The sequence below is a fragment of the Acidovorax sp. GW835-FHT14G06 genome, from assembly GCF_058793595.1.
On sequence record NZ_JBXAGA010000001.1, the window covers coordinates 286,737 to 343,224 of the forward strand.

52 protein-coding genes and 1 riboswitch (2 of these 53 only partly in view) are annotated in these 56,488 nt (G+C 65.2%); of the genes, 27 read left to right on the forward strand and 25 right to left on the reverse strand.

Annotation, left to right across the window (positions count from 1 at the left end; all coding sequences use genetic code 11):
* Positions 1 to 671 carry the 5' portion of an ABC transporter substrate-binding protein gene (locus AC1Q64_RS01265; RefSeq protein ID WP_492250178.1) on the reverse strand. The gene continues 436 nt to the left of window position 1, outside the view, so the window shows 671 of its 1,107 coding nt (coding positions 1-671); it begins with the start codon at positions 669 to 671; its stop codon lies off the left edge, out of view.
* Between the two features lie 279 nt (positions 672 to 950).
* On the opposite strand from AC1Q64_RS01265, the gene AC1Q64_RS01270 reads away from it, so the two are divergent.
* Both AC1Q64_RS01270 and AC1Q64_RS01275 read left to right on the forward strand, forming a co-directional pair.
* On the forward strand, positions 951 to 1,808 hold the full coding sequence (locus tag AC1Q64_RS01270; protein WP_492250179.1) for a TauD/TfdA dioxygenase family protein: 858 nt from the start codon (positions 951 to 953) through the stop codon (positions 1,806 to 1,808).
* A 119-nt stretch (positions 1,809 to 1,927) separates the two neighbouring features.
* Entirely contained in the window at positions 1,928 to 3,292 is a 1,365-nt protein-coding gene (locus AC1Q64_RS01275) for an LLM class flavin-dependent oxidoreductase (protein ID WP_492250180.1), read from the forward strand.
* 56 nt (positions 3,293 to 3,348) lie between these two features.
* On the opposite strand, the gene AC1Q64_RS01280 is transcribed toward AC1Q64_RS01275, so the two are convergent.
* From AC1Q64_RS01280 to AC1Q64_RS01340, 13 genes are all read right to left on the reverse strand, one after another.
* The gene (locus tag AC1Q64_RS01280) at positions 3,349 to 4,305 is read right to left on the reverse strand and encodes a universal stress protein (protein WP_492250181.1); all 957 of its coding nucleotides are present in this window, start codon (positions 4,303 to 4,305) and stop codon (positions 3,349 to 3,351) included.
* Between the two features lie 131 nt (positions 4,306 to 4,436).
* Positions 4,437 to 4,841 carry a GreA/GreB family elongation factor gene (locus tag AC1Q64_RS01285; RefSeq protein WP_492250182.1) on the reverse strand — a complete coding sequence of 135 codons (405 nt, stop codon included), beginning with the start codon at positions 4,839 to 4,841 and terminating at the stop codon, positions 4,437 to 4,439.
* Positions 4,842 to 5,281: 440 nt separating this feature from the next.
* Positions 5,282 to 5,497, reverse strand: a complete 216-nt coding sequence (locus tag AC1Q64_RS01290; RefSeq protein ID WP_015013774.1) for a TOBE domain-containing protein — start codon at positions 5,495 to 5,497, stop codon at positions 5,282 to 5,284.
* 60 nt (positions 5,498 to 5,557) lie between these two features.
* Positions 5,558 to 6,367: an ATP-binding cassette domain-containing protein gene (locus AC1Q64_RS01295; RefSeq protein ID WP_492250183.1), complete on the reverse strand. Its 810-nt coding sequence runs from the start codon at positions 6,365 to 6,367 to the stop codon at positions 5,558 to 5,560.
* Positions 6,368 to 6,371: 4 nt separating this feature from the next.
* Entirely contained in the window at positions 6,372 to 7,334 is a 963-nt protein-coding gene (locus tag AC1Q64_RS01300) for an aliphatic sulfonate ABC transporter substrate-binding protein (protein WP_492250184.1), read from the reverse strand.
* A 48-nt stretch (positions 7,335 to 7,382) separates the two neighbouring features.
* On the reverse strand, positions 7,383 to 8,249 hold the full coding sequence (gene ssuC, locus AC1Q64_RS01305; protein WP_492250185.1) for an aliphatic sulfonate ABC transporter permease SsuC: 867 nt from the start codon (positions 8,247 to 8,249) through the stop codon (positions 7,383 to 7,385).
* Positions 8,246 to 8,620 (reverse strand): VOC family protein, encoded by a 375-nt coding sequence (locus tag AC1Q64_RS01310; RefSeq protein WP_056744268.1) that lies wholly within the window; start codon positions 8,618 to 8,620, stop codon positions 8,246 to 8,248. The genes ssuC and AC1Q64_RS01310 overlap by 4 nt, the downstream gene beginning before the upstream one ends.
* Before the next feature lie 23 nt (positions 8,621 to 8,643).
* A complete protein-coding gene (gene ssuD, locus AC1Q64_RS01315) occupies positions 8,644 to 9,807 on the reverse strand; it encodes an FMNH2-dependent alkanesulfonate monooxygenase (RefSeq protein ID WP_492250186.1) in 1,164 nt (387 codons plus the stop codon).
* A 46-nt stretch (positions 9,808 to 9,853) separates the two neighbouring features.
* Positions 9,854 to 9,994 carry a hypothetical protein gene (locus AC1Q64_RS01320; protein ID WP_165836556.1) on the reverse strand — a complete coding sequence of 47 codons (141 nt, stop codon included), beginning with the start codon at positions 9,992 to 9,994 and terminating at the stop codon, positions 9,854 to 9,856.
* 41 nt (positions 9,995 to 10,035) lie between these two features.
* Complete coding sequence (locus AC1Q64_RS01325) at positions 10,036 to 11,007, reverse strand: sulfonate ABC transporter substrate-binding protein (protein WP_492250187.1); 972 nt, start codon at positions 11,005 to 11,007, stop codon at positions 10,036 to 10,038.
* Between the two features lie 58 nt (positions 11,008 to 11,065).
* A complete protein-coding gene (locus AC1Q64_RS01330; RefSeq protein WP_156379578.1) occupies positions 11,066 to 11,242 on the reverse strand; it encodes a hypothetical protein in 177 nt (58 codons plus the stop codon).
* Between the two features lie 138 nt (positions 11,243 to 11,380).
* Complete coding sequence (gene ssuE, locus AC1Q64_RS01335) at positions 11,381 to 11,971, reverse strand: NADPH-dependent FMN reductase (protein WP_146869620.1); 591 nt, start codon at positions 11,969 to 11,971, stop codon at positions 11,381 to 11,383.
* Between the two features lie 177 nt (positions 11,972 to 12,148).
* Positions 12,149 to 13,171, reverse strand: a complete 1,023-nt coding sequence (locus AC1Q64_RS01340; protein WP_492250188.1) for a sulfate ABC transporter substrate-binding protein — start codon at positions 13,169 to 13,171, stop codon at positions 12,149 to 12,151.
* A gap of 166 nt (positions 13,172 to 13,337) precedes the next feature.
* On the opposite strand from AC1Q64_RS01340, the gene AC1Q64_RS01345 reads away from it, so the two are divergent.
* From AC1Q64_RS01345 to AC1Q64_RS01395, 11 genes are all read left to right on the forward strand, one after another.
* Positions 13,338 to 13,610, forward strand: a complete 273-nt coding sequence (locus AC1Q64_RS01345; protein ID WP_010461281.1) for an oxidative damage protection protein — start codon at positions 13,338 to 13,340, stop codon at positions 13,608 to 13,610.
* A 17-nt stretch (positions 13,611 to 13,627) separates the two neighbouring features.
* Positions 13,628 to 15,589, forward strand: a complete 1,962-nt coding sequence (gene mnmC / locus AC1Q64_RS01350) for a bifunctional tRNA (5-methylaminomethyl-2-thiouridine)(34)-methyltransferase MnmC2/FAD-dependent 5-carboxymethylaminomethyl-2-thiouridine(34) oxidoreductase MnmC1 (RefSeq protein WP_492250189.1) — start codon at positions 13,628 to 13,630, stop codon at positions 15,587 to 15,589.
* A 136-nt stretch (positions 15,590 to 15,725) separates the two neighbouring features.
* Positions 15,726 to 16,529, forward strand: a complete 804-nt coding sequence (locus AC1Q64_RS01355) for a sulfite exporter TauE/SafE family protein (protein WP_291435021.1) — start codon at positions 15,726 to 15,728, stop codon at positions 16,527 to 16,529.
* A gap of 7 nt (positions 16,530 to 16,536) precedes the next feature.
* Complete coding sequence (locus AC1Q64_RS01360; RefSeq protein WP_492250190.1) at positions 16,537 to 18,321, forward strand: nitrite/sulfite reductase; 1,785 nt, start codon at positions 16,537 to 16,539, stop codon at positions 18,319 to 18,321.
* A gap of 40 nt (positions 18,322 to 18,361) precedes the next feature.
* Positions 18,362 to 18,745 (forward strand): DUF934 domain-containing protein, encoded by a 384-nt coding sequence (locus AC1Q64_RS01365; protein WP_291435074.1) that lies wholly within the window; start codon positions 18,362 to 18,364, stop codon positions 18,743 to 18,745.
* The gene (locus AC1Q64_RS01370) at positions 18,745 to 19,506 is read left to right on the forward strand and encodes a phosphoadenylyl-sulfate reductase (protein WP_492250191.1); all 762 of its coding nucleotides are present in this window, start codon (positions 18,745 to 18,747) and stop codon (positions 19,504 to 19,506) included. Before AC1Q64_RS01365 ends, AC1Q64_RS01370 begins: the two co-directional genes overlap by 1 nt.
* Before the next feature lie 15 nt (positions 19,507 to 19,521).
* Positions 19,522 to 20,490, forward strand: a complete 969-nt coding sequence (cysD, locus tag AC1Q64_RS01375) for a sulfate adenylyltransferase subunit CysD (protein ID WP_291435024.1) — start codon at positions 19,522 to 19,524, stop codon at positions 20,488 to 20,490.
* Positions 20,490 to 21,854: a sulfate adenylyltransferase subunit 1 gene (locus tag AC1Q64_RS01380; RefSeq protein ID WP_492250192.1), complete on the forward strand. Its 1,365-nt coding sequence runs from the start codon at positions 20,490 to 20,492 to the stop codon at positions 21,852 to 21,854. Before cysD ends, AC1Q64_RS01380 begins: the two co-directional genes overlap by 1 nt.
* A 114-nt stretch (positions 21,855 to 21,968) precedes the next feature.
* A complete protein-coding gene (gene fdxA, locus AC1Q64_RS01385) occupies positions 21,969 to 22,298 on the forward strand; it encodes a ferredoxin FdxA (RefSeq protein WP_055393870.1) in 330 nt (109 codons plus the stop codon).
* Positions 22,299 to 22,422: 124 nt separating this feature from the next.
* The gene (locus AC1Q64_RS01390) at positions 22,423 to 23,466 is read left to right on the forward strand and encodes an NAD(P)/FAD-dependent oxidoreductase (protein WP_492250193.1); all 1,044 of its coding nucleotides are present in this window, start codon (positions 22,423 to 22,425) and stop codon (positions 23,464 to 23,466) included.
* Positions 23,467 to 23,517: 51 nt separating this feature from the next.
* Positions 23,518 to 23,622: riboswitch (TPP riboswitch) on the forward strand.
* A 69-nt stretch (positions 23,623 to 23,691) separates the two neighbouring features.
* Complete coding sequence (locus AC1Q64_RS01395; RefSeq protein ID WP_492250194.1) at positions 23,692 to 24,972, forward strand: purine-cytosine permease family protein; 1,281 nt, start codon at positions 23,692 to 23,694, stop codon at positions 24,970 to 24,972.
* A 45-nt stretch (positions 24,973 to 25,017) separates the two neighbouring features.
* Here the strand turns inward: AC1Q64_RS01395 and thiD are convergent, their stop codons facing one another.
* The gene (gene thiD / locus AC1Q64_RS01400) at positions 25,018 to 25,905 is read right to left on the reverse strand and encodes a bifunctional hydroxymethylpyrimidine kinase/phosphomethylpyrimidine kinase (RefSeq protein ID WP_492250195.1); all 888 of its coding nucleotides are present in this window, start codon (positions 25,903 to 25,905) and stop codon (positions 25,018 to 25,020) included.
* Between the two features lie 265 nt (positions 25,906 to 26,170).
* Here thiD and AC1Q64_RS01405 point away from each other — a divergent pair, with 265 nt between their 5' ends.
* The 4 genes from AC1Q64_RS01405 to AC1Q64_RS01420 are packed head-to-tail and all read left to right on the forward strand — an operon-like array spanning position 26,171 to position 29,216.
* Complete coding sequence (locus tag AC1Q64_RS01405) at positions 26,171 to 27,304, forward strand: FAD-dependent oxidoreductase (RefSeq protein ID WP_492250196.1); 1,134 nt, start codon at positions 26,171 to 26,173, stop codon at positions 27,302 to 27,304.
* On the forward strand, positions 27,301 to 27,498 hold the full coding sequence (gene thiS, locus AC1Q64_RS01410) for a sulfur carrier protein ThiS (protein ID WP_492250197.1): 198 nt from the start codon (positions 27,301 to 27,303) through the stop codon (positions 27,496 to 27,498). The genes AC1Q64_RS01405 and thiS overlap by 4 nt, the downstream gene beginning before the upstream one ends.
* Before the next feature lie 19 nt (positions 27,499 to 27,517).
* On the forward strand, positions 27,518 to 28,327 hold the full coding sequence (locus AC1Q64_RS01415; RefSeq protein WP_291435041.1) for a thiazole synthase: 810 nt from the start codon (positions 27,518 to 27,520) through the stop codon (positions 28,325 to 28,327).
* Positions 28,320 to 29,216, forward strand: a complete 897-nt coding sequence (locus tag AC1Q64_RS01420; protein ID WP_492250323.1) for a thiamine phosphate synthase — start codon at positions 28,320 to 28,322, stop codon at positions 29,214 to 29,216. Before AC1Q64_RS01415 ends, AC1Q64_RS01420 begins: the two co-directional genes overlap by 8 nt.
* 104 nt (positions 29,217 to 29,320) lie before the next feature.
* Here AC1Q64_RS01420 and AC1Q64_RS01425 read toward each other — a convergent pair whose 3' ends face one another.
* On the reverse strand, positions 29,321 to 31,402 hold the full coding sequence (locus tag AC1Q64_RS01425) for a hypothetical protein (RefSeq protein WP_492250198.1): 2,082 nt from the start codon (positions 31,400 to 31,402) through the stop codon (positions 29,321 to 29,323).
* 166 nt (positions 31,403 to 31,568) lie between these two features.
* Between AC1Q64_RS01425 and AC1Q64_RS01430 the strand changes: the two genes are divergently transcribed.
* The 5 genes from AC1Q64_RS01430 to AC1Q64_RS01450 all read left to right on the forward strand — a co-directional run bounded on the left by AC1Q64_RS01430 (position 31,569) and on the right by AC1Q64_RS01450 (position 37,272).
* Positions 31,569 to 33,092: a 3-hydroxyacyl-CoA dehydrogenase gene (locus AC1Q64_RS01430; protein ID WP_492250199.1), complete on the forward strand. Its 1,524-nt coding sequence runs from the start codon at positions 31,569 to 31,571 to the stop codon at positions 33,090 to 33,092.
* A 36-nt stretch (positions 33,093 to 33,128) separates the two neighbouring features.
* Entirely contained in the window at positions 33,129 to 33,908 is a 780-nt protein-coding gene (locus tag AC1Q64_RS01435; protein WP_492250200.1) for an oxepin-CoA hydrolase, alternative type, read from the forward strand.
* A 183-nt stretch (positions 33,909 to 34,091) separates the two neighbouring features.
* Complete coding sequence (locus AC1Q64_RS01440) at positions 34,092 to 34,811, forward strand: Crp/Fnr family transcriptional regulator (RefSeq protein ID WP_100410718.1); 720 nt, start codon at positions 34,092 to 34,094, stop codon at positions 34,809 to 34,811.
* 46 nt (positions 34,812 to 34,857) lie between these two features.
* On the forward strand, positions 34,858 to 35,943 hold the full coding sequence (locus AC1Q64_RS01445; protein ID WP_492250201.1) for a phosphotransferase: 1,086 nt from the start codon (positions 34,858 to 34,860) through the stop codon (positions 35,941 to 35,943).
* 54 nt (positions 35,944 to 35,997) lie between these two features.
* Entirely contained in the window at positions 35,998 to 37,272 is a 1,275-nt protein-coding gene (locus tag AC1Q64_RS01450; RefSeq protein WP_492250202.1) for an acyl-CoA dehydrogenase family protein, read from the forward strand.
* 29 nt (positions 37,273 to 37,301) lie between these two features.
* Here the strand turns inward: AC1Q64_RS01450 and AC1Q64_RS01455 are convergent, their stop codons facing one another.
* On the reverse strand, positions 37,302 to 38,027 hold the full coding sequence (locus AC1Q64_RS01455; protein WP_492250203.1) for a hypothetical protein: 726 nt from the start codon (positions 38,025 to 38,027) through the stop codon (positions 37,302 to 37,304).
* Between the two features lie 233 nt (positions 38,028 to 38,260).
* On the opposite strand from AC1Q64_RS01455, the gene AC1Q64_RS01460 reads away from it, so the two are divergent.
* On the forward strand, positions 38,261 to 38,878 hold the full coding sequence (locus tag AC1Q64_RS01460) for a hypothetical protein (protein ID WP_492250204.1): 618 nt from the start codon (positions 38,261 to 38,263) through the stop codon (positions 38,876 to 38,878).
* Between the two features lie 97 nt (positions 38,879 to 38,975).
* Here AC1Q64_RS01460 and AC1Q64_RS01465 read toward each other — a convergent pair whose 3' ends face one another.
* The 3 genes from AC1Q64_RS01465 to AC1Q64_RS01475 form a co-directional block, all read right to left on the reverse strand.
* On the reverse strand, positions 38,976 to 39,989 hold the full coding sequence (locus tag AC1Q64_RS01465; RefSeq protein WP_492250205.1) for an asparaginase: 1,014 nt from the start codon (positions 39,987 to 39,989) through the stop codon (positions 38,976 to 38,978).
* An 18-nt stretch (positions 39,990 to 40,007) separates the two neighbouring features.
* Positions 40,008 to 42,560: a penicillin acylase family protein gene (locus AC1Q64_RS01470; RefSeq protein WP_492250206.1), complete on the reverse strand. Its 2,553-nt coding sequence runs from the start codon at positions 42,558 to 42,560 to the stop codon at positions 40,008 to 40,010.
* Positions 42,561 to 42,675: 115 nt separating this feature from the next.
* Positions 42,676 to 43,605, reverse strand: a complete 930-nt coding sequence (locus AC1Q64_RS01475; protein ID WP_291435064.1) for an adenylate/guanylate cyclase domain-containing protein — start codon at positions 43,603 to 43,605, stop codon at positions 42,676 to 42,678.
* 401 nt (positions 43,606 to 44,006) lie between these two features.
* Between AC1Q64_RS01475 and AC1Q64_RS01480 the strand changes: the two genes are divergently transcribed.
* Positions 44,007 to 44,366 carry a hypothetical protein gene (locus tag AC1Q64_RS01480; protein WP_291435066.1) on the forward strand — a complete coding sequence of 120 codons (360 nt, stop codon included), beginning with the start codon at positions 44,007 to 44,009 and terminating at the stop codon, positions 44,364 to 44,366.
* A 91-nt stretch (positions 44,367 to 44,457) separates the two neighbouring features.
* On the opposite strand, the gene AC1Q64_RS01485 is transcribed toward AC1Q64_RS01480, so the two are convergent.
* From AC1Q64_RS01485 to AC1Q64_RS01500, 4 genes are all read right to left on the reverse strand, one after another.
* Positions 44,458 to 45,441 (reverse strand): LD-carboxypeptidase, encoded by a 984-nt coding sequence (locus tag AC1Q64_RS01485; protein WP_492250207.1) that lies wholly within the window; start codon positions 45,439 to 45,441, stop codon positions 44,458 to 44,460.
* An 84-nt stretch (positions 45,442 to 45,525) separates the two neighbouring features.
* Entirely contained in the window at positions 45,526 to 46,917 is a 1,392-nt protein-coding gene (gene tadA, locus AC1Q64_RS01490; protein WP_492250208.1) for a tRNA adenosine(34) deaminase TadA, read from the reverse strand.
* A gap of 58 nt (positions 46,918 to 46,975) precedes the next feature.
* On the reverse strand, positions 46,976 to 47,227 hold the full coding sequence (locus AC1Q64_RS01495; protein ID WP_291435071.1) for a hypothetical protein: 252 nt from the start codon (positions 47,225 to 47,227) through the stop codon (positions 46,976 to 46,978).
* Positions 47,228 to 47,368: 141 nt separating this feature from the next.
* Positions 47,369 to 48,460, reverse strand: a complete 1,092-nt coding sequence (locus tag AC1Q64_RS01500) for a branched-chain amino acid ABC transporter substrate-binding protein (protein ID WP_492250324.1) — start codon at positions 48,458 to 48,460, stop codon at positions 47,369 to 47,371.
* Positions 48,461 to 48,722: 262 nt separating this feature from the next.
* Between AC1Q64_RS01500 and AC1Q64_RS01505 the strand changes: the two genes are divergently transcribed.
* Positions 48,723 to 50,726: a peptidase U32 family protein gene (locus tag AC1Q64_RS01505; protein WP_492250209.1), complete on the forward strand. Its 2,004-nt coding sequence runs from the start codon at positions 48,723 to 48,725 to the stop codon at positions 50,724 to 50,726.
* A gap of 34 nt (positions 50,727 to 50,760) precedes the next feature.
* The gene (locus AC1Q64_RS01510) at positions 50,761 to 53,409 is read left to right on the forward strand and encodes a cation-translocating P-type ATPase (protein WP_492250210.1); all 2,649 of its coding nucleotides are present in this window, start codon (positions 50,761 to 50,763) and stop codon (positions 53,407 to 53,409) included.
* A 76-nt stretch (positions 53,410 to 53,485) separates the two neighbouring features.
* Here the strand turns inward: AC1Q64_RS01510 and AC1Q64_RS01515 are convergent, their stop codons facing one another.
* Entirely contained in the window at positions 53,486 to 55,801 is a 2,316-nt protein-coding gene (locus AC1Q64_RS01515) for a PAS domain-containing sensor histidine kinase (protein WP_492250211.1), read from the reverse strand.
* A 329-nt stretch (positions 55,802 to 56,130) separates the two neighbouring features.
* Here AC1Q64_RS01515 and AC1Q64_RS01520 point away from each other — a divergent pair, with 329 nt between their 5' ends.
* Positions 56,131 to 56,488, forward strand: the start of a protein-coding gene (locus AC1Q64_RS01520; protein WP_492250212.1) for an O-acetylhomoserine aminocarboxypropyltransferase/cysteine synthase family protein. Its footprint extends 926 nt past the window's final position; 358 of the gene's 1,284 nt are visible here — the first part of the coding sequence; its start codon is at positions 56,131 to 56,133; its stop codon lies off the right edge, out of view.

Here is a 56,488-nt window from a genome sequence, read left to right on the forward strand (position 1 = left end):
GACCACACCACCTTGGCCAGGCCCTGGTCACGCAGCTTGAAAAAACCCACATAACCAAATGCGGCGTCGATGTCTTTGCTGACCAACGCCGCCTCAGCGCTAGGCAAATCCAGATTGAGCAGTTTCACATCGCGCTCGCTCAGACCCTTGTCGGCCAGCGCGCGCACGGCTGCCAGATGCAGGTTGGTGCCCTTGAACACGGCCACCTTGCGGCCCTTGAGGTCTTCCAGGCGGCGGATGTTGGAGTCGGGCGGCACCGCCAGATAGAGCCCGCCGCGCACGCCACTGCCCAGAATGATCTTCGTCTTCACGTCACTGGCCCGGTGCACGATAGAGGGCAGGTCGCCCTGCCACGCAAAGTCCAGTTGCTTGTTGACCAGTGCCTCATTGACGGCCGGGCCTGCGCCCTTGAAGAAGGTCCATTGCACCTTCAGGCCGTCTTTCTTGAACTCTTCTTCCAGCGCGCCGTCGGTGTACGCCAGGGCGGCCGAAGTACCACCGTGGCGCACCGGGTCGCTGCCCACGCCGCCGGTGGCAATGCCGATGCGAATCACCTTCAGGGGGTCTTGCACCTGCGCGGCTGCGCCACCCGCCCACAGGCCCAGGGCCACCGCCGCGCAGGCTGTCGTGGCAGCCCTACAGAGCGCTGTTTTCCATTGCGTTTTTTTCATCTGTTGACCCTTCGTGCCTGTTGTCGTGCCTGTTGTCGTGCCGGTGTGTGTGCGCAATCTGCTGCACACATCGCCAATCACTCTAGGCAGGCCCTACGCGTGGGCCAACGACCAAAAACAGATATCCAAATTTGCGGATGGCAGGCCCATGCGCGCCAGTGCAAGGCGCAGTTTTCCGACTATGCATATGCGAACTGCTTCGTTGATGCGCTTCCTGCGCGCTGTCCCAATCGTGTGGGAGTTCTCTTTCATCACCCCACCGTTTCAGAAAGTAGCGCCATGTCCAAGATCAACGATTTGCACCCCACTTTCACCCGCTTTGCGGTAGAGCCCTACACCCCCACCATCGGGGCAGTCATCCACGAGCTGGACCTGCGCCAGCCCCTGGACGCCGCCACACAGGCCGAGCTGCGCCAGGCGCTGGCCGCGCACGAGGTGCTGTTCTTCCGCGACCAGCACATCACGCCGCAGCAGCAGGTGGACTTCACCCGCAGCTTTGGCAATGTGGCCGAGGTGAAGGCGTTCTTCCCCCGGCTGGAGAGCCACGCCGAGATCGAAATCGTGGAGAGCACCGCCGAGCGCCCCAAGGCGTCCAACCAATGGCATGCGGACATCACCTGGCGCGAGCAACCGCCGCTGGGCACCAGCCTCTATGCACAGGTGATCCCGGCCAGCGGCGGCGATACGCTGTGGGCCAGCCTCACGGCCGCATACGCCAGCCTGCCGCCCACCTTCCAGGCTTACCTGGAAACGCTCACGGCCGTGCACACCTGGGAGATCAGTGGTTGGACGGAGTACCTGCTGCGCAAGGACGCCAGCGGCGAAGAACTGAAGGCCGCCCGCGCCAAGTACCCGCCCGTGGAGCACCCCGTGGTGCGTGTGCACCCCGTCACGGGCAAGAAGATCCTGTACGTGAACCCTACCTTCACCAGCCACATCAAGGGCCTGCACCGCACGCACAGCGATGCGCTGCTCACCCAGCTGTTTGCCCTGCCACAGGTGGCCGAGTTCCAGGCCCGCCTGCGCTGGGCGCCGGGCACGCTGGCCGTGTGGGACAACCGCTCCACCCAGCACTACGCAGTGGGCGACTTCTTCCCACAGCACCGCAAGCTGCATCGGATCACTATCACTGAATAACCCCAAGTGATAGCCCCTCTGAGTCGCCTTCGACGCCATCCCCGTGGGGGCGCACTCCGTGGCCCGGCCAAGCCGGTTTCGCAGGCTGCCAGCCATTCCCACAAATTTTGGAAATGCACATGACCCAACCCGATACCTCCAGAAAGTTGCGCCTCGGCGCTTTCATCATGGCCACGGGCCACCACGTAGCCGCCTGGCGCCACCCGGGCTCTCAGGTCGATTCGGGTGCCAACATCAATCACTACATCGAGGTCGCCAAAACAGCCGAACGTGGCCTGTTTGACCAGGTGTTCGTGGCCGACAGCCCCGGCGTGTGGCACAAGGGCGACCGCGAGTCCTTCAGCCGCCAGGGACGTATCTCGCACTTCGAGCCCGTGACGCTGTGGGCGGCGCTGTCGGTCGTCACCAAGCACATCGGCTTTGTGGCCACAGCCTCCACCACCTACGAAGACCCCTACCTGCTGGCGCGCAAGTTTGCGTCGCTGGACCACATCAGCAAGGGCCGGGCCGCCTGGAACGTGGTGACCACCAGCGCCGAAAACGTGCACGGCAACTTTGGCCTGGACACGCACCCGGACCCAGCCACACGTTACGAGCGTGCCCACGAACTTGTGGACGTGGTCAAGGGGCTGTGGGACAGCTTTGACGACGACGCCCTGGTGCGCGACCAGGCAAGCGGCATCTACTTTGACCCCGACAAGCTGCACGCACTCAACCATGTGGGCAAACACCTCAAGGTGCAAGGGCCGCTCAACATCGAGCGCTCGGTGCAAGGCCACCCAGTGATTGTGCAAGCCGGCTCTTCGGAAGACGGCAAGGAACTGGCCGCAGCGACGGCCGAAGCCATCTTCACCGCCTGGACCAGCCTGGCCGAGGCCCAGGCCTTCTACAAGGATGTGAAGGGTCGCATGGCCAAGTACGGCCGCAGTCCTGAAGAACTGCTGGTGCTTCCCGGCATCTCCCCCGTGATTGGCCGCACCGAGGCAGAAGCCCAGGCCAAGTGGGCCGAGCTGCAGGCCCTGATCCACCCCAGCGTGGGCCTGGCCACTCTCACCCCCTTCTGGCCCGGAGAGGATCTGTCGAAGTGGAACCTTGACGCACCTCCGCCGTACATCCCCGAGCCACCCAAGGGCATCAACAGCCGCGCCCACGTGGTGCTGGAGCTGGCCCGGCGAGAGAAGTACACCGTGCGTCAGCTGTACGAATACCTCGCCGGTGCACGCGGTCACTGGGTGGTGATCGGTACACCCGAGACCATTGCCGACCGCATGCAGGAATGGTTTGAGAACGGGGCGGCGGACGGCTTCAACGTGATGCCGCCTGTGTTGCCCCAATCACTCAACGAGTTTGTGGACCTGGTGGTGCCTGAACTGCAGCGGCGCGGCCTGTTTCGCACCGCCTACGAAGGCACGACCCTGCGGGAAAACCTGGGCCTGGCACGGCCCGCGAGCCGGTACACAACGCTGCTCGCGAAGGCGGCCTAGGCCTCATGCATGGCGAGCCCAGTGACCTCGGCAGGGCTGTCCGCAGGGCTCCTTCGTCATGTGCCACCCTGCAGCGCCGCAGGGTTGGGATGGCTCGGCAGGCTCGGCTGGCCTGCCTTGACACGGCGCACGGGCAGATCGGTCGCAAGGCGTTTCAGGGCGGCCCCCCGGGATGCGGATTGAAAGCCGTGTGGTACCACCAGCACGTCCGTGCGAGCTTCACGCAGGATGCGTTGGGCAACGCTCTCGAACAGCCAGTCTGCCCACCTGGACGCGGGATGCTTGCCCACCACGATCAGGTCGGCCCCGGCACCTTGCTGTGCCACCAGCACCTGCCGCGCCGGGTCGCCCCGGCCAATGGAGGATGAAAGCCGGTTGCGCCGCGCATCGTACGAGTCGGTCAGCGTGAACATGCGGTCCTGCGCATGGCGCCTGCACTGCTCGCGGTAGATCTGGATGGCGCGCTCAGACACTTCGGCATAAAGCAGCTTGCCCTCATTGGCGGTGCTGATGGCATGGAACAGTTCTACACGTGTGCGGGGGTGGAGCGCCAGGCCCAGCTCCACCAGGCGATGCGAAGCCTGAGAAAAGTCCACTGCCACCATCAGGCTCTGGTAGGGCTGTGCCGCTGCGCTACGCACCACGATCACGGGACGCTGACAGGCGCGGAGCAACTGGATGGCAGGGTGCGCGCCGAACCAGGCCCGCAACCCCCGCTGCTGGGCCATGCCCCACACCACCAGGTCGTGACCGGCTGCCGCGCGGGCGATATCCCCCACCGTGCAATCCATGCATGTTCCGGCATGAACAGGAATCTGGTGGCGCTGCCGAATCTGCAGCGCATGGTGCGACAGGCGCACGGCCACGTCGGGTGGCGGCACTTCGCCGGGTTGGGAGAGATACACCAGCTGCAATGCAGCCCGATGCTCTGCGCCCAGAAGCGCTGCGCGCGCCAGCGCGTGCCCTCCCTGTTCAGAAAAATCGGTGACGGCAAGGATGAAACGAGGGGTCATGGTGGAACGTCCTTCTGTAATGAACAACGCGCACGCCTCCAGCGGCGGCCACTGCAAGTGGCGCCGGTCTGGTGGGCAGTGATCAGTGAATGCGGCCCGTCAAGCGCTGCGGGGCCGAGCGGCTGCAGTAGCTATGTGAAGTAGTCGCCCGTGGCCTCGGGCTGGAACTGGATGCTTTCGATGGTGGCGGAGCACTCTTCGCCATGGGGCGTTTGCCAACGGGCCACGTCCCCGGCCCGCAGGCCCAGCAGGCTGATGCCTACCGGCGACAGCACCGAGATGAAGCCCGCCGCAGGCTCGGCGTCCTGCGGGTAGCACAGGGTCAGCACTTGGCGCCTGTGGGTGTGCTGGTCCACCAGCTCCACGCGTGAATTCATGGTGACCACGTCCGCCCGCACGGTGCGCGGACTGGTGATATCGGCGTTGGCCAGCAGGTCGTCCAGCAAGGGCGCAGGCCGGTTGCCGACCAGCTTGGTCAGGCGCGAATAGTCCAGGTCGGTGAGCGTGCGCTCGCCAGGGGTCACAACTGCATGCATACAAAGCACTCCATCGAATGCGGCGGTGCCCCGTGGGGACAAGACGGCCGCTACCGCGCTTGGCTGGTGCCCGGCGGTGGATGGTTGCGCTACAAAGGGATGAGGAGAGAGGGTGCCGCCGGGCTCAGGAATGTGCTGGCGTCAGCTGACGACGCGCGTTCTTCTTGGCCACCGCTCGCGCGCAGGCCGCTGCGCGGGGCAGCACAGCCGGGGCGGCAAAAGGGCAAACCAGAAGGGTCGTCATGGGCCCGAGTGTAGGCAACACGGGCGGTTCTGGGGGCAATAGCCCCAGGGTTCTTGCCAGATAGCGGCTGGCCCGGACTCGGACACGGGCAACCGCGCTCGCCCGCCAGAGGTACACGCAAGCCTGCGCAAAAGGGTGACGGTTGCAAAGGCTGCGCAGAGCCGCACGGCATGTGACCGTCGGCCCTGCGCCATCATCACAGCTTGGCGATGGACACCTCCGTGGACTTGACCAGTGCGACCACATCGGAACCCACGACCAGGCCCAGGTCGTCCACCGAACGGGTGGTGATGACGGAGGTGACGATGCCCCAAGGGGTTTCGACATCGACCTCGGAGACGACATCGCCGCGAATGATCTCGCGCACTTTGCCCTTGAATTGATTGCGTACGTTGATGGCTTGAATGGACATGGGGTTCTCCTTGAATAGTCCGTTGAAAATGAAAACAGTGGGTGAGAGAAATAGAAAGAATCACACCGCCCAGCGCAGGCCATGCGCTGGCACACCTGGCCATGGCGCCTCGTGTGCGGGGTCGCCATCGGGCTTTTGCAGCACGCGGTCCAGGATGCGTTTTTCGATGGCAGCAAACGCGGCGTCGCCGTGCGAACGGGGGCGTGGCAGGTCGATGCGCTGGTCCAGCGCGATCTGTCCGTCTTCGATCAGGATCACGCGGTCGGCCAGGGCCACGGCCTCTTGCACGTCGTGCGTGACGAGCAGCGCTGTGAAGCCGCTGGTGCGCCACAGACCTTCAATGAGGCGGTGCATCTCGATGCGGGTCAGTGCGTCGAGCGCACCAAGGGGTTCGTCCAGCAGCAGCAGGCGCGGGTTGTGCACCAGCGCACGCGCCAGGGCCACGCGCTGGCGCTGGCCGCCCGACAGGCGTGCCGGCCATTCGCCCAGCCGGTCGCCCAGGCCCACGCGCGCCAGCACATCAGCCGCGGCGCCGCGCCGCTCGGGCGGCAGGCCCAGCGCCACGTTCTCAGCCACGCGCTTCCAGGGCAAGAGGCGCGAGTCCTGGAACATGATGCGGGTGTCACCGCTCAGGCCTGCGATGTCCTGGCCGTCCATGCGGATCGCACCGCCAGAGACTGACTCCAGGCCCGCCACCAGGCGCAGCAGCGTGCTCTTGCCGCAGCCACTGCGGCCCACGATGGCCACGAACTGGCCGGGTTCAATCGTGAGTTCGGTCTTCTTGAGGACATCGCGCGTGCCGTAGCGCTTGTCCACACTGCGCACTTCCAGGCGTACGCCCTGCGCTGTGTTGGGATCGTTCTGGCTCATGGCGTCAGGCTCCGGGTTTGAAGAGAGGCACATCGAGGGCATTCACGCGCCTGGGCAACAGCTTTTCGGCCAAAAAGGCATCCGCAATGCGCTGTTGCTCGGCAAGGGACGTGGGCACCACGGCGCGCACCTCATAGCTGCGGCGGCTATTGGCCAGCTCGATCACGCTCGCATCCAGCCCCCACACCGGTGCCAGCAGCGCAGCAGCGTCCTTGGGACTTTGCTTCACCCAGGCACCCGCCTTCTGCAGCTCGTGGAAGAACACACCGAGTACATCGGGTCGGGCCTTGGCATAGGGAGTCCCGGCCAGGTAATAGCGCTGGTAAGACGCCAGATCACGCCCGTCGGCCAGCACCCGTACCGCCGACTGCTTTTGCACGGCGGCCAGGAACGGATCCCAAACCACCCAGGCGTCGATGGCGCCGCGCTCGAAGGCTGCGCGGCCGTCGGCCGGCGTGAGGTAGGCGGGCTCGATGTCCTTGAACGTCAGGCCGGACTTCTCCAGCGCTGCAATCAGCAAGAAGTGCACGCCCGCCGCCTTGGCAAAGCCGATCTTCTTGCCCTTGAGGTCGGCCACGGTCTTGATGGGTGAATCGGCACGCACCACGATGGCCTGGGCGGCGGGCGATGGCGATTCCTGCGCCACGAAGGTCAGGTTGGCGCCAGCCGCCTGGGCGAAGACGGGCACGGTGTCGGCTACGTCGGCACTGACATCGATGTTGCCCAGGTTCAGGGCTTCGAGCAAAGGCAGGCCACTGGTGAACTCGTGCCACGAGACCTTGACGTTCAGCGGTGCCAGCAATTGCTCCAGCGTGCCCCGTGTTCGCAGGATGGTGGTGAGCGTGGATGATTTCTGCAAACCAATGCGCAGGGTCTCGGGCTTGCCTTGCGCCGCAGCCAGACCGCTGGACAGGGCCGCAAGGGCACCGAGCACGGTGCGCCGATGAATCAGGGAAGGAAGGGTCATGGTCGTGATGAATGCGTTGTAGGAATGTCGGAGTCAGGGCCCCACAGCTCAAGCCGTCTGGTAGCCGGGGTGCCAACGCAACCAGTAGCGCTCCAGCCCCTTGGCAAACACGTCAGCCAGCTTGCCCAGCAACGCGTACAGCAGGATGCCCACGAGCACGATGTCGGTCTGCAGGAACTCACGCGCATTCATCGTGAGGTAGCCAATACCCGCCTGTGCCGAAATGGTCTCTGCCACGATGAGGATCACCCACATCAGGCCGAGCGAGAAGCGCAGTCCCACCAGGATGCTCGACAAGGCGCCGGGCAGAATGATCTGGCGGTACAACTGCCAGCGCCCCAGGCCGTAGGTGCGGCCCATCTCAATCAAGCCCGGGTCCACATTGCGGATGCCGTGGAAGGTGTTGAGATAGATCGGGAAGAACACCGACACACTGATGAGGAACAGCTTGGCCGACTCGTCGATGCCGAACCACAAAATCACCAGCGGAATCAGCGCCAGCGCAGGGATGTTGCGCACCATCTGGATGGTGGAGTCGAGCAGCGTCTCGAACAGCTTGACCGAGCCGGTGAGCAGGCCCAGCAGCAATCCCAGGCCGCCCCCGATGGCCAGACCCGCCAGCGCCCGGCCTGCGCTGACCTTGACGTGGGTCCACAGCTCGCCGGACAGGGTCAACGTCCAGGCTGCCTTCACCACCTCCAGCGGCGCAGGCAACACGCGGGTGGACAGCCAGCCCGAAGAAGAGGCGATCTGCCACAACACGATGAGCCCTACAGGCACGGCCCAGGGCAGCAGACGCTGCGCCACGCTGGCCAAAAAGCGGACCAGCGACGCTGGGAGCAAAGGCCCTTCGAGCGGGAGATCGACGGAGTCCGCCACAGGCGATATCTGCAGCTCTCGGGTGGTCTGTGTCATGGTGTGATGTCCTGTTCGTTATCGGGCTCCAGGAACTCCAGCTGGTTACCCGCCGGGTCCTTGACGTAAAAGCGCAGGTAGCCGGGCAGCGCGCGGTTTTCCACCAGCGGCAGCTCGGCCTGCAGCAGGCGGTGGCGCAGCGCGGGCAGGTCCTGCACCTCGAAGGCCAGGTGCGACACCGCAGGCGCCGGTTGCCAGTGCTCGGTAGGCACCAGATCGATGCGCTGGGTGCCCGCAGCAAACCGCAGCGTGTTACCGGCCTGCAGGCGCACCTCGGGCAGGCCCAGCAGGCTGGCGTAAAAGCGCCGGATGGGCGCCTCGGCCCCAGCCGGAAAGGCCAGTTGCACATGGTTGATGGACTGGATGCTCATGGCATGTCTCCTGCTGTGCAGATTCAGCTTTGAGATGCACGCGGCACAAAGTCATTGGCCACGGTCTCGCCAAACGGACCCAGCGGGTTGCCTCCGGAGAGCTTCTCGCGCACACCCACGGGCAGCAGCGGGAACACCAGCTCGGCAAACCGGTAAGCCTCTTCCAGGTGCGGGTAGCCCGAGAGCACGAAGGTGTCCAGCCCCAGCGCCGCGTATTCCTCGATGCGCGCCGCCACCGTTTCCGGGTCACCCACCAGCGCCGTGCCCGCACCACCACGCACCAGGCCCACACCAGCCCACAAGTTGGGGCTGATCTCCAGGTCGGCGCGGCTGCGCTTGACGCCACCCGCATGCAGCTGTGCCATGCGGCGCTGGCCTTCGGAATCCATGCGCGAGAACACCGCCTGGGCACGTGCCACGGTCACGTCATCCACATGGCTGATGAGTTCTTCTGCAGCGGCCCAGGCCTGGTCTTCGGTTTCGCGCACGATGACGTGCAGGCGGATGCCAAACTTGACCGTGCGGCCCCGCTTTGCAGCGCGGGCGCGCACGTCGGCCACCTTCTTGGCCACTTCGGCGGGTGGTTCACCCCAGGTCAGGTAGGTCTCCACCTGCTCGGCCGCCAGGTCGTGGGCAGCATCTGACGAGCCTCCGAAGTACACCGGCGGGTGGGGCTGCTGCAGGGGCGGAAACAGCAGCTTTGCGCCCTTCACCGTGAGGTTCTTGCCCTCGTAGTCGAGGCTTTCGCCCTGGTGGCTGCGCGTGAGGATTTCGCGCCAGATGCGGATGAACTCGGCCGACTGCTCGTAGCGCGTGGCGTGGTCCAGAAACACGCCGTCGCCCTCCAGCTCGGCCTGGTCGCCCCCGGTCACCAGGTTGATGAGCAGTCGCCCGCCCGAGAGCCGGTCGAACGTGGCCGCCATGCGTGCAGCCAGTGCGGGCTGGTGCAGGCCGGGGCGCACCGCCACCAGGAACTTGAGCTTCTTGGTCACGGCAAGCAGGCTGGACGCAACCACCCACGGGTCTTCGCAGGAGCGGCCGGTGGGGATCAGAACGCCCTCGTAGCCCAGGCTGTCAGCGGCAACCGCCACCTGCTGGAGATAGTCATGGCTGAGCTGGCGAGCGCCTTTGGCGGTGCCAAGGTAGCGGCTGTCGCCGTGGGTGGGAATGAACCAGAAGATTTGCATGGGACAGGTCTTTTCAAAACGGGATCTCAGCGAGGTCCGGACGAAATCAGTAGGAGATGGCAAAGCCGAACTGGGGCGGGCGCAAGACCGCGCGCCGCTGCTGACCGTTCAGCCCCCAGGCGGTGGCCGTGACGCACAGAACGCGTCGCAGCTGGGCGTGCAACGGGAAAGGCATGGGCGCAGGCATGGCAAGCTCCTTGGAACGTGTTTGTGGTCTGGGTGGTGGGGTTACAGCAGATCGACCGGCGCGGCGTGCAGCAGGTTGAGCTTTTTGGGGATCAGCTTCAGGTCGAAGAAGGTGTCGGCAATGCCTTGCTGCTCGGCCAGGATCTCGCGCGTGACCGGGGCGGTGCCGAACTGCGCGCGGTTCAGGTACAGCTCGGTGATGGACTTGTCCAGCCCCAGAACGGCAGAGAGCTCTGCGGCTGCAGCCGCCTTGTTCTTGGACGCCCAGGTGTCAATCGCGTTGACCTCTTCGATCGCAATGCGCAACACATCGGTGTTCTTGGTCGCGAAGTCGCGCGAGGTGAAGTAATAGGCGCGGTTGTTGACCACACCCGTGGCGTCGGCCAGCAAGCGGGCATCCAGCGTCTTCTGGGCGGCAGCGAGGAACGGGTCCCAGATGATCCAGGCATCGACTGCGCCCTTTTCAAACGCGGCGCGCGCGTCGGCTGGGGCCAGGAAGACAGACTGCACGTCGCCGTATTTCAGGCCGTTCTTCTCCAGCAGCTTGACCAGGAAATACTGCACGTTGGAGCCCTTGTTGTAGGCCACGCGCTTGCCCTTGAGGTCGGCCACGCTGCGGATCGGGGAGTCCTTGGGCACGATCACGGCCTCCAGCGCGGGGCGCGGCACCGTGGCGCCAGCGTAGACCAGCGGCGCGCCAGCGGCCTGGGCGAAGATGGGCGGGGCTTCGCCCACATCGCCAAAGTCGATGGAGCCGACGTTGAGCGCTTCCAGTTGCACGGGGCCAGCATTGAACTCGGTCCAGGTGACCTTCACGCCCAGCGGGGCCAGTCGCTTTTCGAGCGTGCCACGGCCCTTGAGGATGGAAAGCCAGCCTTTTTGGTGGCCCACGCGCAGCATGCGGCCGGGCGCAGTCGTTTGTGCAAGGGCCGGGGCCCCCGTGACGCCGAGAGCGGCGGCGGCCAGACCGGTGAGCAGCGCCTGGCGGCGATGAAGAGAGAATTGTGTCGTCATGGTGATGCTTTGTTTCTAGAAAAATGGGGCGGCAAAAAGAGGCCAAAACTGCGGGAATTCAGCCCGCGACAGGCACCACCGGCATGAGCAAGAAGGCACCGATGACCACGAGCGAAGCCACCACCAGCAAGGCAACACCCAGCCAGCGCAGGGCGTCGCGCAAACCCAGGGGACGGTCTTCGAGGACCGATGGAGCCTGTGGCTGTGCGGACAGAGGGATTGCGTCACCGGACATGAACAGCACCTTTTTTTGTACAAGCAGGCAACAGCCCGCCCTGCCTGCGCTCAGCGGGCATTACCAGGAAAACAATGGAAAGGACGAAGGCGGGCGGAACGTGGGCACCTGCGGCCAGGGCCGCAGGCGCGTGGTCCGTCAGACGCTACATCGCACTTGCGAGAAATGCACCGGCGCGAACCGTGTGGCCTGGGCGGGCGATGGGCGAAGGGTTTCGGTGACCAGCACGTTCACCGCGTCATCCAGCCGGGCGGCAATGTCGGCCTGCACGTGGTAGGTGCCCTCGGGCGTCAGCGTGACCTGGGCGTCGGTGGCATAGATGCCGGGCAGGATGCTCTTGGCACCCAGCGACTGCAGCACGGGGCGCAGCGCGTAGTCCAGCGCCAGCATGTGGTGCGGGCTGCCGCCCGTGGCCAGGGGCAGCACGGTCTTGCCCTTGAGTGCTGTCTGCGGCAACAAATCCAGAAACACCTTGAGCACACCGCTGTACGCCGCCTTGTAGACGGGCGTAGCCACCACCAGCACGCTGGCATCTGCCACTTGGTCAATCGCCTTCACCACGGTGGGATGGCCAAAATCGGCCAGCAACAGCGCCTGGGGCGACAGGTCGCGGATATGGATGCGATCCACCAGCGCGCCGCGCACCGACAGGCGCTGGGCCACGGCGTCGAGCAAGGCGGCGGAGCGGGAGCGCTCTGAAGGGCTGCCAGCGATGAGCAAGGCGGACATGGTGTTGGTTCCTTTATTACTACTGTTTTGATAGCTACCAGCGCATGACGGACTAGCGCTTGAGCCTGTTTTTCTTATAAAAAGGACAAACAACGCCCCGCCCGGCCCGTTGGGGCCAGGGTTCTTCCATGGTGGCTGGAGCATCGCCCGAGCCACCTTCGGGGCGATTGGGCCTGCTTACTTGCGCGTGTAGATCTGATCGAAACTCGCGTTGTCCGCAAAATGGTCCTTGGCAGCCTTGTCCCAGCCACCGAACGCGTCGTTGATGGTGAACAGGTTCAGCTTGGGGAACTGCTTGGCGTACTTGACCTTGGCTTTGTCGGACACGGCCGGGCGGTAGAAATTTTTGCCCGCAATGTCCTGGCCTTCTTCGGTGTACAGGTACTGCAGATAGGCCTCTGCCACGGCGCGGGTGCCCTTTTTGTCCACGTTCTTGTCCACCACCGACACGGCGGGCTCGGCCAGGATGGAGATCGAGGGCGCAATCACGTCGAACTTGGTGCCGAACTCTTTTTCGAGCAAATAGGCCTCGTTCTCCCAGGCGATGAGCACATCACCCTGGTTGCGCTGCGCAAACGTGATGGTGGAGCCGCGTGCGCCGGTGTCGAGCACGGGCACGTTGCCGTACAGCTTGGCCACGAAGTCCTTGGCCTTGGCGTCGCCACCGTACTTGCGCTTGGCGAATTCCCACGCTGCCAGGTAGTTCCAGCGGGCGCCGCCCGAGGTCTTGGGGTTGGGCGTGATCACCTTCACATCGGGGCGCACCAGGTCGTCCCAGTCCTTGATGCCCTTGGGGTTGCCCTGGCGCACCACCAGCACGATGGTGGAGGTGTAGGGGGAGCTGTTGTGCGGCAGGCGCTTTTGCCAGTCTTTCGGGATCCAGCCTCCGTTGGTGTGCAGCGCATCGGTGTCGCCCGCCAGGGCCAGGGTGGCTACATCGGCGTCCAGCCCGTCAATGATGGATCGGGCCTGCTTGCCCGAGCCGCCATGGCTTTGCTTGATGGTCACGTCCTGGCCGGTCTTGGCCTTCCAGTGCTTGGCGAAGGCCTGGTTGAACTCCACGTACAGCTCGCGGGTCGGGTCGTACGACACATTGAGCAGCGTCACAGACTGTGCAAACGACGGCAATGCCGTCAGGGCCAAACTGCCCACCAGGGCAGCGGCGAAGGGAAACTTGATAAAGTCGCGGCGAAAGTTCATGGAAGGGCCTCTTTTTGTGAATGTGTTGCGGTGCAAAACACCGATGGAACGCATTCTGGAAGGCCCTCTTCAAAACTGGAACTACTGAGATTTCAGTTCTTAATATCCAAATCATCTGAGCGAAGGCAATTTCGGCCTTTTCGCTGCTCCACCAAAAGGAATACCCATGGCACGCACCGTTCAATGCATCAAGCTCGGCAAGGAAGCCGAAGGCCTCGACTTTCCGCCCTACCCCGGCGAACTGGGCAAACGCATCTGGGAAAGCGTGAGCAAAGAAGCCTGGGCCGGCTGGCTCAAGCACCAAACCATGCTGGTCAATGAAAACCGCCTGAACCTGGCCGATGCGCGCGCCCGCCAGTACCTGGCGCGGCAGATGGAGAATCACTTTTTTGGCGGTGGCGCAGACGCTGCGGCCGGTTACGTGCCCCCCAGCGCCTGACCCCTTTTTCTCTCTCCATGTCCGAGCCTGTTGACTGGCTGCCGGACGGCACCCCCTACAGCCCCCGCTTCGGCGACCGCTACCACAGCGAAAACGGCGGCCTCGACCAGGCCCGCCGGGTGTTTCTGCACGGCTGTGGCCTGCCCGAGGCCTGGGCAGGCCAATCGCAGTGGCGCATTCTGGAAACCGGGTTTGGCTTTGGCCTGAATTTCCTGGTGACCTGGGCCGCCTGGCGGGCCGACCCAGAGCGCCCCACGCTGCTGCACTTCGTATCGACCGAAGCCTGGCCCGTGAGTGCAGCCGACCTGCTGCGCGCCACATCGGTCCACCCCGATCTGGCGCCGCTGGCTGAAGCATTGCACCGCCAGTGGTGGGGCCTGCTGCCGGGCGTGCACCGCCTGCGTTTTGATGAAGGCCGGGTGCTGCTCACCCTGTATGTGGGCGACACCCAGGCCATGCTGCGCCAGCAGAACCTGACGGTGGATTCCATCTACCTCGACGGCTTCAGCCCCCAGCGCAACCCCGAAAGCTGGGACCTGAACACCCTGAAGGCCGTGGCGCGCTCTTGCCGTCGCGGTACGCAACTCGCCACCTGGACCATCGCACGCGCCGTGCGCGATGCGCTGGCGCAATGCGGTTTTGAAGTGACCCGCGTGCCCGGCGTGCCGCCCAAGCGAGACAACCTGCATGCCACCTTCAACCCGCGCTGGGAGCCCCGCACCCCGCGCCAGTCCGGGGCGACACCGGAACCCTCTCCGCCCGGCCCCTGCATCGTGATCGGTGGCGGCATTGCGGGCGCAGCCGCCGCCGCCAGCCTGGCGCGGCGAGGCTGGCGGGTGATGGTGCTGGACCAGGCCGCCCAGCCCGCTGCGGGTGCATCGGCCCTGCCTGCCGGTGTGTTTGCCCCCCATGTGTCGCCCGACGACAGTGTGCTGTCGCGCCTGTCGCGCAGCGGCATCCGCACTACGCTGGAGCAGGCCCGCTGGTTGCTGAACGAGGGGGTGGACTGGGCGCATTGCGGCGTGCTGGAGCACCGCACTGACGGCAGCCCCGGCCTGTCGCCCGATTGGACACAAGGGCCGGGTGCCGCCTGGAGCGAGTCTGCGTCCCCCGATGCCCTGGCCGCTGCCCAGTTACCGCCCGACGCAACCGCCTGCTGGCACCACCAGGCGGGCTGGGTGCGCCCGGCGCGCCTGGCCAGGGCCCTGCTTGGCCAGCCCGGTATTCAATGGCAGGGGAATTGCGCCGTGGCCCAGCTGCGGCGCGTGGAGACACCCGCCACGGCACACAGCCCGGCCATCAATACCTGGCAGGCGCTCGATGCCCACGGCCAGGTGCTGGCCGAGGCACCCACCGTGGTCATTGCAGCAGGCGCAGGTAGCCTCGCACTGCTGAACCACCGCTGGCCCCTGCAGCCCGTGCGCGGCCAGGTGTCGTGGGGCGTGCATGCCGACCCGGCAACACCGCTGCTGTCATTGATTCCGTTCCCGGCCAACGGCAACGGCAACCTGGTCCCCCGTTTTCCCATGGACGATCAAGCCGACGGGGATCAAGGCTGGGTGATGGGCTCGACGTTCGAGCGCGATGTGCAGGCCCTGCCGCCCAGCACTACCGACATCCACACCGCCCATGCCACCAACTGGGCCAAACTGCAGGGCCTGCTGCCCGGCATCGCGCCCCAGCTGGAGCCTTTGTTCACCCAGGCGCTGGCCGTGTCGGCGCCTCAGCCCGCCCCCGACGAGCCCTCCGCTCTGCACACCTGGGCCGCCGTGCGCTGCACCGCCCCCGACCGCCTACCCATCGTGGGCCCCGTGGACCCGGCACACCTGCCCGGGCTGTGGGTCAACACCGCCATGGGCGCGCGGGGCCTGACGCTGGCGCTGTTGTGCGGTGAATTGCTGGCCGCCCGCCTGCAAGGCGAGCCCCTGCCGCTGGACGCGAGGCTGGCCAAGGCGCTGGGCACCGAGCGCCTGCCGTAACGCCATCTTGGCAAATGGGTGGCCAGCGGCGGCCACCCCGCCAGCCCGCGCCAAACCTTGCTTATAAACAAATAAGCATATTGGCAGAGCAAAACAATAGTTTGGATCCATAAGAAGCCCCTCTACATTCGCCGCCATGCATGAATTGGCGTTTGTTTTTGCGGGCTTTGCCGTCGGGCTCATCGTGGGCCTGACTGGTGTGGGCGGCGGCTCGCTCATGACGCCGATCCTGATCTTCTTCTTCGGCATCAAGCCCCACATGGCGGTCGGCACCGACCTGCTGTTCGCGGCTTTCACCAAAATGGGCGGCACCGTGAGCCTGGCCCGCCAACGGCTGGTGCCCTGGAAGGTAGTGGGACAGTTGTGCGCCGGCAGCATTCCGGCGGCGCTGCTCGCGCTGTGGGCGCTGAAAGTCCTGGGGCCCGCCAGCGGCACGGCGCAGGCCATCATGACCACCACGCTGGGCTTTGCCTTGCTGCTCACGGCGGCGGCCACGCTTTACAAGGTGGTGGCGTTTTCTGCCCAGCGCCAAGCGGCCGAAGCCGCTGCCCGCAAAAGCCACACTGGAGACCCCACCCGCCCCCGCCACTGGAGCCTGCCGGTGCTGCTGGGCGCCGTGATCGGCACGCTGGTCACCTTCACATCCGTCGGTGCAGGCGCCATCGGCGTTACGGTGCTGCTGCTGGTGTACCCCATGCTGCCGCTGCCGCGCATCATCGGTGCCGACATTGCCTACGCCGTGCCTTTGACCTTGGTGGCAGGTTTGGGTCATGCGTCGCTGGGTTCGGTGGACTGGCCTTTGCTTGCACAATTGCTGGCTGGCTCGTTGCCGGGCATCTGGCTGGGCTCGCGCCTGGTCACCCGCACGCCTGAGCGCCTGATTCGCTCCGCCTTGTCCATTCTGCTGGCCTGGGCAGGCTTCAAACTGATTCTGATCTGAGCCTCTTATGTATCAATACACCGCTTTCGACACCCAGTTCGTGAAACAGCGCGCCGCGCAGTTCCGTGACCAGCTCACGCGCTGGCAGACGGGCAAGCTGAGCGAAGACGACTTCCGCCCCTTGCGCCTGCAAAACGGCTGGTACGTGCAGCGCTACGCGCCCATGCTGCGCGTGGCAGTGCCTTATGGCGAGATCGCCAGCCGCCAGCTGCGCGTGCTGGCGCAGATTGCCCGCGAATACGACGAGCCCGAAGCCGCCGTCTTCAAGGCCGCCATGGAAGGACAGGGCAAGCTGGGCACCACGTTCCTGCCCAAGAACTGCGCCCACTTCACCACCCGCACCAATGTGCAGTTCAACTGGATTCCGCTGTCCAAGAGCGCCGACGTGATGGACCTGCTCGCCAGCGTCAACCTGCACGGCATCCAGACCAGCGGCAACTGCATCCGCAACACCACCACCGACGCCCTGGCGGGCATCGCCGTGGACGAGATCGTGGACCCCCGCCCCTATGCGGAGCTGATCCGTCAATGGTCCACGCTGCACCCCGAGTTCGCGTTCTTGCCCCGCAAGTTCAAGATCGCCATCACCGGCGCCAAGGACGACCGCGCAGCCACGGGCTGGCATGACGTGGGCCTGCACCTGGTCAAGAACGACAAGGGTGAGATCGGCTTCAAGGTGTTCGTGGGCGGTGGCATGGGCCGCACGCCGGTGATCGGCACCGTGATCCGCGAGTTCCTGCCGTGGAACCAGATCATGAATTACATCGAGGCCATCGTGCGCGTGTACAACGAGCACGGCCGCCGCGACAACAAGTACAAGGCCCGCATCAAGATTCTGGTGAAGTCCGAAGGCCAGCAGTACATCGACGATGTGGAAGCCGAATACCGGCAGATTTTGGAGATCGACGGCGGCCCCCACACCATCCCGCAGGCCGAGTTCGACCGCGTGGCTGCCTGCTTTGTGCCCCCCAAGCTGGCCGACATTGCCGACGTGGCCCCCGCAGCCTTGCAGGCATCTCTGGACGCACAGGCGGCAGAGCATGTGATGTTTGGCCGCTGGCTCAAGCGCAATGTGCACCCGCACCAGAACCCGCAGCTGCGCGCCGTGACGCTATCGTTCAAGCGCCCCGGCCAATCACCCGGCGACGCCACCAGCGAGCAACTGATCGCACTGGCCGACCTGGTGGACAAATATTCCGCCGGCGAAGCCCGCGTGACGCACGACCAGAACGTGCTGCTGCCTTGGGTGCACGCCAGCCGCCTGTTTGACCTGTGGCAAGAAGCCAAGGCCCTGGGCCTGGCCAGCGCCAACGTGCAGCTGCTGACCGACATGATCGCCTGCCCCGGCGGCGACTTCTGCGCGCTGGCCAATGCCCGCTCGCTGCCGATTGCCGAGGCCATCACCCAGCGTTATCAAGACCTGGACGAGCTGGACGACATCGGCGAGATCGACCTGCACATCAGCGGCTGCATCAACAGCTGCGGCCACCACCACAGCGGCCACATCGGCATCCTGGGCGTCGATAAGGATGGCAAGGAGTGGTACCAGGTCACGCTGGGCGGTTCCGACGGCTCTGACCTGTCGGGCGCAGCCGTGGCCGGCAAGGTGATAGGCCCCTCGTTCTCGGCGGCCGAAGTGCCGGATGTGATTGAGGCCGTGCTTGGCACCTACCGCGACCTGCGCGAAAGCGGCGAGACCTTCCAGAACACCGTGCGCCGGACTGGCCTCGACCCGTTCAAGGAAGCCGCCAAGCAGGCACGCCACAAAGAACCAGAAACCGCTGCAGCCTGAGCCCCGCAGCGTCGTACAGCACAGCCCCACAGACATGATGTTGAAACTAATCGCCGCCCAAGACCACCAGCCGCCTGCCGATGGCGACGCCCGCGCCGTGGCCCTGCCCAACGATGCCGATGCGCTGGCCCTGCCGCTCGATGGCGTGGACCGTGTGGATCTGCACTTCCCCAACTTCACCGACGGCCGCGCGTTCAGCCAGGCCTTCCTGCTGCGCCGCCGCCGTGGTTTTGCGGGCGAGATCCGCGCCACCGGCGACGTGCTGATTGACCAACTGGTGCAGATGCAGCGCACGGGCTTCAGCTCGGCCGTGCTGCGCGAAGGCGTGGACGCTGCCGATGCGCAGCGCCAGTTCGCACTGTTCCCAGGCTTCTACCAGGGCGACGCGGTGCAGCCGCAGCCCCATTTTGCAAAGGCCGCATGATGTCCAGCAGCTCCAGCCTGTTCTCTCGCGGCGCACCCGCCAAGGCCACCGAGGTACACGCCCGCGCCAGCGCCACGTTCGACGCCAAACTGGCGGAAACCCAGGCGCTCCTGCGCCAGGCGGCAGCGCTGGGCACTGATGCCGTGACCCAGGCATCCAGCCTGGGTGCCGAGGATGTGGTCATCACCCACCTCATCAATACGCTGCAGCTCGACATTCCGATCTTCGTGCTGGAAACCGGCGCGCTGCACACCGAAACGCTGGCCCTGCTGGAACGTACCCAGGCCTTTTCCCGCGCGCCCGTCAAGGTGTACCGCCCCGAAGCCGAGGTGGTGATCCACTTCATCCGCACCAATGGCCAGGACGCGATGTACCAAAGCATTGACCTGCGCAAGGCATGCTGCGGCATCCGCAAGATGGAGCCCCTGGCCCGCGCCCTGGAGGGTAAGAGCGCATGGATCACCGGCCTGCGCCGCGAGCAATCCAACGCACGCGCCGACGTGCCCCTGATCGATACAACAGAGGTCGCCACCAAGGGCCTGACCAAGTTCAACCCGCTGTCCAACTGGACCTGGGGCGACGTGTGGCACTACATCGCCACCAACGGCGTGGACTACAACCCGCTGCACGACCAGTTCTTCCCCAGCATTGGCTGCGCACCCTGCACACGGGCCATCAGCCTGGGCGAGGAATTCCGTTCGGGCCGTTGGTGGTGGGAAGACGAAACGGCAAAAGAGTGCGGACTGCACGCCAAGAATTGACTGCCGAGAAACGCCATGAATGCCCGCACCGACGCCACGCTGCTTGAGAAGAAAACCGACGACATGAGCTATCACCTGAACAATTCGCACCTCGACGCCCTGGAGGAAGAAACCATCTTCATCCTGCGCGAAGTCGCTGCCGCCTTTGAACGCCCCGCGCTGCTGTTTTCGGGCGGCAAGGATTCACTCGTCATGCTCAAGTGCGCCGAAAAAGCCTTTGGCTCCAAGGCCAGCGGCGGCGGCATTCCCTACCCGCTGCTCATGATCGACACGGGCCACAACTTCCCCGAGGTCACGGACTTCCGCGACTTCCGGGCAAAGGAACTGGGCGCCGAACTCATCGTCCGTAGCGTCGAGGATTCGATGGCACGCGGCACCGTGCGCCTGGCCCACCCCGGCGAATCACGCAATGTGCACCAGTCCGTCACGCTGCTCGAAGCGATTGAAGAATTCCGCTTTGACGCCCTGATCGGCGGCGCCCGCCGCGACGAAGAAAAAGCCCGCGCCAAAGAGCGCATCTTCAGCCACCGCGACAGCTTTGGCCAATGGCAGCCCAAGGCCCAGCGGCCTGAGCTGTGGACGCTGTTCAACACCCGCCTGCAGCCCGGCGAACACTTCCGCGTGTTCCCCATCAGCAACTGGACCGAACTCGATGTGTGGCAGTACATCGACCGCGAGCAGATCGCCCTGCCCAGCATTTACTACACGCACAAGCGCCAGGTGGTGGACCGCAAGGGCTTGCTGATGCCCGTCACCGAGCTGACCCCGCCGCGCGACGGCGACGTGGTGGAAACGCGCGATGTGCGCTTTCGCACCGTGGGCGACATCACGTGTACCGCACCGGTGGAGAGCACCGCCGCCACCCCGGCCGAGATCGTCATCGAGACCTTGGCCGCCGACGTGAGCGAGCGCGGCGCCACCCGCATGGACGACAAGACATCGGATGCTTCGATGGAGAAGCGCAAGAAGGACGGGTATTTCTGATGACCGCTATCAATTCAATAGCAACTGGCGCAAATAACACTAGCGCTACCAGCCAAAATGACCATATCTCCGCCCTCAAGTTCATCACTTGCGGTTCCGTCGATGACGGCAAGAGCACGCTGATCGGCCGCCTGCTGGTGGACAGCAAGGCCGTGCTGCAAGACCACCTGGCCGGGGTGCAGCGCCAGGGCGAGACCGACCTGGCCCTGCTGACCGACGGCCTGAGCGCCGAGCGCGAACAGGGCATCACCATCGACGTGGCCTACCGCTACTTCGCCACCGAGGAGCGCAAGTTCATCATCGGCGACGCGCCCGGCCATGAGCAGTACACCCGCAACATGGTGACTGCCGCCAGCAGCGCCGACGCCGCCGTGGTGCTGGTCGATGCGACCAAGCTCGACTGGAAGAACCCCGGCCTCGCATTGCTGCCGCAGACGCGCCGCCACAGCCTGCTGGCCCATTTGCTGCGTGTGCATTCGCTGGTGTTTGCCGTGAACAAGCTCGACGCGGTGGAAGACCCCGCGCTGGCCTGGAAGCACATCCAGGGCGCGCTGCAGTCGTTCGTCCAGGCGGCCGGCATCACCGTGCGCGCCACGGTGCCCGTGTCCGCCCTCAAGGGTTGGAACGTGGTGGACGCCCACGCGGGCTGGTGCGGCTATGACGGCCCCACGCTGCTGCAGGTGCTGGAAGCACTGCCCAACACCCCCGCAGACACAGCGCTGGCACCGGCCTTCCCGGTGCAGTGGGTCGAGAAGTTCTCGTCGTCCTCCGACACCTCGCAAGGCCGCCGTGTGTTCTGGGGCCGCGTGGCTGCGGGCAGTTTTGCGCCCGGCACGGCGGTGCAGATCTTCCCCAGCGGCCAACTGGCCACCGTGGCGCAAGTGCTGGACCACGCCCGTCGCCCCAAGGACGTGCCCGCCGGCACCAGCGCCGGCATCATCCTGGACCGCGAGGTGGATGTCTCGCGTGGCGACTGGATCCTGGCCGCGCCTGCTGTCGCTGCCCCCGCCGAGGACGACTTCGACACGCCCGCCAGCGTGCCCGCATGGCCTGCCAGCCGCGAGCTGCGCACCACCGTGGCCTGGATGGACGACGAGCCCCTGGTGGCTGGCCGCGTGTACTGGGCGCTGCACGGCCACCGCTGGGTCAAGGCCAAGGTCAAGGCCGTGGTGCACAAGCTCAACATCAACACGCTGGCCGAAGAGGCCGCCACGCAACTCGACCCCAACGCCATTGGCCATGTGGACCTGCTGCTGCAAGAAGCGATTCCCGCCGCAGCATTCAGCCAGGCCCGCGTCCTGGGATCTCTGATTCTGGTGGACACCGCTAGCCACAAAACGGCCGGTGCCGTGCTTGTGAACTGATCCCCATCAACACCTGAACGCCCTGACACCCCTCCTGAGAGAGGGGCCCTCTCCCCCAAGGCCGGTGAAAGCTTCTAAAATCGAGGGTTTTCACCGACCCACACAACTCCTGTCATGACCCACGTCGTTTCCGAAAACTGCATCAAGTGCAAGTACACCGATTGTGTGGACGTGTGCCCCGTGGACTGCTTCCGCGAAGGCCCGAACATGCTTGTCATCGACCCCGATGAATGCATCGACTGCGCCGTCTGCATCCCCGAATGCCCGGCCAACGCCATCTTTGCCGAAGAAGACCTGCCGGCCGACCAGATTGCTTTCATCAAGCTCAACGCCGACCTGGCCTTTGCCGACGGCTGGAAGAGCATCACCAAGCGCAAGCCCGCGCTGCCCGACGCCGACGAATGGAACGGCAAGCCGGGCAAGGTCAACGAACTAGTCAAGTGACCCCCCTGAGTCGCTTCGCGCCATCCCCCAAGGGGGACGCCACCAGTGGCCTGGCAAAGCCAGTTCCACGGTGGCACAGTTCTTTGGCAGCGCCAGTTTCGGGCGCTGCGCGCGTGGCTTGGGCATGATTCAAGAAACCGACGCCGTAGTCATCGGCGCGGGTCCCGTGGGCCTGTTCCAGGTCTTCCAGCTGGGACTGCAAGGCATCACCGCCCACCTCATCGACGCCCTGCCCCATGCGGGCGGCCAGTGCGTCGAGCTGTACGGCGACAAACCCATCTACGACATTCCGGGCATCCCGGTGTGCACCGGGCGGGAACTGGCAGACCTGCTGCTCAAGCAGATTACGCCGTTCAAGACCCAGTGGCACCTGAACACGCTGGTATCCGCACTGACGGTACACGCCGACGGGCGCCTGCTGATCGAAACCTCGCAGGGAGCACAACTGCTGGCCCGCAGCGTGTTCATTGCCGCAGGCGTAGGCGCCTTTGTGCCGCGCACGCTCAAGGTGGAAGGCATTGAGCGTTTTGTGGGCACCCAGGTCCACTACCAGGCCCTGCCCACCACTGCAGATGTGACCGGGCGCCATGTGGTCGTGCACGGCGGGGACGAGCCTGCTGTGGCCCGTGCCGTGGAACTGGCCGAACAGGGACAAGCCGCTCGCGTCAGCCTGCTGCACCGCCGCGACGTGTTCCAGGCCCCCGACACCCTGCTGCAGCGCCTGCAGCAATTGCGTGACGCTGGGCGCATCCACGTGGAGGCAGCGCAGATCACCGGCATCGTGACAGACGGCAACCGGCTGAGCGCCTTGCAGGTGGTGAACGCCGATGGCAGCAGCCGCGCCCTGGCGCTGGACCTGCTGGTCGCTGTGCTGGGCATTTCGCCGCGCCTCGGGCCCATTGCGGACTGGGGTTTGGCCATGGACCGCAAACAGCTGGTGGTGGACACGGAAGCCTTCCGCACCAGCGTGCCCGGCATATACGCCGTGGGCGACATCAACACCTACCCCGGCAAACGCAAGCTCATCCTGTGCGGCTTCCACGAAGCCACGCTGGCCGCCTTTGGTGCGGCCGAGGCGCTCAAGGGCGATAAGGTGGCGCTGCAGTACACCACCACCAGCCCGCGCCTGCACCAGTTGCTGGGCGTACTGCCTGCCGCAGCGGCCTGACCGGGCGCGCAGGCACACCACTACAATCCGCAGCGCACTGCTTTTCGCAAGTGCTACCGCTAGGGGTGTCGAAACTGGTCTGCCAGCATCGACTGAGAGAGTCCCTTTGAACCTGATTGAGATCATCCTCGCGCAGGGAAGCAAGTCCGCAACGGCACGACCCTGAAGACGTAAGGGTGCACCGGCGGGCGGCCCCTGCTCTGTGTCTGCTTACGGAGCCATTTCATGTCCTCATTGCCTGCCACGCACGCCACCAACGAAGCGCTGGCCCCTGTCTCCCCTGACCGCCGTGTCTTCCAGTGGCACGACCACGCCTCACTCTGGTTCAGCCTGGGTGTGGGCCTGCTGGTCATGCAGGTGGGCGCCTACCTGATGCCTGCACTGGGCACCCAGAAGGCACTGATTGCCATCGTCGCGGGCTCCATCGTGGGCGCGGGCCTTCTGGGCTGGGTGGCCAAGCTGGGCTGCGACAGCGGCCTGGCCAGTGCGGGCCTGATGCATGCTGTCTATGGCCGCACATTTGCCAGCCTGCCCATCATCCTGAACATCGTGCAGCTGGTGGGCTGGGGCACGTTCGAGCTGGTGGTGATGCGCGACGCTACGGTGGCCATCGGCCAGCAGTCGGGCAGCATGGCTGGCGCGCACTGGCCCGTGCTGGCCACGCTGCTGTGGGGCGGCGTGGTGATGCTGCTCATCAGCGGATCGATGGTACAGCTGGTGCGCAAGCTGATTGCTCGCGTGGCGCTGCCGCTGGTGGTGCTGTCGCTGCTGTGGCTGTCGTGGCAGTTCTTGTCGCTGGCACAAACGCAAGGTTTTGAAGCCCTGTGGACGCGCAAGGGCGAAGGCGGCATGGGCGTGCTGCCCGCGCTGGACCTGGTGATCGCCATGCCGATCTCGTGGCTGCCCCTGGTGGCCGACTACGCGCGCCATGGCAAGAATGGCGGCTCCGCATTGCGTGGCACCTGGCTGGGCTATGCGCTGGCCAACATGTGGTGCTACACGCTGGGCGTGTTGGTGGCGCTGACCTTGCCCAGCAAGGACTTGGTGCAGGCGCTGCTGCTTGCGCAAGGCGGGCTGATCGCGCTCTCGCTGATCTTGATCGACGAGGTGGACAACGCCTATGGCGACACCTATTCGGGCGCCGTGTCGGCCCACAGCCTGTTGCCACGCTGGGGCGTGCGCGCCTGGGGCCTGCTGGTGGCCGCGCTGTGCACGGGGCTGGCCCTTGTGCTGCCCATGCACAGCCTGGAGCCATTTTTGCTGCTGCTCAGCTCGGTGTTCGTGCCACTGTTTGGCGTGATCCTGGGCCGACTGGCGTTTGGCGCCGATGCTGCCGCGCTGCTGGCCACGGCGCGCAAGATCAACGGTGTACCCGTGGCGATCTGGCTGGCAGGTATTGCGGTCTACCACTTGGCGCCCAAGGTGCTGCCCGATGCAGGATCTGCCCTGCCAGCGCTGGTGTTCAGCTTTGCGCTGGCATGGGCCACACGGCCTCGCGCCCGGTGAACTGTCAAAACACTATCAAAAAATGAGCATTCAGCGCTTGATTGACTAGCGCTTGAGCCCCAAAACAGCCCAAACCGCCGGCAAGAGCACCCGCTGCGCCACAGGCGCATAGCCGTGGTTGAGGGGGCCGTGGCCGCGCCCGGTGGTGACGTCTGCCCCTGCAGCAATGGCTCCAAGGATGTAGGCCCGAGCCTGCTCCACAGCCTGCTGCAGCGGCAGGCCCAGAGCCAAGTGGGCGGCAATCGCAGACGACAGGGTGCACCCCGTGCCATGCCCGTTGTGGGTGGCAATGCGTGGTGACTGCAGCTGGTATCCCTGCGCTTCGCCCTGCACGGCCAGCACATCCACCACCCAGTCGCCCGGCAAGTGTCCGCCCTTGAGCAACGCGGCACGGGCGCCCAGGCGCAGCAGGTCTTGCGCGGCAAGCTCCAGCGCCTCCACGCCCTCGATGCTGCGCCCCAGCAGCCACCCGGCCTCGTCCAGGTTGGGCGTGACCACTTCGGCCAGCGGGAACAGCTCGTTCACCAGCACCGCCACCGTCTCCTGGGCAATCAGACGATCGCCACTGGTGGCCACCATCACTGGGTCCAGCACCACATGCGGCAGCTGATAGGAACGAATGGCGTCGGCCACCACACGCACCACTTCGGGCGAGTGCAGCATGCCAATCTTGACGGCATCCACGCCGATGTCCTGCACCACAGCGTCGATCTGGGCCCTGAGCATCTCGGGCGGAATGCCATGGATACCCGTCACCCCACAGGTGTTCTGGGCCGTGATGGCGGTGATGGCGGTCATGCCGTAGCAGCCCAGGGCACTGAAGGTCTTGAGGTCGGCCTGGATGCCCGCGCCGCCGCCACTGTCAGACCCGGCAATGGAAAGCACGCGTGCATAGCGGCGGCCCGTTGAGGGCAAAGAGGTCTGTGAAGTCATGGCAAAAATTATGGCCTATGCGCCAGGTCAAGGCAGCGTCACCGGGGGTTGTGCTGTAATTCATTTTCAGGACGAAACAGGGGTGTCCCACCATAGGGTGTGCGACTGAGAAATACCCTGGGGCCAGCGCAGAACCCTGTGCACTGCGGCCAACGCAGCAGCCCCGCTACCCGATCCAGGTCATGCTGGCGTGGGGAGTTTCCACCAACGGTGCCCCCGTTTTGTCCATGGCTGCATGCCACTACACGGACACACCGACGGAGCTATGTCACTTCAACCTTCTTCCTTTGCCGTCCTGGGCGCAGGCCTCATGGGCCGTCTGCTGGCCGTGGAACTGGCGCGCCTGGGGCACCGTGTGGACATCTATGACGCGGGCAGCCCCGCAGCAGAAAACTCGGCCGCCACCGTGGCAGCGGCCATGCTCGCCCCACTGGCAGAGTCCGCGATCACCGAACCCGGCGTGGTGCGCATGGGCCACCATGCGCTGACCCGCTGGCCCGAGTTGCTGGGCGCACTGTCAGAGCCCGTGTTTTTTCAGCAGGCTGGCACGCTGATCGTGTGGCACCGCCAGGACGCGGCCGAAGCCCAGCGCTTCACCCGCCAGCTCGAAACCAACCAGCGCACCCTGCCCGAGTTGCCGGCCCTGCAAAAGCTCGACAGCGATGCATTGGGCCAGGTGGAGCCGTCGCTGGCGCACCGCTTTGCCCAGGGCCTTTACCTGCCCGGCGAAGGCCAGCTGGACAACCGCCAGTTGCTGGCGGCACTGGTGGTGGAGATGGAGCGGCTGGCAGTGCGCACGCACTGGCACACGCCCCAGTCGCCCGAGGCCTTCACGCCCGGCGCACCGGGCCACCCCGAGTGGGTGCTTGACTGCCGGGGCCTGGGCGCCAGGGGTCAGTGGAGCGCCTTGCGCGGCGTGCGCGGCGAAGTGGCCCGCATCCATGCGCCTGACGTGACACTGCAGCGCCCTACACGGCTGGTGCACCCACGCTACCCCATCTACATTGCGCCGAAAGAAGACCATCTGTTCGTGATTGGCGCCACCGAGATCGAGTCCGACGACCGGTCCCCCGCCAGCGTACGCTCCACCCTCGAACTGCTGAGCGCCGCCTATGCGGTGCACCCCGGCTTTGCCGAGGGCCGTATTCTGGAGCTGGCCACGCAGTGCCGGCCGACGTTGCCCGACAACCTGCCCGCCATCCGCCAGACCCGCCCGGGCGTTCTGGAGATCAATGGCTTATACCGCCACGGCTTCATGATCTCACCCGCAATGCTGGATGTGACCTTGGAGGTGCTGAACACTGGACAATCGGCCCTGTCCAAACGTTTTGACCTCCGGGTGGAATTGGAGACCACCGCTCCAACCCCGACCGGCGTTGCAGCCCCCGCATTTGCATGAACATCTCGATCAACCAAGTCCCGCACGAACTGCCCGAAGGCGCCACCGTGGCCGATGCCGTGGCCGCCATCGAAGCGCGGCCCCCGTTTGCCGTGGCAGTGAACACCACTTTTGTGCCCAACACCCGCTACGCCGCACACCCCCTGCAACACGGTGATCGCGTGGAGGTCATCTCTCCCGTGACGGGCGGCTGAGCCTCTTTCTTCCTTCACCATGACACAGTCTTCAAGCCCTGACGCCCTGGTCCTGTACGGCCAGACCTTCCACAGCCGCCTGTTGCTGGGCACCTCGCGCTATCCCTCGCCCGCCGTGCTCGAAGCCGCCGTATTGCGCGCCCGGCCCGCCATGGTCACCGCCTCCCTGCGCCGCCAGGGCAGCAACCCTGCCGAGAGCGGCAGCAGCTTCTGGGAATTGCTGCGCAAGCTCAATGTGCCCGTACTGCCCAACACCGCTGGGTGCCATAGCGCACAAGAAGCCATCACTACCGCGCAAATGGCACGCGAGGTATTCAACACCCCCTGGATCAAGCTGGAACTGATTGGCGACGACTACACCCTGCAGCCAGACACGCTGAATCTGGTGGGCGTAGCCGAACACCTCATCAAAGACGGCTTTCAGGTGCTGCCCTACTGCACCGAAGACCTGGTGCTGTGCCAGCGCCTGGTGGACGTGGGCTGCCAGGCCGTGATGCCCTGGGCCGCGCCCATTGGCACGGGGCGTGGTCCCGTCAACCCCTACGCCCTGCAGACGCTGCGCGAGCGCCTAGATGTACCCATGCTGGTGGATGCCGGCCTGGGTCTGCCTTCGCACGCCTGCCAGGTGATGGAATGGGGCTACGACGGCGTGTTGCTGAACACCGCCGTGGCACTGGCACAAGACCCTGTGGCAATGGCTGGCGCGTTCGCGGACGCAGTGAATGCGGGGCGTGCCGCGCGCGTGGCAGGCGCCATGTCAGCGCAAGATGCCGCCCAGCCCAGCACGCCCGTGCTGGGCACACCGTTCTGGCACCATGCCCATGCGTGATATCACTGCCCTGGCGCAAGCCATCGTTTCGTACCACGCAGGTACCTTTGCCGGGTTTGCGCCCGAGCCGGTGCCTACCCCCACATCACAAGACCCCACCTACCTGGCTGCATTGCAGGCCTGCAGTGCGTTGGGCTTTGTTGCCCACGACGCTGAATGCCTGGCCCGCGCCTGGCAGGCTCGCGCACTTCGCACTGGCAGTGCACAGCCCGACCAATGGCCGGACGAGCCCCAGGACTTTGGCCTGCAGAACCTTCCCCGCGCCCAGCAGTTTGCCGCTTGCCCACAGCATCTGGGTCTGTATGCCGTTCTGCCCGACGCCCAGTGGGTGGGCCGTATGGCACGCACAGGGGTGCCCACTGTGCAACTGCGCTTCAAGTCGGACGATGCCCATGCCATCCGGACCGAAATCAACGCCGCCGTCGCTGCGGTGCAAGGCACGGGCGCACTGTTATTCATCAATGACCACTGGCGGGACGCCATCGAAGCAGGCGCCTACGGCATCCATCTGGGCCAGGAAGACCTGGATGCACTCACCGCCCAGGAACTGCAGACGCTCCACCGCTCGGGGTTGCGCCTGGGGGTGAGTACCCATGGGTATGCCGAAATGGTGCGTGCCGATGCCGTGGGACCCAGCTATATCGCCATGGGTGCCGTGTTCCCCACAACATTGAAAAAAATGGCCACCGCACCCCAGGGCGTGGGCAGGCTGGGGGTGTATGCACGACTGATGCGCCACTACCCGCAAGTGGCTATCGGAGGGATCAGTGCCGAACAGTTCCCCGCCGTACTGGGTACCGGCGTGGGTTCTGTGGCCGTGGTACGGGCCTTGGTCAATGCGCACAACCCTGAAACATCGGCCGCGCAGCTGATGGCGCTGATGCGCTGATGCGCTGATGCGCTGATGCGCTGATGCGCTGATGGCTTTGCAAGTATAGATAGCCACCGCTCAGAAAGACGCAGCGCTGGCTGGAAAACCGCCAGACGGCAGGTTTACTTGCGGTCGGTTTTCTTCATTTGCTCCAGCTCGAGGCGCAGCTCCATGAGATCGTTCTCCATGCCAAAGCCGACGGGCTGACCCGCTGGCGGCGGCGATGTCACGGGCACCGGGGGCAAATCGCTCAGCGTGAGGTGTGGCGGGTCCGACAGGTCCAGGTCGAGCGGAATACCCAGCGTATCCTCGCCAATGGCCGTAGGAGGATTGGAGGCGACTGCGGCAGAGGGCGCAGGCTCTGTCTCCTGCTGAGCCTTCATCGCGAATTCGAACTCCAGGCTGGCTGCCAGCGAATCGAGCGGAAGGTCGTCGTGCAGCGGCGTAGCTGCGGGACCTGAAGGGGCCACCAGGGTGTCGGACCGGGGCGGTGCCAGCGGCGTCGTCCGCTTGCGCGGCGGCGCAGCACCACGCGCGCTGGCGGGCGTGGTCTGTGCAATCGCTAACAGCAGCAACAGATCGTCATAGGCGGCCAGATCAAACGGCTCCACCGCCTCGGCACCTGTGCGACGGAACAGAAACTTCTCCAGCAAACCCAGCACCTCAGGCGTCGTCCACTCGGCCTCGATCTCGGCAAGCGCATCGGTGTAGTGGTACAGCATGCGGCCCGTGCGTTGAAACCCCACAAACTCTGGCACTTGAGCGTTGAATGACTGCATGAACTGCGTGCGCAGTTGCGCAAACTCATCCACGCGGCTGAGCGTGTGATACAGCCGCAATAGCTCCAGGTAGGCCAGCGGAGAAGTCTCGCGATGCTCGGCGATGTGATTCTTCAGAACTTCTATCGCCTGTTGGTGCTCGCCCACAGAGACAAAAAATTCGGCCTGCTGCTGGATGTCAAACAGCTCTTCGGGGTTGACGATGTGGGGCACCACTGAGGCCGCTGGTGGCGCAGATACGGACTTGGCCTGCAAGGGAGCGGGAGCGCTTGCTGCCGGGCTGGTCGCCACAAAGCGGGGTTCCACCGTCGCCGGGGCCGCCTTGTGGAGGGGCGCGGCGCCAGACTCGGGGTTCGCGGCGACGGCGTGAGGCTGAGTTTCTGACGGCAGCCAGGTGTCGCCGGGATGGGGCGTGAGACCGACTACCTCGTCATGCGCCGATGCTGCATCGGCACGTGCGCCCAAGGCCACGGAATCGCGCCACGACCGCACCGCTTTGTCAGAGGCGCTGCGCACCCGCGACCACATCCATGCCACGCCCGCCAACGCCAGGACCAGCAAACCTCCCAGGGCGTACACCACCGTCGCGGGAAAGCGCTCCTGCTCCATCAGATCCAGCTGCTGCTGCAACTGGCCGGCGGCAGCACGGTCTTTGGCGGCCTGGGCACGCAGCGCGGCGGCGTCCGATTCCAGCGCCTTCAGCCGATCGCCGTCCTTTTGCAAGTCTTCCGGCTGTGCGTTCAGGGACTTCCACAGCGCGGCGGCCTGGGCGCGCAGGGCGGACATGTCCTCGGACGGCGCCGTGGGCAACTGTGCTGTGGAGCGCAACGCCACAGGGCTCTCCAACCAGGTATCCAGGGGCTCAACCACCAGACGGGAACGTGCGGCGGGTGCAGCGGCCACCACCGACTTGCCGGGTGCCGCAGTGCCTACACGCGTCGGAGGCCGCGCGGCAGTTGCAGAATCCGGTGTGCGGCTGCCTGCAGCGGGCATTCGCACGGCCTTTGCAGCAGCGGACACCTTGTCTCCGGGCCTGGTGAACTGCGTCATGCCAGCCGTCGCTGTGGATGCGTCGGCAGCGCCAGAGGTTACGGCTGGAAGCCGCGCCAAATCCACCGGCGATGCAGAGGCTGACCGGGTAACGGTCGTTGGCAAATCAGAGAGGAACGTGTAGCTGCGTGTGGTTTTGCCATTGCAGCCTGCGGAAAGGGTAACGGTGAGCACCGGTTCATCCAGCGACACAGAGGCCAGCACGCGGACCCCCGAAGGGCGCCCACGCACCTCGGGCAAGGGGACTACGCGCACCTTGTTGTCACTGATGACGTTGTCGCCCGCCACCAGCTTGGCCGTGACGCAAGAAGAGGCGACATCCGTTCCAGGGTCGGGCTGCAACTCGAAAGACAGGTCGACAGGTGCGCCCAACACGACCGTACCACTACCATTGCCCAGGGACAGCGCCGAAGCACCGGCCGCAAGCGCCCACAATCCTGGTCCAAAAATGGTGTTACGGATTTTCACAATCAATTCTGTTTTTCGGTCCGGAGGATTCTTGCACATAAGTCCCAGATAAGGCCAGAGCCATAATGCCGCTATGAAAATTCAGTTTCCCAACATCGCCATCGTGGGCACTGGCGCCATGGGCCGGGGCATCGCGCAAATTGCTGCACAGGCTGGCAGCCAGGTTTTTCTGCTGGACGCAAACCCCGGAGCGGCCGATGCCGCCCTGACCGCCCTGCAGGAGCAATGGGACAAGCTGGTCGCCAAAGGCCGGATTGATGCGGAGCAGGCCAGCGCGCTGACTGCACGGCTGCACCCCGTCAAGACAGCGGCTGACCTGGTGGCCTGCGACCTGGTGGTGGAAGCCATCGTAGAACGGCTGGACGCAAAACAAGCCCTCTTCGTCGAACTCGAAGGGGTTGTGCGCGCCGATGCAGTGCTGGCCACCAACACGTCCTCCCTGTCCGTGACAGCCATTGGTGCAGCCCTCAAGCGACCAGAACGCTTGGCTGGGTTCCATTTCTTCAACCCTGTTCCGCTGATGAAGGTGGTGGAGGTGATTGCGAGCCTCAAGACAGATCCAGCGATCTGCACTGCGCTGGCCGCATATGCCAAGGAAATGGGACACACCCCCGTTCAGGCACAAGACACCCCCGGCTTCATCGTGAACCACGCCGGGCGCGGCTTTGGCACAGAGGCCCTGCGCATCGTGGGCGAAGGCGTGGCCGACTTCGCCACCATCGACCGCATCCTGCGCGACCAGGTCGGCTTCAAGCTCGGCCCCTTTGAATTGATGGACCTGACGGCGCTGGACGTCTCCCACCCGGTGATGGAATCCATCTACCGCCAGTACTACGACGAGCCGCGCTTTCGCCCCAGTGTGATCACCGCGCAGCGCCTGGCAGGCGGCGTGGTGGGCAAGAAGGCGGGCGAAGGCTTTTACCGCTACGTGGACGGCGTGGCGCAGATACCGGCAGAGGCGCCGCCGCCTGTGGTGGCAGAGATTCCCCCCGTGTGGGTTTCGCCCCGTGCCGCGCGCCGCGCGGAGCTGTACCAGCTGCTCAAGGACCTGGGCGCCGCCATCGAAACCGGCCAGTCGCCCTCGCCCCAGGCCATCACGCTGGTCGCGCCGCTGGGGTTTGACATCACCACCGTGGCGGTTGTGGAGCGCCTGGACCCGGCGCGCACCATCGGCATCGACATGCTGATCGACGACGCCGCTACCAAGCGCCGCGTGTTGGCCACCAACCCCGCCACCCGCGTGGACATCCGCAACGCAGCGCAAGCGCTGTTTGCCCGCGACGGCAAGGCCGTGAGCGTGATCCGCGACAGCGGCGGTTTCGTCACGCAGCGTGTGGTGGCCACCATCGTCAACATCGCCAGCGACATCTGCCAGCAAGGCATCTGCTCCCCCAAGGACCTGGAAACCGCTGTGACCCTGGGCCTGGGCTACCCATTGGGCCCGTTGGCCATGGGCGACCGCTGGGGCCCCACCAACATCCTGGAGGTGTTGTTCAACATGCAGACCGTGTATGGCGACACACGCTACCGCCCCAGCCCATGGCTGCGCCGACGGGGTGCGATTGGCCTGAGCCTGAGCCATGTCGAAGAAGACTGATCGCCAAGCACCACGGCCACCTCACTGAAGACCACCATGCCCGCAGAACTCCAGAGCACCAGTCAGGGCCAGACCCTTATCCTGACCCTTCGCAACCCCGAGCGGCGCAATGCCATCGACCCGGTGATGTATGCAGCGGGCGTGGAGGCGCTGGGCGTGGCCGAGAGCAGCCCCGACATCCGCAGCGTAGTCATCACGGGCGCCGATGGTATGTTCTGCTCGGGCGGCAATCTGCAGCGCCTGCTCGCCAACCGCCAGCAAGCGCCAGAGGTGCAGGCACAAAGCATCGAAGGCCTGCACAACTGGATCGAGACCATCCGCACCTACCCCAAGCCGGTGATTGCGGCCGTGGAGGGAGCTGCGGCTGGTGCAGGGTTTTCGCTGGCGCTGGCCTGCGACTTCATCGTGGCGGCCCGCAATGCCGTGTTTGTGATGGCCTACAGCAACGTGGCACTGTCGCCCGATGGTGGGGCCAGCTGGAGCCTGGCCCAGGCCCTGCCTCGCCAGATTGCCACCGAGATCCTCATGTGTGGTGACCGCATCGGCGCAGAACGCCTGCACGCACTGGGCTTGGTCAACCGCATTGCCGAAGCAGGCAACGCACTCGACACAGCCCTGGCGCTGGCCGAGCAGCTCAATACCCGTGCACCCAATGCGCTGGCCAGCATCAAGGAGCTGCTGAACGAAGCCCCCCATGCCCAGCTCACGCACCACCTGACCCATGAGCGCGACCACTTCGTCAAGAACCTGCACCACGCCAACGGCGAGGCGGGCATCTCTGCGTTCCTTGAAAAGCGTGTGCCCCGCTACGAGTAGCACTGCGCGGCAGACGCCTGCAGAGATCCCCTTTCACAGGCCCAACAACCCCCGGCACGCTGCCACCTAGCGCCGGGGGTTTTCTTTTGGCCTACGGGCAGACACGCAGGTGACAACCCTGACGCATTGCGCAGGTCCCTGACGCGACAATGGGCCTGTTTCTAGTCACCCAAAAGACAGGCCATGGACGACCCGATTCTTACTATCGAAGAACGTGAAGCGATCAACTCCGGTCGCTGGTTTTCATCCCTTTCACCTTCGCTACGCCACGACATCCTCCGATGTGCATATGTCAAACGCTTCAAGGACGGCGGCCTCATTGCCGCACGCGGCGACCCGCCCGAGGAGTGGATTGCGTGCGCGCGTGGTGCGGTACGGGTGAGCTCCACCTCCATCTCGGGCAAGCAGATCACGCTGACGTATGTAGAGCCGGGCATTTGGTTCGGCGACGTGGCGATCTTCGACGGGGACCGGCGCACGCACGACGCCTATGCACATGGCGACACCACCATCCTGTGCGTGGCCAAGGCCGACTTCAAGAAAATTCTTGCAGCGCACACCGAGTTTTACGAAGCCATGCTGCGCCTGCATGCGAGGCGCATTCGCCAGCTGTACGGCCTGGTGGAAGACCTCAACACCCTGCCCCTGCGCGCGCGGCTGGCCAAGCAGTTGGTGCATCTGGTTCGCAGCTACGGTATTCCCAGCCTGTCGGACGGCAGCGAGATGCGCATCGGTCTGCAACTGGCACAGGAAGAACTGGCACAACTGCTGGGCGCCTCGCGCCAGCGAGTGAACCAGGAGCTCAAGGCCATGGAACGCGAGGACGCCATCCGCATCGAGCCGGGCGGCCTGGTCGTGCGTGACCGCGAAGCACTGATGCGCATCGCCGAAACCGACAACTGACCCACTTACACAACCACTGACTGCCCGAACATTCATCCGCCCCTCCATGAGCAACTTTGACCATTTCGTCGGCACCCGCCCTGTCTCCGATCAGCACGCCTTCGACATCGAAACGCTGACTGCATGGCTCTCCAAGAACATGGAGGGCTTTGTGGGCCCGCTGACGGTGGAGATGTTCAAGGGTGGGCAGTCCAATCCCACCTACAAACTCATCACCCCCGGCACCAGCTACGTGATGCGCGCCAAGCCGGGGCCCGTGGCCAAACTGCTGCCTTCGGCCCACGCCATCGAACGCGAATTCGCGGTGATGAGTGGCCTGTACGGCACCGACGTGCCCGTGCCCCGCATGTTCGTGCTGTGCGAGGACGAATCGGTGATCGGCCGTGCCTTTTACGTGATGGAGTGCATGCAGGGCCGCGTGCTGTGGGACCAATCTTTGCCAGGGATGACGCCCGCCGAGCGCGGTGACATCTACAACGAGATGAACCGCGTGATTGCCGCACTGCACACCGTGAAGTTTGCGGACCGGGGCCTGGCCAGCTATGGCAAACCCGGCAACTACTTTGACCGCCAGATCGGCCGTTGGAGCAAGCAATACATGGCGTCCATCACGCAACCCATCGAAGAGATGGACCGTCTGATGGAGTGGTTGCCCGCCAACATGCCCGCCAGCGCGCGGGACGAGTGCCATGTGTCCATCGTGCACGGCGACTACCGCCTGGACAACCTGATGTTCCACCCCACCGAGCCGCGCGTGATTGCTGTGCTCGACTGGGAGCTGTCCACGCTGGGCCACCCGCTGGCCGACTTCAGCTACCACTGTATGAGCTGGCACATTCCTGCCTCGCTCGGGCGCGGTATTGCAGGGCTGGACATAGGCGCGCTGGGCATTCCCGACGAAGACACCTACATCCGCAAGTACTGCGAGCGTACCGGCATCGCCACGCCTGAAGCCTTGCGCGCGGACTGGAACTTCTATCTCGCCTACAACATGTTCCGCATAGCGGCCATCCTGCAAGGCATTGCCAAGCGGGTAGAGGCCGGCACGGCCTCCAGCGCCCAGGCCAAGGCCTCAGGCGATACCGCACGACCCATGGCCCAGCTGGCCTGGTCGTTTGCGCAGCGCGACTGAACACGCGACGCAACGCCAAGCGCCGCCCCACGATTACCAACGGAGAAGAAACCCATGGACTTTGACTACTCGCCCAAAACCAAGGAACTGCAGGCCAAGCTGCTCCAGTTCATGGATGACCACATCTATCCGAACGAGTCTGCCTACAAAGACGAACTGACCGCCAACACGGCTGCGGGCAAGCGCTGGAGCGCGCTGAACACCATCGAGAACCTCAAGCCCAAGGCCCAGGCCGCCGGGTTGTGGAACCTGTTTCTCCCGGTCGATAGCGCCGCAGCATCGGGCTACGCCGGTGCAGGGCTGACCAACCAGGAATACGCACCGCTGGCAGAAATCATGGGTCGTGTGCCATGGGCCAGTGAGGTGTTCAACTGCTCCGCACCAGACACCGGCAACATGGAAACCATTGCCCGTTACGGTGACGATGCCAACAAGGCCCGCTGGCTCAAGCCGCTGCTCGAAGGCAAGATCCGCTCCGCGTTCGCGATGACCGAACCCGACGTGGCATCGAGCGACGCCACCAACATCGAAACGCGCATTGAGCGCCAGGGCGACGAGTATGTGATCAACGGCCGCAAGTGGTGGATCTCCGGTGCTGCCGACCCGCGCTGCGCCGTGTTCATCACCATGGGCAAGACCGATCCCGAAGCCCCCCGCCATTCACAGCAGAGCATGGTACTGGTGCCCGCCGACACCCCCGGCATTAAGATCATCCGTCCGCTGAACGTGCTGGGCTATGACGACGCGCCTCACGGTCACGTCGAGATGACCTTCGAGAACGTACGTGTGCCAGTATCCAACATTCTGCTGGGTGAAGGCCGTGGCTTCGAGATCGCCCAAGGTCGCCTGGGCCCCGGACGCATCCACCACTGCATGCGCCTCATCGGCTTGGCTGAACGTGCCCTGGAGCTGATGTGCAAGCGCGCTTCGTCGCGCGTGGCCTTTGGCAAGACCGTGGCCCAGCAGACGGTGACGCAGGAGCGTATTGCCGAGGCCCGCTGCAAGATCGACATGGCCCGTCTGCTCACGCTCAAGGCTGCGTGGCTGATGGACGTGGCCGGCAACAAGGTTGCCAAAACCGAAATCGCGATGATCAAGGTAGTGGCCCCCAGCATGGCCTGCCAGGTGATCGATTGGGCCATGCAGGTGCACGGCGGCGGCGGCATGTCTGACGACTTCCCCCTGGCCTACGCCTACGCCGGTGCGCGCACCCTGCGTTTTGCCGATGGCCCGGACGAAGTGCACCGCAACGCCATTGCCAAGTGGGAGCTGGGCAAGTACGGCAGCTACGGCCGCGACGCCGCAGTGCCGGTGACACGCGGTAGCTGAAGCGCACCTACGGCGCACTCACGGCGCCCCTATGGCCTTGCTGCGTCCTGCGCCTGTGCATCAGCAGGCGAAGGGTGCGGCAGGTTCTGCAAAGCCCCTTGGGCAGCCGCCAGTAGCAATTGCGTAGCCTGGGCGATTTCCTTCAGGCTGCGCTGGGTATGCTCCATGCGCAGGTACACCTTGCCACGTACCAGCATCAACAACAGCGGCGACTGCGCTCGCACTTCGCCGCCCTCGCCTTCGACTATGTTGAGCAGTTGAGACACGACGGGCGCATGGATCCAGCGCTGCGCGGTCTCCATGCGCTCGGCCACCACCGCAAAGTGCTTACGGAACGAGGCCGGCAGCCCCGGCCAGGCTACCTCTTCATACATGGCCAGCCAGCGCATTTCCTCGGGCAGGCTGGCATTCACCGTGGTCTGCAATGTGTCGGTGATGGCGTTGTAGGCGTTGCCCTCCAGGGACTCCTGCAAGGGGCGGTTCAGCACCATCACCGCCGCATCAGGGTCCACTCCCAGATCGGCGCGCCCTCGCAGCTCCAGGCCGTGTACGTAGTCGCGCGTAGGGTTGCCACACTCCAGCCGCCACGGACGAGCGCCCAAGTCGCCCCCCAGATCAAAATGCCCCTCTACCGACTGCGGCACGATCGCCAGGCGCTGGGTGGCTGCCCACCGGACCACCTCTTGATTGGACACAGGTCGTGTGGCAGTCGCGCCGCCAGACAGATTCAGTGCTTTGCGAAGACGGTCAAGCATGGTGATTCGAAGCCCTGGGCTTCGCGGAAGTCACGGATGCAGGCATTATTGGGGGCATTGGCCGCTGCGGCAAACCGGGTGAACGCCTTCTGTGACCTGGTTCACCATGCCGGAAGGACAAAGCGGCGAACGGCTGGTGTGGCCACTCCCCAAGCGCATGGGCGCTGCACCGCGCCGGAGCGCCCCCGCCGCATTCACTTTTGGCGATCTGAACAGCCCACATGCTCTTCTCTATGGACCGCAGACTTGCGCTTATCACGGTGGCTGGTGCGCTGGCCGCTCCGGGGACCGCCCTGGCGCTGCCCGACGACGCATCGGCCAGGGTGCGCCAGCTGGTGCGCTGGTCCGCTGCGACGGCCGACCACCAGGGCTTGCCGTTTGCCGTGATCGACAAGCCCGCTGCGCGCATCCACGTGTTTTCTGCCCAGGCCCAATGGCTGGGCAGCGCGCCCGTGCTGCTGGGTGCCGCTGCAGGCGACCGCACAGCCATGGGCATCGGGGCCAAGCCGCTGGCCCACATCCGTCCGCACGAACGTACCACCCCTGCAGGCCGCTTTGTGACCGAACCCGGCCGCAACCTGCAGGGTGAAGACATTGTGTGGATCGACTACGACGCCGCCGTCTCACTGCACCGGGTGCGCAGCGTGAGCGCCGCAGAGCGCCGCCTACAGCGCCTGGCAAGCTCCAGCACCCGAGAAAAACGCATCAGCTATGGCTGTGTGAACGCACCCGCAGCGTTCTACGACCAGTTCATCGCGCCCAGGTTTGGGCGGGCGCCAGGGGTGATCTACGTGCTGCCGGACACCGAGCCTTTTGCTACATTTTTTGAAGCATCCAGCACATATGAATAGTGCGCTACCGGCCGATTTCACTCAAATTCTCTGCCCAACACGCCGTGGGAGCAGGAACCGGCACTTCCGGCGTTAGCCACCCAGACGTCGCCCAGACTCAAGCCGCTGCGCGTTGCAAGCGAAAGACCGGCCGGCGGCCGCCCACCACCAGCCCCTTGGCATTGCGGATGACCGCGTTTCTGCGCGGCGCCAGTGCCTCTTGCTGGGTGGGGTCCAGCCATCCCAGCTGGTCCATCACCTCCACCGCAGCCGCCACCTGCGCCGCCATGTTGCCGTCCATGATCTTGAGGGCAAAGGCCTCGCCACGGCTGCGGCTGCCCACCACCTGCACCCCGTCGGCCCCGGTCTTCGAGACCCAGTCGCCCCGCCCTGCCCGCATGAAATCCAGGTCGTGCCGACCGGTGCCGGAGCCCAGCTCCGGGCGTTGCACCATGGCATCGGCCAGTGCGGTCAGGCTCCGGTCCAGATCCGTGTCGGGCGCCCCACCCGCCAGGCGCGCATAGCCCCGGGCCAGGTGCGCGAGCGGCATGGCGTAGTTGGGGGCGGAGCAGCCATCGATGCCCATGGCCAGTTGCTCAGGCGCCAGCCCCACTGCCTGCGCCACCCGCTCACGAATCGCCCGCTGCAACGGGTGCGCAGGGTCCAGATGGTTGTCGAGCGGCCAGCCCTGCTGCACACACTGGGCGACAAAACCCGCGTGTTTGCCGCTGCAGTTGTTGTGGCGCTCGTCGGGTACTAATCCGTCTGGCAGCACGCCGAGGCCCAGTTCCGCAAACAGCGGCCGATGGCATCCGCAGCGCAGAACGTGGTAGTTCTGCCCCACGCTGTCCAGCATGCGCTCAACCTGCTGCACATGCATGGGCTCTCCGTTGTGGCTGGCGCATAGCAGGGCCAGTTCGCTCACGCCCCAGCCCAGCGCCTGGGCCCCGCCGGACTGCAAGAACGGCAGGGCCTGAAATGCCTTGATGGTGGAGCGCGTGAACGTGACCGTGTACGGGTCGCCCACCTGCGCCAGCACACGGCCATGGCAATCGGCCACCGCCACGGCGCCCCAGTGCTGGCATTCGGCGAGGTCGCCCCGGGTCACCTCGATCAGCGGAACAAAACCCATGGTGATCTCCAGCAGTGGTTACTGCGCCGCCGGTGCGGGGGCCAGCGTCAACTCGTGGGCCCAGCGTGCAGGCTGGCGCTGCAGGGCGCGGTAGCCCGTCTGCGCCCAGGTGCTGCTCATATCGCGGTAACGCGGCGAAAACACCAGGCCACTTTGTCCGGTCTGGTAGATGAAGCGCGACTGCTCCAGGTCGGCCAGGTCGTACACCGCGCGCAGCGATGCGGCGTGGCGGTTCACAAACGGGCCCTTGGCTTCGCCCGCGTTGTACTGCCCCACATTGACGGTGTAGGCGTCGCCATGCGATGGCTCGCTCACGTCAAAAAAGCGGGCCAGTGCAGGCACATTGCCAAACGGCCGGTGCACGCTGAGTGCCGGGTGCGCCGCGCCCCAGCGCCATTGCGCGGGGTCTGCGCCGTAGGCCGCCTGCAGCCGGTCGAGCGCGCGTCCCAGCGCTGCGGCCGACTGCTCTGCACACGATGCGGGCTGGCACCACCAGGTGTCGTTGCGCTCCAGGATGCCCTCAAGCGCGGCCCGGTAGTCGCGTTTGCCATAGGTCGCGGTGAATCGTGCCTCGCCGATGCGCGGCACGATCAGGCCGCGCGCCAGCTCGTCGGTCCATGCGGCAAACACCAGGGGCGCAGCCTTGCCCGCATCCATCACGCCGTCAAAGCCCTTGAGCTGCTCTTGCGCAGCCGTTGCCAGCGGGTGCGATGACTTGGCCTGCTGCAGGTAGGGTAGCAGCCTGCGTGTGGCCAGCGAGGTCACATCGCGGTGGATGGCCTGCATGCTCGCGGCATCGTGCTTGTCAGTCGCCTCGATCAGCTGCGCAATGCGTTCGTAGCGGTAGGGCAAGGCCCAGTCTTGGGTCAGGTAGTGGGGATAGTCCGGCGCAGTCACCCGCTGGTTGGCGGTGGCAATCCAGCCCCGGGCGCCATTGTCCTCGGGCGTCTGGTCATACGGCAGCCAGCCCTTCCAGTCGTACCGGGCGTCCCAGCCCGGTGACGGCGCCACGCCCCGGATGTCGTTGGCAGGGTCTCGCACGGGCGCGCGGCCAGCGGCCTTGAAACGGATGTTGCCCTGGTCATCGGCCGCCACCACGTTCTGCATCGGCGAGTGATAGTGCGAGAGGGCCGCGAACAACGCGTCCACCGATTTCGCCTGGTTGGTCTGGAGGCCCGCCAGCACCGTCTGGTTGTCGGCATCGAGCGCGCTCCAGCGCAGCGCCAGCACGTATTTGCCGAGGTCCAGCACGTCCGCATGCGACTTCTGCGCATCGCTCAACACAGGGCCATGCCGCGTGCTGCGCACCTTCAGGGCGACATCGGCCTGCCCTTTCACGCGAATGGTTTCGTTGCGCACCGTGAAGGGCGTCCAGCCCTCGGGCGTGCGGTACTGCGAGGCGTCTGCGGGGTTGATCTGCTCCAGGTACAGGTCCTGAACATCGGGGCCGGTGTTGGTGAAGCCCCAGGCCACTTTGTCCGTACGGCCCAGCACCACAAAGGGCATGCCGGGCAAGGTGGCGCCCACCGCGTCGATGGCGCCCATGGGGGTGCCGTCAGACGCCTGACCCGCAGGTGCCTGCAAGCCCGCAAAGTACCAGATGGCAGGTGCCGACAGGCCCAGGTGCGGGTCGTTGGCCAGCAGCGGTTTGCCACTGACGGTGCGGGTGCCCGCCAGCACCCAGTTGTTGCTGCCCTTGCCCTCGTTGGTACCCGCATTGCGGGTCAGTTCGTCAGCCCAGGCCAGCATGCCGGCACTGATCTGGCGGGACAAAGGCCCGTCACCAAGCGCAGCAGATGCAGCTCCCCGGTCGACCGGTTCAGCGGCGGCCGCCGGTGCAGCAGAAGCGCTGGCATCGGTGGCCCGGTACACCCCCAACTGCCGGTACAACGCGGCCAGGTCGGCCGAGGCTGCGGGGCGCTCGCCCGGGTACGGTGGCATCAGTTGCCACAAACGCTCGGTGTCCAGCGCTTTCGCAATGGACAGCCGCGCAAACTCGTTGCCCCAGTTGCCGCCCAGGTCCAGCGCCATCATCAGCGCCCAGCCCACGCTGTCCTCCGGCTCCCACACGGCGCCCGTGGTCCCGCCGGGCTGAACGCCCAGGATATGGAACTCCGGCGGCAGCGCCTGGGGGCGGTTCTGGTGGAAGGCGTGGATGCCCTGGCTGTAGGCCTGCAGGGCCTCCTGGGCATACAACGGCAGGCCTGCGTACTGCCGCCTGGCCGTGCCCATGATGTCCAGCGTGCGCATGAGCTTGTCGGTCTCCAGCGTGGCCGGCCCAAACACTTCGGACAGCTCGCCGTACATCACGCGGCGGTTGAACTCCAGCTGCCAGGTGCGCTCCTGCGCATGCACGTAGCCCATCGCAAACCAGGCGTCTTGCGGGCTCTGCGCGCGGATGTGGGTAACGTCAGCGCCATCGCGCTGCACCTGCACGGCTTGGCGCAGGCCCTTGACGACCAGCTTGCCATCCAGCGCCGCAAAGCTGCGCTGCACATACACCGCAGCCACCGTGCCGGCCAGCAATGCCGCAACCACCAGCCCGACGGCCGTTCGCTTCATCCACGCCATGTCTCATGTCTCCTGATTCTTGTGGGTTATTTGTATTGATTCGGAAGTAAATGCAGGTTGCGCCCCGACCGGAAACCCACCACACAGTGACAGCCGTCGGTGGCGGCCGAAGGACTCAGCCCAGGTGAACGCGGGTACCGGCGACCTGAAAGTTCATGACCGGAGCACTGGGCTCGGTAAATGGAACCCCCAGCGCAATCTGCCCCGTGCCATGCAGGATGCAGGCATCGCGGCGCAGCCGCACTGGCGAGTCGCTGCCGTCAAACTGCACCCAGGTGCCAAAGCTGCTCATATCGGTCAGCACAAAGCCGCTGTTGCGCCAGTCGATGCGCGCATGCAGACGCGACACACGGGGGTCGTTGATGCACAGCTGTGCATGGGTAGCACGCCCCACATGCACAGGCGCATCCGACGAGGTGAACGACATGTCTACGCCGTGCCAGGAAAACTGGATCTGCCCCAGGATGGAATCGGCCGGCGCAAAACTGCTGACCAGCGCCGCCTGCATGGTGAGCGAGTCGGGCTCTTCATTCTCGCGCCATTCCACTTGGTAGAGCATCTGCAACTCGGCCTTGCCACGGATCTCCATCAGGCCGAGCTTGCGGTACCACACGTCAGGCGCCACGCCCGCCAACAGCACTGCCGTCTCGGTAGCCCAGATCTCGGCCGGGCCCGCGCGCTCACACAGGCGGGAGGCCACGTTGACGGCATCACCGTAGCAGTCGCCGTCCACATCGACCACCTCACCGCTGGCCACGCCCACGCGAATGTCCATGCGCAATGGCTGTGGCCAACGGTCCAGACGCGCCTTGTGCTGGCGCAGCATGTGCGTGGTGGCAGTCACAGCACTGGCCGCATCGCCAAAAACACACAACACACCGTCGCCCAGCTTCTTGACCACACGGCCCGCATGTGCCTCGATGGTGTCACTGATCCACTGCGTGACCTGGGTCACCGCCTCTGTGGCGCGCTCGTTGCCCAGCGTTTCATACAACGAGGTGCTGCCTGAAATGTCGGCGAAGACCACCGTCGACAACACACTCATGAACGACGGCCCATTAGTAACATCATGTGAACCAGTTTAGTGCAAGCTCAACGAAGACGCATCTACCAAAGCGTCAACAATCCTGCGCTGAGGTCTTTGCAGACCGCACACGCCCCCCGTTTTGAGCCGCCTTCGGCCGTGTTGGTACCCAGGTGCACGGCAGGACATGCACCACACGGTCACGCGAACGCCCGAATGGCGTGGGGCCTCCCTGGGCCTTGGAACACCGTGCGCTGCGCTGTCAGCTCGCTGCAAACATCCGGGAAGAATGCGTAAAAGTTCGCTACAAACGGGCGCGCTGTGTTGTCTTTATGCAAAAACAGGAGCGCCGCCCTTGCATCAATCCTCACTCCCGCTTACTTTGATCGACCCTGTTACAAGAACCGCACTGCCCTCCGCCCATGCGCTGGAACAAGCCCAATCTCCGCAACAACCTGCACGACCTGCTCGGTCGTGACAAGCCGTCGTCGACGGCCTGGGTGCGCGACCAGGGTCTGGAAGAGGTGCGGCGTGCCATGTTGCAAAGCCTGATGGGGCTCACCGGCTGCGAAGTGGCGCGCATGAACATGCGCCTGCGCTATGCGGGCGATATCGAGGCGCTGTGGTACCTGCGCAGCGATTTGCTCGACACACTCACCCTGCTGCGCGGCGAGGCCATCGCACAGACGGTGCTGGACCAGGTCACGCCGATGTTCCAGGGGCAGTTGCCGCTGTCGCTGCGGGTGCCACAAATGCCCAACGCACCCCGCGCGCACCTCTGAAACCCTGAGATTGCAGCCCTGACGGCCGGGGCCAGTCAATGCGCTGCACCGGCATCGTGCCACGCAGCAGCCCCGGGTTAGCGCCGCCTGTTCAGTGCTGGTGGCCCCAATAGATCAGCGCATCACGCTCTTCCACCGACAACGAAACTGTTGCGCCCACGGGCAGCAGCACCTTGGTCTCGACATGCCCAAACGGCAGGTTGGTAAGCACGGGCGCCTTGATCTGGGTGCGCAGCCAGTCCACCACCGACTGGAGCTTGTAGCCCTTGTCGTGCGGCGCCAACTTGAAGTTGGTGAACTGCCCCAGTACCACGGCTTTCTGCTGGGCCAGCACACCGGCGTGCAGCAGCTGGGTCAGCATGCGCTCAACGCGGTAGGGATGCTCGTGCACATCCTCCACAAACAGCACCCCACCCTTGACCTGCGGGAAGTACGGCGTCCCCACCAGCGAAGCCAGCACGGCCAGGTTGCCGCCCCACAGGGTGGCGCTTTTCACATAGACGTTGGGCACAGCAGGCTTGCCGGTAGTGGCATGGGGCTTTTCCTTGTGCATGCGCCAGCCCGTGCCTTCGCCGTGGCCGGTCAGCAGGTCGTCAAAGCAGGCTTCCATGATGTCGTCGGGCGCGCCCTCCACGCCAAAATCGGCCCCCAGCGACGGCCCCGCCCAGGTGGTGGCCCCGGTTTTGGCCAGCACGGCGAGCTGAAAGGCGGTGAAGTCGCTCACGCCCACAAAGTGGGTGCCCTTTTCGACGGCCTTGGCCACCGCCTTGTAGCGGATGCCCGGCAGGATGCGCGTGAGGCCATAGCCCCCGCGCGAGATCAGCGCCACATCGGCGCCACTGGCCGCTGCACGGTGGATGGCGGCCAGCCGGGTCGCGTCGTCGCCCGCAAAGCGTGTGTGTGTGGCCAGTGCGTCCACATCCACCTCCACCTCATGGCCCTGGGCCTTGAGACGGGCTATGCCCCGCTTGAAGGCCGCCTTGTCGCGCACCGCGCTGGAGGGGGAGTAGATGTAGATGTGCTTGGGACCGTGGTCGTGGTCGCACTGAGAGTGGTGGTGATGGTGGTCGTGCAAAGCGCTCAGGCCGTCAAAAGGCCTGCTCCATAAACAGGGGGAATGCCGGGCGCCACATGCAGTCAGACGGCGCCAGCGGGCATGTCAGTGCGCGAAGTATTCCACAGCCTGTGCGGCAATGGCCTCGCCATGCTCCTGAACAAAGTGGCCCGCATGGGGCAGCACCACCGGCTCGGGGCATCCACGGATGTGGTGTTGCAGCGCCCGCATGGTGGGCAGCCCCAGCACGGGGTCTTGCGCCCCCACCACCATCAGGCTGCGGCCTGGCCACTCGTGCTGCCAGAAATCGCGGGCTGCACGCGACAGCGCCGCACCGGCGTCATCCAGGGCGGCAGGGACACGCTCAGGGAACGCACGCAGCGCAGCCCGGTAACCTTTGTCCGGAAAGGGGGCATCGTAGGCTGCGCATTCCGCAGCGCTCAGGTGCGGGTTGCCGCGTGCCAGCAGGCGCCCTACCCCGTACAGCGGCTTGTCCCGGCACATCGCGCGCCAGTCCACAAAGCCCTGGGGCAACGGCGCATCGCCTGTGGCCAGCAGCGTGTTCATCACCAGCAGGCCGCCAAACCGCTCGGGCATCGCCATGGGCAGTGTGAGACCCAGGATGCCACCCCAGTCCTGCACCACCAGCACCACGTTACGCAGGTCCAGCCGCTCGATCAGCTCCAGCAACACCTGACGGTGCCATTCGAACTGGTGCGCGCACTCCTTCTTGGGCTTGTCGCTTTTGCCAAAACCGACCAGGTCGGGCGCCACAATTCGGTCGCCCGCTGCGAGAAAAGTGGGCAGCATGCGGCGGTACAGGTAGCTCCAGGCCGGGTTGCCATGCAGGCACAGCCAAGTGCGCCTCGCATCACGGGGACCTTCGTCCAGATAGTGCAAGCGCAGGCCTGCCAGGCTCGGCAGGTCGCTGACGTAGTGGGGAGCCCAGGGGTAGCCCGGCAGGCTGGCAAACGCCGCATCGGGCGTGCGCAGGGCATCGTCACGCAAGGGGTGGCGGGCCAGTGCCTCTGCACGTTGTTGGTGGCGGCGCTGGCGGAAAAACCCGCTGAGCAGTTCACCGCACTCATCGGCCAGTACCCCGCCCTGCACCTGCGTCTGGTGGTTGATCTCGGCATGGCCAAACAGGTTGAGCACCGAGCCTGCCGCCCCCGTCTTGGGCTCCATCGCGCCAAACACCACCCTTGCCAGCCGGGCATGCAACATGGCGCCACTGCACATGGCGCAGGGCTCCAGCGTCACGTACAGGCTGCAGCCGTCGAGCCGGTAGTTGGAGAGCCGCTGCGCCGCGGCACGCAGGGCAACAATCTCGGCATGGGCCGTGGGGTCGTGGCCTTCCACCGGGGCGTTGCGGCCGGTGGCGATGACCTGGCCGTCCTTGACCACGATGGCGCCCACGGGCACCTCGCCAGCGCTGGCTGCAGATTGCGCCTCGGCCAGCGCCAAGCGCATCCAGTGTGCGTCGTGATCGATATCCATTGCTATGTTTTTAATAGCTATCGGTGCATGAAATACTTGCACCTACAGCCGATTTGGTTCATTTTTTATCATCCTCGGGCATGGGGCGTGCCTGTTGCATCAGGCCTTCCACCTGCTGCTTGACCTGCTGTTGCATCTGTTGACTCTGCTCGCGCACCGTGCCCGTGGGCGCCGAGGCGGGCCCCACTGCGCCCGTGGCGGTCTGCAACGCTGGCATGGGGGCACGCGTGGCCGCCAGTTGCTTCTTGGCCAGCAGGCCCACGATGGCCAGCACTACCACCAGTCCGACCAATCCAAACATTGCGCGCATACCTGGGCTCCTTGGCGGGCACCGGCGGCCCGCGGGTTCTTGCGATGGGATCTGACTGTAAAGCCAAACGCTGCACGCAAAAACGGCCGCATGGAGCGGCCGTTGGGTCAGGAGTCACTGAAGCAACGCAGGAGAGTGACCTCAGTTCAATGCCACGCGGCTGCCGTCCCTGAACGTGTACAAGGTCACGGCGGGCGCGGTCAACTCGCCCTTGGCGGTGAAGGCGATGTTGGCGGTCACGCCCTTGTATTCGGTCTTGGCCAGGAATGGCGCAAACACCTTGGGGTCCACCGAGTTGGCGCGCTTCATGGCGTCGGCCAGCACCATGGCGGCGTCATAGGCGTAGGGGCTGTAGATCTGGAACTGGCCCGGGAACTTGGCGTCGTAGCGCTTCTTCCAGTCGGCGCCGCCCTGCATCTTGTCCACCGACGCACCGCCCGTGGCGCAGGTCACATTCTTCAGCGCGGGGGTCTTGCCCGACAGTTCGGGCAGCTTTTCGGTGCACAGCGCGTCACCGCCAAAATACTTCACGTTGCCCAGGCCCAGTTGCTCCATCTGGCGCAGCATGGGGCCGGCTTGGGCGTCGAGGCCGCCGTAGAAGATCGCGTCGGGCTTCTTGTTCTTGATGGCGGTGAGGATGGCCATGAAGTCGGTAGCCTTGTCGTTGGTGAACTCCTCGGCCACCACCTTCAGGCCCTTTTGTTGCGCCGTGGCCTTGAAGACCGAGGCCACGCCCTGGCCGTAGGCCGTGCGGTCGTCGATGATGGCGACGCTCTTGAGCTTGAGGTGGTCCGCACCAAACAGCGCCAGCGCAGCACCCAGCGCGTTGTCGTTGGCGATCAGGCGGAAGGTGGTCTTGTGGCCGGGCTTGGTCAGGTCGGGGTTGGAGGCCGAGGCCGTGATGTGTGGCAGGTCGCACTTGGCGTAGACGGCCGACGCGGGAATGGACGTGCCAGACTGCAGGTGCCCCACCACGCCTGCCACCTTCTGGTCGCACAGCTTCTGCGCCACGGCGGTGGCCTGGCGTGGGTCGCCCGCGTCGTCTTCGGCCGCGATTTCAAACTTGATCTTCTTGCCGCCGATGACGAGGTTCTGGGTGTTGAGGTCGTCAATGGCCAGGCGCACACCGTTTTCCGTGTCCTTGCCGATGTGGGCAATGCCACCCGACACCGGGCCCGCATGGGCGATCTTGACGATTTGCACGTCTTGCGCAGAGGCCACGCTTGCGGCCATGGCAATGGCGGTCAGGGCAGAAATTCGAAACAGGGGCAAGGAAGCAAAAACGGGGCGCAGCACGGTACGAAGTCTCCAAATTCAGTCAAAGCAGGCATGTTGTGCACCGATCTTGTACACAACAAGCCTCGCATCCTAGCCATGCCAGCGGCCATTTTCCGCACTTGCTAAGCAAACTTAGCAATTTGCTTCAGCATTAACCGCGCTAATAGGCAGCCCTCCCCCACCCACGCTGCGGGGTGCGCTGGGATAATCACGCCCCATGTCCCTTCTGCCCCACCAGCTCGAACTGCTCTCGCCCGCGCGCGACGCAGACATTGGCATCGAAGCCATCAACCACGGCGCCGACGCCGTCTACATCGGCGGCCCCGCCTTTGGCGCACGCGCCAGCGCGGGCAATGACATCCGCGACATCGAGCGCCTGGTGAAACACGCGCACCGCTTCAACAGCCGTATCTTCATCACGCTCAACACCATTCTGCGCGACGACGAGCTGGAGGCCGCGCGCCAAATGGCCTGGCAGGTGTACGAGGCTGGGGCCGATGCGCTCATCATCCAGGACATGGGCTTGCTCGAAATCGACTTGCCCCCCATCCAGCTACACGCCAGCACCCAGACCGACATCCGCACGCCCGAAAAAGCGCGGTTTTTGCAAGACGCTGGCCTGTCGCAGATCGTGCTGGCGCGCGAACTCACGGTGCAGCAGATAGCGGCCGTGCACAAGGCACTGGGCCCGGTCGATGCACCCGGCCGTGCCAACATCGAGTTCTTCATCCACGGCGCGCTGTGTGTGGCCTACAGCGGCCAGTGCAACATCAGCCATGCGCAGACAGGGCGCAGCGCCAACCGGGGCGACTGCAGCCAGGCCTGCCGCCTGCCCTACCAGGTCACGGACGCGCAGGGCCGCTTCATCGCACACGACAAGCACGTGCTGAGCATGAAGGACAACAACCAGAGCGACAACCTGCGCGCCCTCATCGACGCAGGTGTGCGCAGCTTCAAGATCGAAGGCCGCTACAAGGACATGGGCTATGCGAAGAACATCACCGCCCACTACCGCACCCTGCTCGACGAAATCATCGAAGAGCGCGAGGCCCAGGGCCGTCCACTGGGCCGCTCTTCCAGCGGGCGCACCACCTTCACCTTCACGCCCGACCCGCTGCAGAACTTCAACCGCGAGTTCACCGACTACTTTGTGACCGGTCGCAAGGAAGACATCGGCGCCTTCGACAGTCCCAAGAACCCCGGCCAGGCCATCGGCTGGGTGACCAAGGTGGGCCCCGACTTTGTCGAACTGGAGGTGAGCGACCCCAGCACGGTGCTGCACAACGGCGACGGCCTGTGCTACTACGACCTGCACAAGGAACTGGTGGGCATGGCCATCAATGTGGCCGAGCCGGTCTCGGCCCGTAGCGTGGGCCAGTGGCGCGTGTACCCCAAGGACCCGATGGACGGCTTCAAGGACCTGCGCAAGGGCACCGAGGTCAACCGCAACCGCGACATGGACTGGGTGCGCACGCTGGAGAAAAAATCGAGCGACCGCCGTATCGGCCTGTGGGCGCACCTGAGCGAAACGCCCAGCGGCTTCAGCCTGGTGCTGACCGACGAAGACGGCAATGTGGGCTCTGCCTCCGTGCAGCAGCCCCACCAACCTGCCACCGATGCCGCCAAGGCCGAGGCCAGTTTGCGCGAGCAGCTGGGCCGCTTCGGCGCAACGGTGTTTGCGGTGCATGACATTGCACTGCAGTTGTCGCAGCCCTGGTTTGTGCCCGCCTCGGTGCTCAATGCGCTGCGCCGCGACGCTGTGGCCGACCTGGAGGCCAACCGCACCCGCAACTTTGCCCGCCTGCCGCGTGCCATACCGGTGGAGCCGCCCGCGCCCTACCCCGAAGACACGCTCTCGTTCCTGGGCAATGTGTTCAACCACAAGGCGCATGACTTTTATGTGCGCCACGGTGTGAAGGTGATCGATGCGGCCTATGAGGCGCACGAAGAAGAAGGCGAAGTCAGCCTCATGATCACCAAACACTGCGTTCGCTTCTCGATGAGCCTGTGCCCCAAGCAGGCCAAGGGCGTCACCGGCGTGCAGGGCACCATCAAGGCCGAACCCTTGATGTTGATCAACGGCAAGGAGAAACTGACCTTGCGCTTTGACTGCAAGCCCTGTGAAATGCATGTGGTGGGCAAGATCAAGCGCCAGGTGCTGAACCAGGCTAAAGAGATCCCCCTGACCTTCTACAAAGCCCGGCCGCAGAACGCGCACTGACGCACTCGCGTGCGGCCTCTGTCCCGATTGCCGCATGCCCCCTTCTCAAGCCCCCCACCTGCATACCGCCGAGGCCGTCGCTCAGGCACACGGCGTTGATCCTGATGCGGGCCTGCATGCCGACGAGGCCCAGCGCCGCAACGCCACACACGGCACCAACGAGCTGGTTGCATCACAAGATCGCCCCTGGTGGCGCCTGCTGGCCGACCAGTTCAAGGACTTCATGGTGCTGGTGCTGCTGGGTGCGGCCGTCATCTCAGGCCTGGTTGGCGAGGTCACCGACACGCTGGTCATTCTCGTCATCGTGGTACTCAATGCCGTCATCGGCTTTGTGCAGGCCTGGCGCGCCGACAAGGCCATGGCTGCGCTGCGCCAGCTGGCCGCGGCGCACGCCACCGTGCTACGCAGCGGTTTGGTGCAGGTGTTGCCGGCCAGCGCGCTGGTGCCCGGCGACATCGTGCTGCTGGAGGCAGGCAACCAGATCCCTGCGGACCTGCGGCTGATCGAGATTGCGCAGCTGCAGGTGGATGAATCGGCCCTCACGGGCGAGTCCGTCACCGTAGCCAAGCAGACGGAGGCCCTGGCGGCCGAGGATGTGGGCGCACTGGGCGACCGCACCAACATGGCTTTCAAGGGCACCACCGCCACGCATGGCCGCGCACGCGGCCTGGTGGTGGCCACCGGCATGCACACCGAGTTGGGCAAGGTGGCCACGCTGCTCGATACCGGCGATCGCAGCACGCCGCTGCAACTGCGCCTGGCGGCGTTTGGCAAGCGCCTGGCGATTGCGGTGTTGGGCATCTGCGCGGTGATCTTTGTGGTGGGCGTGCTGCGCGGCGAGGCGCCGCTGCTCATGGCCCTCACCACCATCAGCCTGGCCGTAGCCGCCATCCCCGAAGCGTTACCCGCCGTGGTTACCGTGCTGCTGGCCCTGGGCGCGCGCCGCATGGTGGCCGTCCATGCGCTGGTGCGGCGCCTGCCGTCGGTGGAGACCCTGGGCTCGGTCACCACCATCTGCTCGGACAAGACGGGCACCCTGACGCAAAACCGCATGCACGCCGAGCTGCTGATGGCCCACGGCGTGCGCTGGGTGCCTGGCGACCCGCTGCCCGGCGCCGCCCATGCCGAGGCCCTGCGCGCCGCCGCGCTGTGCAATGACGCCACGTTGCAGGCACAGAACGGGGATGGCCAGCCAGGCAGTCATTGGCTTGGTGATCCCACCGAAACCGCGCTGGCGCTGGCGGCCCACGCAGGCGGCCTGGACAAGGCCCAACTGGACACCACATGGCCGCGCGTGCAGGAGCAGCCGTTTGACTCCGACCGCAAGCGGATGACCACCTTCCACCGCGATGCGCACGGGTTTGTGGCCTACACCAAGGGCGCGCCCGAATCGGTATTGCCCCGCTGCACCGCGCACTGGACGCCGGACGGCGCTGCCGCACTGGACGCCGCCAAGGTCCTCGCCACCGCCCAGCAGCTCGCCGCCCAGGGCCTGCGCGTGCTCGCCCTGGCGCGCCGCAGCCACCCGCGACTGCCCGACACCAACGACATAGACGCGGTAGAAAACCAGCTGGAGTTGCTGGGCCTGATCGCCCTCATCGACCCACCCAGGGCCGAGGCCCAGGCCGCCGTGCGCGACTGCATCAGCGCGGGCATCACGCCGGTCATGATCACCGGCGACCACCCTGCGACTGCGCGCGCCATTGCGCACCGCCTGGGCATAGTCACCAGCACCGACGCGCCCGTGCTGACCGGTGCCGACCTGGCCACGCTGGACGATGCCGCTTTGCGCGCCCAGGTGGAGCAAGTTCATGTGTATGCCCGTGTGGACCCGGCACAGAAGATCCGCATCGTCGAGGCGCTGCAGGCCCAGGGCCACTTCGTGGCCATGACGGGCGACGGCGTGAACGACGCCCCAGCCCTCAAGCGCGCCGACATCGGCATAGCCATGGGCAAGGGCGGCACCGACGTGGCGCGTGAGGCATCGAGCCTGGTGCTGCTGGACGACAACTTCGCCACCATCGTCGCCGCCGTGCGCGAAGGCCGCCGCATCTACGACAACATCCGCAAGTTTGTGCGCTACGCCATGACAGGCAACTCGGGCGAGATCTGGACCATCTTCCTGGCCCCGTTGTTGTTGCTGCCCATTCCGCTGCTGCCCATCCATATACTGTGGGTCAACCTCGTCACCGACGGCCTGCCCGGCCTGGCACTCGCGGCCGAGCCCGCCGAGCGCGGCATCATGCAGCGCCCGCCCCGCGCACCCCGCGAAAGCCTGTTTGCGCATGGCATGTGGCAGCACATTTTGGGCGTGGGCCTGCTGATTGGCGGGCTGTGCCTGGCGGTGCAGGCCTGGGCGCTGCACACCGGGCGCGAGCACTGGCAGACCATGGTGTTCACCGTGCTGACGCTGGCGCAGATGGCGCATGTGATGGCCATCCGCTCCGAATCCGAACCCATCTGGCGCCTGGGTCTTTTCAGCAACCGCCCGCTGCTGGGCGCCGTGGCACTCACCTTCTGCCTGCAAATGGCCACTATCTACGTCCCCATGCTGAACCCGATCTTCAAGACCGCGCCGCTGACGCTGGAAGAGCTGGCTGTGTGCATCGCGGCAGCACTGGTGGTGGGGGTGGTGGTGGAGCTGGAGAAAGCCTGGCGCAGACGGCATCCGGAATCGTATTGAGCGAACAGCGGCCATGAGCGCGGCTTCTTCGCAAGGCCCCGCGCTGGCTTGGCGTGGGCATAGCCGCAGCGCATGTCTAGCTGCTCGCCAGTGGCAGGAACACACGCACTTCGGTTCCCTTACCCATCGTGCTGTCGACCTCCAGCGCGCCATGGTGCAGGGCCACGATCTCCTTGACGATGCTCACACCCAGGCCCGTACCCTGGATGGAGCCCGACGCATCTGCCCGGTAAAACCGCTCGCCCACCCGCGCCAGTTGCTCGGGAGACAGGCCGATGCCCTGGTCGCGCACCGCCACCCAGACACCGCTTCGGCCGTCAACCGTGACCGCAGGCGCCAGCCCAGATGCCAGCGTTACCGACACCTCCCCGCCATCGGGCGAATACTTGTAGGCGTTGCTGAGCAGGTTGACCAACACGCGCCGCAGATGGGCCTGGTCGCCCACTACCTGTGACGGGCAACCCGGCTCCACCTGCAGCCGGGGCACGTCGCGCCCCTTGGGTACGTAAATACCTGCAATCACCTCGGCCGCCAGCTGTGCCAGGTCCAAAGGCTGGCGCTCCATGTCTGCGCCTTTTTCCGATTCCAGCCGGCCCAAGTTCAGCAGGTCGTCGATGATGCTCACCATGACGCAAGACTGGCGGTACACCACCTCCAGCGCTTGCGCGCGTCGGGCAGGAGGCATATCGCGGGTATGCATGAGTTCGACAAAGCCGAAGATGCTGGCCATGGGCGTGCGCAATTCGTGCGCAGCGGTGGTAAGGAACTCGCTCTTGAGGCGCTCCACCTCGCTTTCATGTGTCACATCGCGCAGGCACAGCACCGACTGCACCTGCGTCCCGCGCCCTTTACGCCATTGCAGTGCCAGGACACGGCGCACCGGTGTGGCCAGCGCGAGCAGGTAGCGCTGGCCCGTCCGCTCTGCGTCCGCGACGGCCTCCAGCGACCCCAGGTAGTGCCCGGGGGCGCAGCGCTGGTCCAGCACCTGCGCAAAAGCTTTTTCACCCAAGCCCATCACGTCGATCGCAGTGAGCGAGGTCAGGTGGGTAAATGCCGGGCTCACGTACACCAGCCGGCCGTCAACATCAAACGACGCGAAACCATCGGGGCTCAGGCCCAGCACGGCTTCCAGCTGCTCCTTGCTCTGGCGCAGCTGCGTGGCCAGGGTCGAGATCGCGTCCGAGATTGCCGCCATATCGTCCGTGTTGCGCGGCACCGCTGCGCCGCCATTGCCCTCAGTCATGTCAGACAGGGTCTGGCGCAGGCTGGCAATCGCGACGAGGCGTACACGCAGCTCGGCCTGCATGGCGCTCTGCAGTTCGCGCCGCTCCGTCACGTCACGAACCGAGCCCACTACCCTGGTGGGCTTGCCCTTATCGTCGTGAAATGCCCTGCCTGCCATGTGAAACCACAGGTAGCTGCCATCGGCTTTGCGCAGCCTGAAATCAAGCTCGAACGGCGTACCCGCCTGCGTGTGCATCCAGATGGCCTCCATCACCGACGCGCGATCGTCGGGATGCAGGCAGTCCTCAAAAGCCGGAATGCCCGCGTCGAACTTCTGCGCTCTGTATCCCAGCCATCGCGGCAACGTCTCCGTTACAAAAAGCTGGCGCGACTTCAACCGGTAGTCCCACACGGCTTGATTGCTGCCCGCAACGGCCAGCTCGTAACGCTGCTCGCTGTACGCCAGCGACTGTTCGTATCCGATGCTGCGGCGCACGCCGCCCCATGCGAGCACCAGCCCCACGCCCAGGAACACCACCGCCGTGGCGGCCATCACACCCAGCAATAGCCGCTGCATGAAACGGTTGGCCGCGCCCAGCGTGTCTGAAAACTGCTGTTGCAAAGGGGTCAGCGCTGCGTTGAGCAGCATGAGCTCGGCGATCAAAGGGCGCCGGGCCTGCTCGTCTTCGCAGCGCGCCTGCACCATCGCATCCAGCGTGTGCGCCACCGCGTCCATCTGCTGCAGCAGGCTATCGGCGCGCTCCCAGATGGCGAGCACCTCACGCAGCGGCCCAATATCGCCAAAATATCGCACGAGCCGGACCATGCCGGGTATGTCGTCGGTGTGGTTGCGCCCCTGCAGAAACCCGCGGCGGATCACCTCCATGTCGGGCTCAGCCTTGACCAGTTCGAGACGCGCTTTCCGGTCACCCATGGGAATGTCCATGGCCGCGCGGTAGGCCGCAAAGCTCTCGGGCCGGCAGTCGCGGTGGTAGGTGTACAGCCACTGCACGGCGTCTTTTTGCCCCTTGGACCACAGGCTTTCGCCGCCCACGTAGGCCCGCCCGGCTGAAAGGAAGTGAAAACTGACCGCAGCCACCACCCAGAGCAGCACGCCCGTCAAAAGGAACGGCCACACCAGACGCGACGTACGCCAGCTGACCTGCAACGTCGGGACCTCCGAAGGAATGCTTGCGGCAGCTCGTCCATTCAGATCATTTTTCACATATTCAGCGACATGCTCCATGACGATTGATCGCTTTCCAAAGGTAAACAGCCGTTTATTGCAGCCTTGATAGAATCTCCTTTATATCATATATATCAATTAAATCATATTAAAAAGATTGCGCCCGAGACAGTGGTGCCTTGGGTCCGCGCATAAGCAAATGGACATTGCGTCGTTGAGACTGGGCCCGATCGCTGCAAGAATGCGGTGAAGCCAGCCCGTGGAGGCAGCGGCCTACACAATCCTGTTTACGCACCCGGAGAAACCCACCGATGAAGCTCGAAACCCTTGCCGTTCACGCCGGCTACAGTCCCGACCCCACCACCAAGGCCGTGGCCGTGCCCATCTATCAGACGGTGGCCTACGCGTTTGACAGCGCCCAGCATGGCGCCGACCTGTTCGATCTGAAGGTGCCGGGCAACATCTACACGCGCATCATGAACCCCACCACCGACGTGCTCGAAAAGCGCGTCGCGGCGCTGGAAGGCGGCATCGCTGCGCTGGCGGTGGCCTCGGGCATGGCTGCCATCACCTACGCCATCCAGACCATCGCCGAGGCGGGCGACAACATCGTCTCGGCCAGCACGCTCTATGGCGGCACCTACAACCTGTTTGCCCACACGCTGCCGC

Bases quoted from the DNA above. Each gene is read 5' to 3' on its own strand.
- AC1Q64_RS01475 (WP_291435064.1), bottom strand. From the start codon at position 43,605: ATGAGTGTGTTGTCGACGGTGGTCTTCGCCGACATTTCAGGCAGCACC.
- AC1Q64_RS01285 (WP_492250182.1), bottom strand. From the start codon at position 4,841: ATGCATGCAGTTGTGACCCCTGGCGAGCGCACGCTCACCGACCTGGAC.
- cysD (WP_291435024.1), top strand. From the start codon at position 19,522: ATGAATGCCCGCACCGACGCCACGCTGCTTGAGAAGAAAACCGACGAC.
- AC1Q64_RS01330 (WP_156379578.1), bottom strand. From the start codon at position 11,242: ATGTCCGGTGACGCAATCCCTCTGTCCGCACAGCCACAGGCTCCATCG.
- AC1Q64_RS01280 (WP_492250181.1), bottom strand. From the start codon at position 4,305: ATGACCCCTCGTTTCATCCTTGCCGTCACCGATTTTTCTGAACAGGGA.
- AC1Q64_RS01395 (WP_492250194.1), top strand. From the start codon at position 23,692: ATGTCCTCATTGCCTGCCACGCACGCCACCAACGAAGCGCTGGCCCCT.
- AC1Q64_RS01380 (WP_492250192.1), top strand. From the start codon at position 20,490: ATGACCGCTATCAATTCAATAGCAACTGGCGCAAATAACACTAGCGCT.
- AC1Q64_RS01500 (WP_492250324.1), bottom strand. From the start codon at position 48,460: ATGGCCGCAAGCGTGGCCTCTGCGCAAGACGTGCAAATCGTCAAGATC.
- AC1Q64_RS01290 (WP_015013774.1), bottom strand. From the start codon at position 5,497: ATGTCCATTCAAGCCATCAACGTACGCAATCAATTCAAGGGCAAAGTG.
- AC1Q64_RS01325 (WP_492250187.1), bottom strand. From the start codon at position 11,007: ATGACGACACAATTCTCTCTTCATCGCCGCCAGGCGCTGCTCACCGGT.
- AC1Q64_RS01415 (WP_291435041.1), top strand. From the start codon at position 27,518: ATGACACAGTCTTCAAGCCCTGACGCCCTGGTCCTGTACGGCCAGACC.
- AC1Q64_RS01450 (WP_492250202.1), top strand. From the start codon at position 35,998: ATGGACTTTGACTACTCGCCCAAAACCAAGGAACTGCAGGCCAAGCTG.
- AC1Q64_RS01510 (WP_492250210.1), top strand. From the start codon at position 50,761: ATGCCCCCTTCTCAAGCCCCCCACCTGCATACCGCCGAGGCCGTCGCT.
- AC1Q64_RS01320 (WP_165836556.1), bottom strand. From the start codon at position 9,994: ATGCCTGCGCCCATGCCTTTCCCGTTGCACGCCCAGCTGCGACGCGTT.
- AC1Q64_RS01435 (WP_492250200.1), top strand. From the start codon at position 33,129: ATGCCCGCAGAACTCCAGAGCACCAGTCAGGGCCAGACCCTTATCCTG.
- AC1Q64_RS01480 (WP_291435066.1), top strand. From the start codon at position 44,007: ATGCGCTGGAACAAGCCCAATCTCCGCAACAACCTGCACGACCTGCTC.
- thiD (WP_492250195.1), bottom strand. From the start codon at position 25,905: ATGACTTCACAGACCTCTTTGCCCTCAACGGGCCGCCGCTATGCACGC.
- AC1Q64_RS01295 (WP_492250183.1), bottom strand. From the start codon at position 6,367: ATGAGCCAGAACGATCCCAACACAGCGCAGGGCGTACGCCTGGAAGTG.
- AC1Q64_RS01455 (WP_492250203.1), bottom strand. From the start codon at position 38,027: ATGCTTGACCGTCTTCGCAAAGCACTGAATCTGTCTGGCGGCGCGACT.
- AC1Q64_RS01360 (WP_492250190.1), top strand. From the start codon at position 16,537: ATGTATCAATACACCGCTTTCGACACCCAGTTCGTGAAACAGCGCGCC.
- AC1Q64_RS01340 (WP_492250188.1), bottom strand. From the start codon at position 13,171: ATGAACTTTCGCCGCGACTTTATCAAGTTTCCCTTCGCCGCTGCCCTG.
- AC1Q64_RS01495 (WP_291435071.1), bottom strand. From the start codon at position 47,227: ATGCGCGCAATGTTTGGATTGGTCGGACTGGTGGTAGTGCTGGCCATC.
- AC1Q64_RS01420 (WP_492250323.1), top strand. From the start codon at position 28,320: ATGCGTGATATCACTGCCCTGGCGCAAGCCATCGTTTCGTACCACGCA.
- fdxA (WP_055393870.1), top strand. From the start codon at position 21,969: ATGACCCACGTCGTTTCCGAAAACTGCATCAAGTGCAAGTACACCGAT.
- tadA (WP_492250208.1), bottom strand. From the start codon at position 46,917: ATGGATATCGATCACGACGCACACTGGATGCGCTTGGCGCTGGCCGAG.
- AC1Q64_RS01390 (WP_492250193.1), top strand. From the start codon at position 22,423: ATGATTCAAGAAACCGACGCCGTAGTCATCGGCGCGGGTCCCGTGGGC.
- AC1Q64_RS01270 (WP_492250179.1), top strand. From the start codon at position 951: ATGTCCAAGATCAACGATTTGCACCCCACTTTCACCCGCTTTGCGGTA.
- ssuE (WP_146869620.1), bottom strand. From the start codon at position 11,971: ATGTCCGCCTTGCTCATCGCTGGCAGCCCTTCAGAGCGCTCCCGCTCC.
- AC1Q64_RS01430 (WP_492250199.1), top strand. From the start codon at position 31,569: ATGAAAATTCAGTTTCCCAACATCGCCATCGTGGGCACTGGCGCCATG.
- ssuD (WP_492250186.1), bottom strand. From the start codon at position 9,807: ATGCAAATCTTCTGGTTCATTCCCACCCACGGCGACAGCCGCTACCTT.
- AC1Q64_RS01460 (WP_492250204.1), top strand. From the start codon at position 38,261: ATGGACCGCAGACTTGCGCTTATCACGGTGGCTGGTGCGCTGGCCGCT.
- AC1Q64_RS01370 (WP_492250191.1), top strand. From the start codon at position 18,745: ATGTCCAGCAGCTCCAGCCTGTTCTCTCGCGGCGCACCCGCCAAGGCC.
- AC1Q64_RS01405 (WP_492250196.1), top strand. From the start codon at position 26,171: ATGTCACTTCAACCTTCTTCCTTTGCCGTCCTGGGCGCAGGCCTCATG.
- AC1Q64_RS01275 (WP_492250180.1), top strand. From the start codon at position 1,928: ATGACCCAACCCGATACCTCCAGAAAGTTGCGCCTCGGCGCTTTCATC.
- AC1Q64_RS01505 (WP_492250209.1), top strand. From the start codon at position 48,723: ATGTCCCTTCTGCCCCACCAGCTCGAACTGCTCTCGCCCGCGCGCGAC.
- thiS (WP_492250197.1), top strand. From the start codon at position 27,301: ATGAACATCTCGATCAACCAAGTCCCGCACGAACTGCCCGAAGGCGCC.
- AC1Q64_RS01445 (WP_492250201.1), top strand. From the start codon at position 34,858: ATGAGCAACTTTGACCATTTCGTCGGCACCCGCCCTGTCTCCGATCAG.
- AC1Q64_RS01310 (WP_056744268.1), bottom strand. From the start codon at position 8,620: ATGAGCATCCAGTCCATCAACCATGTGCAACTGGCCTTTCCGGCTGGG.
- AC1Q64_RS01300 (WP_492250184.1), bottom strand. From the start codon at position 7,334: ATGACCCTTCCTTCCCTGATTCATCGGCGCACCGTGCTCGGTGCCCTT.
- AC1Q64_RS01345 (WP_010461281.1), top strand. From the start codon at position 13,338: ATGGCACGCACCGTTCAATGCATCAAGCTCGGCAAGGAAGCCGAAGGC.
- mnmC (WP_492250189.1), top strand. From the start codon at position 13,628: ATGTCCGAGCCTGTTGACTGGCTGCCGGACGGCACCCCCTACAGCCCC.
- AC1Q64_RS01440 (WP_100410718.1), top strand. From the start codon at position 34,092: ATGGACGACCCGATTCTTACTATCGAAGAACGTGAAGCGATCAACTCC.
- ssuC (WP_492250185.1), bottom strand. From the start codon at position 8,249: ATGACACAGACCACCCGAGAGCTGCAGATATCGCCTGTGGCGGACTCC.
- AC1Q64_RS01355 (WP_291435021.1), top strand. From the start codon at position 15,726: ATGCATGAATTGGCGTTTGTTTTTGCGGGCTTTGCCGTCGGGCTCATC.
- AC1Q64_RS01465 (WP_492250205.1), bottom strand. From the start codon at position 39,989: ATGGGTTTTGTTCCGCTGATCGAGGTGACCCGGGGCGACCTCGCCGAA.
- AC1Q64_RS01470 (WP_492250206.1), bottom strand. From the start codon at position 42,560: ATGGCGTGGATGAAGCGAACGGCCGTCGGGCTGGTGGTTGCGGCATTG.